At 63.8% G+C, this 45,849-nt stretch carries 42 protein-coding genes and 4 pseudogenes; 32 read left to right on the forward strand and 14 right to left on the reverse strand.

The features are described from left to right. The first annotated feature begins 177 nt into the window (after window positions 1–177). From urtA to AC629_RS00225, 17 genes and pseudogenes are all read left to right on the forward strand, one after another. Entirely contained in the window at window positions 178–1,500 is a 1,323-nt protein-coding gene (gene urtA, locus AC629_RS00145) for an urea ABC transporter substrate-binding protein (RefSeq protein ID WP_084802776.1), read from the forward strand. Window positions 1,501–1,583: 83 nt separating this feature from the next. Further along, a complete protein-coding gene (gene urtB, locus AC629_RS00150; RefSeq protein WP_084802777.1) occupies window positions 1,584–3,191 on the forward strand; it encodes an urea ABC transporter permease subunit UrtB in 1,608 nt (535 codons plus the stop codon). Further along, a complete protein-coding gene (gene urtC, locus AC629_RS00155; RefSeq protein ID WP_084802778.1) occupies window positions 3,188–4,366 on the forward strand; it encodes an urea ABC transporter permease subunit UrtC in 1,179 nt (392 codons plus the stop codon). Before urtB ends, urtC begins: the two co-directional genes overlap by 4 nt. Beyond that, window positions 4,363–5,124, forward strand: a complete 762-nt coding sequence (gene urtD / locus AC629_RS00160; RefSeq protein ID WP_080134998.1) for an urea ABC transporter ATP-binding protein UrtD — start codon at window positions 4,363–4,365, stop codon at window positions 5,122–5,124. Before urtC ends, urtD begins: the two co-directional genes overlap by 4 nt. A gap of 3 nt (window positions 5,125–5,127) precedes the next feature. Further along, entirely contained in the window at window positions 5,128–5,823 is a 696-nt protein-coding gene (urtE, locus tag AC629_RS00165; protein WP_084802779.1) for an urea ABC transporter ATP-binding subunit UrtE, read from the forward strand. A gap of 41 nt (window positions 5,824–5,864) precedes the next feature. Beyond that, window positions 5,865–6,695, forward strand: a complete 831-nt coding sequence (locus AC629_RS00170; RefSeq protein WP_084802780.1) for an urease accessory protein UreD — start codon at window positions 5,865–5,867, stop codon at window positions 6,693–6,695. A gap of 40 nt (window positions 6,696–6,735) precedes the next feature. Further along, on the forward strand, window positions 6,736–7,038 hold the full coding sequence (locus tag AC629_RS00175) for an urease subunit gamma (protein ID WP_084802781.1): 303 nt from the start codon (window positions 6,736–6,738) through the stop codon (window positions 7,036–7,038). Between the two features lie 9 nt (window positions 7,039–7,047). Continuing rightward, entirely contained in the window at window positions 7,048–7,353 is a 306-nt protein-coding gene (locus AC629_RS00180) for an urease subunit beta (RefSeq protein ID WP_026202067.1), read from the forward strand. A gap of 68 nt (window positions 7,354–7,421) precedes the next feature. Beyond that, window positions 7,422–7,886, forward strand: coding sequence for an endonuclease domain-containing protein (locus AC629_RS00185; protein ID WP_245331643.1), 465 nt, complete (start codon window positions 7,422–7,424; stop codon window positions 7,884–7,886). Window positions 7,887–7,996: 110 nt separating this feature from the next. After that, a complete protein-coding gene (locus AC629_RS00190; RefSeq protein WP_084802782.1) occupies window positions 7,997–8,536 on the forward strand; it encodes an HD domain-containing protein in 540 nt (179 codons plus the stop codon). A 37-nt stretch (window positions 8,537–8,573) separates the two neighbouring features. After that, window positions 8,574–10,289 carry an urease subunit alpha gene (gene ureC / locus AC629_RS00195; RefSeq protein ID WP_084802783.1) on the forward strand — a complete coding sequence of 572 codons (1,716 nt, stop codon included), beginning with the start codon at window positions 8,574–8,576 and terminating at the stop codon, window positions 10,287–10,289. Between the two features lie 154 nt (window positions 10,290–10,443). Beyond that, window positions 10,444–10,743, forward strand: a complete 300-nt coding sequence (locus AC629_RS00200) for a putative quinol monooxygenase (RefSeq protein WP_084802784.1) — start codon at window positions 10,444–10,446, stop codon at window positions 10,741–10,743. A 20-nt stretch (window positions 10,744–10,763) separates the two neighbouring features. Continuing rightward, the gene (locus AC629_RS00205; protein ID WP_074120227.1) at window positions 10,764–11,063 is read left to right on the forward strand and encodes a putative quinol monooxygenase; all 300 of its coding nucleotides are present in this window, start codon (window positions 10,764–10,766) and stop codon (window positions 11,061–11,063) included. A gap of 12 nt (window positions 11,064–11,075) precedes the next feature. Beyond that, a complete protein-coding gene (locus tag AC629_RS00210; protein WP_084802809.1) occupies window positions 11,076–11,711 on the forward strand; it encodes an urease accessory protein UreE in 636 nt (211 codons plus the stop codon). Continuing rightward, window positions 11,692–12,420 carry an urease accessory protein UreF gene (locus AC629_RS00215; RefSeq protein WP_084802785.1) on the forward strand — a complete coding sequence of 243 codons (729 nt, stop codon included), beginning with the start codon at window positions 11,692–11,694 and terminating at the stop codon, window positions 12,418–12,420. The genes AC629_RS00210 and AC629_RS00215 overlap by 20 nt, the downstream gene beginning before the upstream one ends. 68 nt (window positions 12,421–12,488) lie before the next feature. Next, a complete protein-coding gene (ureG, locus tag AC629_RS00220; protein WP_074120229.1) occupies window positions 12,489–13,112 on the forward strand; it encodes an urease accessory protein UreG in 624 nt (207 codons plus the stop codon). Window positions 13,113–13,411: 299 nt separating this feature from the next. Beyond that, window positions 13,412–15,071, forward strand: a pseudogene (locus tag AC629_RS00225) (CHASE domain-containing protein). Between the two features lie 94 nt (window positions 15,072–15,165). On the opposite strand, the gene AC629_RS00230 reads toward AC629_RS00225, so the two are convergent. From AC629_RS00230 to AC629_RS00250, 5 genes are all read right to left on the reverse strand, one after another. Continuing rightward, on the reverse strand, window positions 15,166–15,765 hold the full coding sequence (locus tag AC629_RS00230; protein WP_084802786.1) for a TetR/AcrR family transcriptional regulator: 600 nt from the start codon (window positions 15,763–15,765) through the stop codon (window positions 15,166–15,168). A gap of 108 nt (window positions 15,766–15,873) precedes the next feature. Then, entirely contained in the window at window positions 15,874–17,016 is a 1,143-nt protein-coding gene (locus tag AC629_RS00235) for an OpgC domain-containing protein (RefSeq protein WP_084802787.1), read from the reverse strand. 186 nt (window positions 17,017–17,202) lie between these two features. Next, the gene (locus AC629_RS00240; RefSeq protein ID WP_084802788.1) at window positions 17,203–17,658 is read right to left on the reverse strand and encodes a hypothetical protein; all 456 of its coding nucleotides are present in this window, start codon (window positions 17,656–17,658) and stop codon (window positions 17,203–17,205) included. A gap of 92 nt (window positions 17,659–17,750) precedes the next feature. After that, window positions 17,751–18,122 carry an ElaB/YgaM/YqjD family protein gene (locus AC629_RS00245; protein WP_084802789.1) on the reverse strand — a complete coding sequence of 124 codons (372 nt, stop codon included), beginning with the start codon at window positions 18,120–18,122 and terminating at the stop codon, window positions 17,751–17,753. 76 nt (window positions 18,123–18,198) lie between these two features. Beyond that, window positions 18,199–19,311, reverse strand: coding sequence for an AI-2E family transporter (locus AC629_RS00250; protein ID WP_084802790.1), 1,113 nt, complete (start codon window positions 19,309–19,311; stop codon window positions 18,199–18,201). Window positions 19,312–19,521: 210 nt separating this feature from the next. Here AC629_RS00250 and AC629_RS00255 point away from each other — a divergent pair, with 210 nt between their 5' ends. Continuing rightward, the gene (locus AC629_RS00255) at window positions 19,522–20,310 is read left to right on the forward strand and encodes a L,D-transpeptidase (RefSeq protein ID WP_084802791.1); all 789 of its coding nucleotides are present in this window, start codon (window positions 19,522–19,524) and stop codon (window positions 20,308–20,310) included. Between the two features lie 17 nt (window positions 20,311–20,327). Beyond that, window positions 20,328–20,981 (forward strand): DUF2865 domain-containing protein, encoded by a 654-nt coding sequence (locus AC629_RS00260; protein ID WP_084802792.1) that lies wholly within the window; start codon window positions 20,328–20,330, stop codon window positions 20,979–20,981. A gap of 14 nt (window positions 20,982–20,995) precedes the next feature. Here the strand turns inward: AC629_RS00260 and AC629_RS00265 are convergent. From AC629_RS00265 to cysD, 5 genes and pseudogenes are all read right to left on the reverse strand, one after another. Then, a pseudogene (locus tag AC629_RS00265) lies at window positions 20,996–23,093 on the reverse strand (methyl-accepting chemotaxis protein). A 406-nt stretch (window positions 23,094–23,499) separates the two neighbouring features. Continuing rightward, window positions 23,500–23,700, reverse strand: a complete 201-nt coding sequence (locus tag AC629_RS00270; protein WP_027553924.1) for a CsbD family protein — start codon at window positions 23,698–23,700, stop codon at window positions 23,500–23,502. A gap of 177 nt (window positions 23,701–23,877) precedes the next feature. After that, window positions 23,878–26,043: a malate synthase G gene (locus AC629_RS00275; protein WP_084802793.1), complete on the reverse strand. Its 2,166-nt coding sequence runs from the start codon at window positions 26,041–26,043 to the stop codon at window positions 23,878–23,880. A gap of 408 nt (window positions 26,044–26,451) precedes the next feature. Continuing rightward, window positions 26,452–28,368: an adenylyl-sulfate kinase gene (cysC, locus tag AC629_RS00280; protein ID WP_084802794.1), complete on the reverse strand. Its 1,917-nt coding sequence runs from the start codon at window positions 28,366–28,368 to the stop codon at window positions 26,452–26,454. A gap of 22 nt (window positions 28,369–28,390) precedes the next feature. Next, on the reverse strand, window positions 28,391–29,185 hold the full coding sequence (gene cysD, locus AC629_RS00285; protein ID WP_084802810.1) for a sulfate adenylyltransferase subunit CysD: 795 nt from the start codon (window positions 29,183–29,185) through the stop codon (window positions 28,391–28,393). 244 nt (window positions 29,186–29,429) lie between these two features. On the opposite strand from cysD, the gene cysG reads away from it, so the two are divergent. From cysG to AC629_RS00345, 12 genes and pseudogenes are all read left to right on the forward strand, one after another. Then, window positions 29,430–30,854 (forward strand): siroheme synthase CysG, encoded by a 1,425-nt coding sequence (gene cysG / locus AC629_RS00290; protein WP_084802795.1) that lies wholly within the window; start codon window positions 29,430–29,432, stop codon window positions 30,852–30,854. Then, window positions 30,851–31,168, forward strand: coding sequence for a DUF2849 domain-containing protein (locus AC629_RS00295; RefSeq protein WP_084802796.1), 318 nt, complete (start codon window positions 30,851–30,853; stop codon window positions 31,166–31,168). The genes cysG and AC629_RS00295 overlap by 4 nt, the downstream gene beginning before the upstream one ends. Window positions 31,169–31,179: 11 nt before the next feature. Continuing rightward, window positions 31,180–32,835, forward strand: coding sequence for a nitrite/sulfite reductase (locus AC629_RS00300; protein ID WP_084802797.1), 1,656 nt, complete (start codon window positions 31,180–31,182; stop codon window positions 32,833–32,835). After that, the gene (locus AC629_RS00305) at window positions 32,822–33,337 is read left to right on the forward strand and encodes a DUF934 domain-containing protein (RefSeq protein WP_084802798.1); all 516 of its coding nucleotides are present in this window, start codon (window positions 32,822–32,824) and stop codon (window positions 33,335–33,337) included. The genes AC629_RS00300 and AC629_RS00305 overlap by 14 nt, the downstream gene beginning before the upstream one ends. Then, window positions 33,334–34,059, forward strand: a complete 726-nt coding sequence (locus tag AC629_RS00310) for a phosphoadenylyl-sulfate reductase (protein ID WP_084802799.1) — start codon at window positions 33,334–33,336, stop codon at window positions 34,057–34,059. The genes AC629_RS00305 and AC629_RS00310 overlap by 4 nt, the downstream gene beginning before the upstream one ends. Window positions 34,060–34,171: 112 nt before the next feature. Beyond that, window positions 34,172–35,173: a sulfate ABC transporter substrate-binding protein gene (locus tag AC629_RS00315; protein WP_143198813.1), complete on the forward strand. Its 1,002-nt coding sequence runs from the start codon at window positions 34,172–34,174 to the stop codon at window positions 35,171–35,173. An 89-nt stretch (window positions 35,174–35,262) separates the two neighbouring features. Next, a pseudogene (cysT, locus tag AC629_RS00320) lies at window positions 35,263–36,049 on the forward strand (sulfate ABC transporter permease subunit CysT). Window positions 36,050–36,058: 9 nt separating this feature from the next. After that, window positions 36,059–36,964, forward strand: a complete 906-nt coding sequence (gene cysW / locus AC629_RS00325) for a sulfate ABC transporter permease subunit CysW (protein ID WP_084802800.1) — start codon at window positions 36,059–36,061, stop codon at window positions 36,962–36,964. After that, window positions 36,954–37,992: pseudogene (locus tag AC629_RS00330) on the forward strand (sulfate/molybdate ABC transporter ATP-binding protein). The gene cysW and the pseudogene AC629_RS00330 overlap by 11 nt, the downstream one beginning before the upstream one ends. A 90-nt stretch (window positions 37,993–38,082) precedes the next feature. Beyond that, window positions 38,083–38,586 (forward strand): CAP domain-containing protein, encoded by a 504-nt coding sequence (locus AC629_RS00335; protein ID WP_084802801.1) that lies wholly within the window; start codon window positions 38,083–38,085, stop codon window positions 38,584–38,586. Between the two features lie 78 nt (window positions 38,587–38,664). Beyond that, window positions 38,665–39,840 (forward strand): DUF3734 domain-containing protein, encoded by a 1,176-nt coding sequence (locus AC629_RS00340; protein ID WP_084802802.1) that lies wholly within the window; start codon window positions 38,665–38,667, stop codon window positions 39,838–39,840. Between the two features lies 1 nt (window position 39,841). After that, window positions 39,842–40,630: a 3-hydroxybutyrate dehydrogenase gene (locus AC629_RS00345; RefSeq protein WP_084802803.1), complete on the forward strand. Its 789-nt coding sequence runs from the start codon at window positions 39,842–39,844 to the stop codon at window positions 40,628–40,630. 140 nt (window positions 40,631–40,770) lie between these two features. Here the strand turns inward: AC629_RS00345 and AC629_RS00350 are convergent, their stop codons facing one another. From AC629_RS00350 to AC629_RS00365, 4 genes are all read right to left on the reverse strand, one after another. Then, entirely contained in the window at window positions 40,771–41,595 is an 825-nt protein-coding gene (locus AC629_RS00350) for a sulfite exporter TauE/SafE family protein (protein ID WP_084802804.1), read from the reverse strand. Window positions 41,596–41,790: 195 nt separating this feature from the next. Continuing rightward, window positions 41,791–43,158: a flippase gene (locus AC629_RS00355; protein WP_084802805.1), complete on the reverse strand. Its 1,368-nt coding sequence runs from the start codon at window positions 43,156–43,158 to the stop codon at window positions 41,791–41,793. 294 nt (window positions 43,159–43,452) lie between these two features. Next, the gene (locus tag AC629_RS00360; protein ID WP_084802806.1) at window positions 43,453–43,815 is read right to left on the reverse strand and encodes a hypothetical protein; all 363 of its coding nucleotides are present in this window, start codon (window positions 43,813–43,815) and stop codon (window positions 43,453–43,455) included. A gap of 246 nt (window positions 43,816–44,061) precedes the next feature. Then, complete coding sequence (locus AC629_RS00365) at window positions 44,062–44,901, reverse strand: protein-disulfide reductase DsbD domain-containing protein (RefSeq protein WP_084802807.1); 840 nt, start codon at window positions 44,899–44,901, stop codon at window positions 44,062–44,064. 141 nt (window positions 44,902–45,042) lie between these two features. Between AC629_RS00365 and AC629_RS00370 the strand changes: the two genes are divergently transcribed. Further along, window positions 45,043–45,684 (forward strand): YqgE/AlgH family protein, encoded by a 642-nt coding sequence (locus AC629_RS00370; protein ID WP_084802808.1) that lies wholly within the window; start codon window positions 45,043–45,045, stop codon window positions 45,682–45,684. Window positions 45,685–45,849 lie beyond the last annotated feature (165 nt).

Genomic DNA, 45,849 nt, shown 5'->3' on the forward strand with positions numbered 1-45,849 from the left:
AGTTTTGAGCAGTCGGACTGCGGTCGAATTTAGATTGCGGCAAAATTGTCTATTCTGACCAATAGGTTGGCAGGTGCTCAGCCTATGGCATGGTTCTTGCGATTCCATTAATCGCAGGCGGCCGTGGGGGCCGTTTCGCAGCGTTTTTCACGTCTGCGTCAGGGAGACGATACACTCATGCCTACCAAATCCACTCGCGATATAGCGGCGTCATTTACCCGCCGCGGCGTGCTCGCCGCGACCGCCGGACTGATGCTCGGTCTGGCTTCCATTTCCGGTGCGAAGGCCGCGGACGACACCATCAAGGTCGGCGTCCTTCATTCTCTCTCGGGCACCATGGCCATCAGCGAAACCACGCTGAAGGACACTATCCTCTTCCTGATCGACGAGCAGAACAAGAAGGGCGGCGTGCTCGGCAAGAAGCTCGAGGCCGTCGTCGTCGACCCTGCTTCGAACTGGCCGCTGTTCGCCGAAAAGGCGCGCGAGCTGATCACCAAGGACAAGGTCGCGGTCGTGTTCGGCTGCTGGACCTCGGTGTCGCGCAAGTCGGTGCTCCCGGTGTTCAAGGAGCTGAACAACATCCTGTTCTACCCCGTGCAGTACGAGGGTGAGGAGAGCGAGCGCAACGTGTTCTACACGGGTGCGGCACCGAACCAGCAGGCGATCCCGGCCGTCGACTACCTGATGAAGGAAGAGAAGGTGAAGCGCTGGGTGCTCGCGGGCACCGACTACGTGTATCCGCGCACCACCAACAAGATCCTGGAAGCCTATCTGAAGTCGAAGGGGGTCGCCCAGGAAGACATCATGATCAACTACACGCCGTTCGGTCATTCCGACTGGCAGACGATCGTGGCCGACATCAAGAAGTTCGGCTCGGCCGGCAAGAAGACCGCGGTGGTCTCGACCATCAACGGCGACGCCAACGTTCCCTTCTACAAGGAGCTCGGCAACCAGGGCATCAAGGCGAAGGACATCCCGGTGGTCGCGTTCTCGGTGGGTGAGGAAGAGCTCGCCGGCATCGACACCAAACCGCTGATTGGCCATCTCGCCGCCTGGAACTACTTCGAGTCGATCAAGACTCCCGCGAACGAGAAGTTCATCAAGGAGTGGCAGGCCTACACCAAGAATCCGAAGCGCGTGACCAACGACCCGATGGAAGCGCACGTGATCGGCTTCAACATGTGGGTGAAGGCTGTCGAGAAGGTGAAGTCAACCGATCCGGACAAGGTGATCGACGCGCTTCCCGGCATCGAGGCGCCGAACCTGACCGGCGGCGTGTCGAAGATGCTGCCGAACCATCACATTACCAAGCCGGTGTTCATCGGCGAGATCAAGGGTAACGGCCAGTTCGACGTGGTCTGGAAGACCCCGGGCCTGGTCGCCGGCGATGCCTGGTCGAAGGAGCTCGACGGCTCCAAGGACCTGATCGGCGACTGGGTCGGCAAGAAGTGCGGCAACTTCAACACCAAGACCAACAAGTGCCTCGGTTCGGGCTCCTGATCCGGATCTGACGGTTCATTGCACGACGGGGGAAGGCGACTATTCCGCCGCCTTCTCCACCACTTCTGCCGGGATGATTCACAGTGCCAACCAATTTGTCTGCCCGCTTCTGTACCTTTGTCCTCTCGTTGTTTCTGATCGCGTTCGCGCTGCCCGCCTTCGCCGGTCCGTTCGAGGATGCGGTCGCCAAATTTGCCAATGACGACTTTTCCGACACCGAAGAGGCGATCGGCGTGGTCGCGAGCAGCGGCAACAAGTTGGCCTTTCCGATCATCAGCGCGCTCCAGGACGGCCGCCTCATGGCCGATCCGGACAGCAAGAAGGTTTACGTCACCGGCGCCGACGGCAAGTCGATCGATGCCGCGACCGGCCAGCCCGTGGCCAGCGTTCCTGACAGTGCGAGTGCGGTTCGTCTCAACAACCGCCTGCGCCGCAGCGTTGACGCCGCGCTCGGCAGCCTGACGCTCCAGTCGCCGGATCTCGGAACGCGGCTGCAGGCTGCGCAATCCGTCTTCAAGTCGCATGAAGAGACCGCGCTCGAGGCCGTCGACGGCGCGCTCGCCAAGGAAACCAACAAATCAGTCAAGGCGGCGCTGGGCGAAGCTCGCGCGGCGATCCTGTTGTTCAAGCCTGATACCACCGAGGTCGAGAAGCTCGAGGCGGTCGCCACCCTCAAGGCGCGAGGTGACCAGGAGGCGCTGGCGCTGCTCATCGGCATGGGCGACCAGCCTGAGTCGGTGACCAAGGCTGCCGCGAGCGCGATTGGCTCGATCCAGAATTCGCTCGCGGTGTGGTCCACCGTGCAGAATGCCTGGTACGGCCTCTCGCTCGGCTCGGTGCTGCTGCTCGCCGCGATCGGGCTCGCCATCACCTTCGGCGTGATGGGCGTCATCAACATGGCGCATGGCGAGATGGTGATGATCGGCGCCTACACCACCTTCGTGGTGCAAGAGGTTATCCGCACCCGCTTTCCCGGCCTGTTCGACTATTCGCTGTTCATCGCCGTGCCGCTCGCCTTCCTCGTCGCCGGAGCGATCGGCGTGCTGATCGAGCGCAGCATCATTCGCTTCCTCTATGGCCGGCCGCTCGAGACCCTGCTCGCGACCTGGGGCCTGTCGCTGGTGCTCCAGCAGGCCGTGCGCACCATGTTCGGTCCGACCAACCGCGAGGTGGGCAACCCCTCCTGGATGAGCGGCGCCTTCGAACTCGGCCAGATCACCATCACCTATAACCGGCTGTGGATCCTCTGCTTCACGCTGGCCGTGTTCGCGATCCTGCTTGCGATGCTGCGCTACACCGCGCTCGGTCTCGAGATGCGTGCGGTGACACAGAACCGTCGCATGGCGGCCTCGATGGGCATCGCCACCTCGCGCGTTGACGCGCTCACCTTCGGTCTCGGCTCGGGTATCGCTGGCATCGCCGGCGTGGCGCTGTCGCAGATCGATAATGTCAGCCCCAATCTCGGTCAGAGCTATATCATCGACAGCTTCATGGTCGTGGTGTTCGGCGGCGTCGGCAATCTCTGGGGCACGCTGGTCGGCGCCTTCACGCTCGGCATTGCCAACAAGTTCCTGGAACCGATCGCCGGCGCCGTGCTCGGCAAGATCGCCATCCTGGTTCTCATCATCCTGTTCATTCAAAAACGGCCGCGCGGCCTGTTCGCGCTCAAGGGCCGTGCGGTGGAAGCATGACCCCCCACATGCTGACCCGATCGCTGGACCGTGGCGCCACGATCTTCCTCGCGGTCGTCGCCGCCTGCGGCATCCTCATCCCGCTCTCGAACCTGCTGCTGCCCGCGGGGTCGTTCCTGCAGGTGCCGACCTATCTCGTCGCGCTGTGGGGCAAGTATGTCTGCTACGCGATCCTGGCGCTCGCGATCGACCTGATCTGGGGCTATTGCGGCATCCTCTCGCTCGGCCACGGTGCGTTCTTCGCGCTCGGCGGCTACGCCATGGGTATGTACCTGATGCGGCAGATCGGCGCCCGCGGCGTCTACGGCAACCCGATCCTGCCGGATTTCATGGTGTTCCTGAACTGGCAGAAGCTGCCCTGGTACTGGTACGGCTTCGACATGTTCTGGTTCGCGGCGCTGATGGTGCTGTTCGTGCCCGGCCTGCTCGCCTTCTGCTTCGGCTGGCTCGCCTTCCGCTCCCGCGTCACCGGCGTGTATCTGTCGATCATCACGCAGGCGATGACCTATGCGCTGCTGCTCGCCTTCTTCCGCAATGATTTCGGCTTCGGCGGCAACAACGGCCTGACCGACTTCAAGGACATCCTGGGCTTCAACGTCCAGGCTGAAGGCACCCGCGCTGCGCTGTTCGCGCTGAGCTGCCTGGCGCTGATCGTCGGCTTCCTGATCTGCCGTTTCATCGTCTCGTCAAAGCTCGGCAAGGTCTTGATCGCGGTGCGCGACGCGGAATCGCGCACGCGCTTCCTCGGTTACCGTGTCGAGTCCTACAAGCTGTTCGTGTTCACGGTCTCGGCCTGCATGGCGGGCGTTGCCGGCGCGCTCTACGTGCCGCAGGTCGGCATCATCAATCCGAGCGAATTCGCGCCGGGCAATTCGATCGAAGCAGTGATCTGGGTCGCGGTCGGTGGCCGCGGCACGCTGGTCGGCGCGGCGCTCGGTGCCGTCGTCGTCAACTACGCCAAGACCTTCTTCACCTCGGGCGTGCTCGCGCCCTACTGGCTGTTCATGCTGGGTGCACTGTTCATCCTGGTGACGCTGCTGCTGCCGAAGGGCATCGTCGGCACCTTCAATTCCTGGTGGGAGACGTCGAACGAAAAACGCCCGGCCGAGACCACCGCGAGCGCCGCGGCTGAAGACGGCATCACCGAGCCGAAGCTGGCGGAGAAGCGCTCGTGAACGTCATGGACACCCGCGCGACTTCCGCGATGCTCTATCTCGACGGCGTGCACGTCTCCTTTGACGGCTTCCACGCCATCAACAATCTGTCGCTGACGCTCGAGCCCGGCGAGATGCGCGCAATCATCGGCCCAAACGGCGCCGGCAAGACCACGATGATGGATATCATCACCGGCAAGACCAAGCCGGACGAAGGTACGGTGCTGTTCGACGGCGTCACCGACTTGACGCGCCTGGATGAGACCCGCATCGCCGAGCTCGGCATCGGCCGCAAATTCCAGAAGCCAACGGTGTTCGAGAGCCAGACCGTGCAGGACAATCTCCTGCTGGCGCTCAATGTCGATCACTCGGTGCGCGGCACGCTGTTCTGGCGCGGCAGCAGGGCGGAATCGGAGCGCATCGACAAGGTGCTGGAAACGATCCGTCTCACAGAGGCCCGCAATCGGCTGGCCGGCAGCCTCAGCCACGGTCAGAAGCAGTGGCTCGAGATCGGCATGCTGCTCGCACAGGATCCGAAGCTCCTGCTGGTCGACGAGCCTGTCGCCGGCATGACCGACGTCGAGACGCACCTCACCGCCGAGCTGCTCAAGGAGATCAACAAGACCCACACCGTGATGGTCGTCGAGCACGACATGACGTTCGTGCGCGAGCTCGGCGTCAAGGTCACCTGCCTGCACGAAGGCACGGTACTGGCGGAAGGCACAATCGACCAGGTCTCGTCGAACGAGCGGGTCATCGAAGTCTATCTGGGACGCTGAGCGATGCTTGAGGTCAAGGATATCAACCTGTTCTACGGTGCGGCGCAGGCGCTGCGCGGTGTATCGATCTCGGCCGAGCCCGGCAAGGTGACTTGCGTGCTCGGGCGCAACGGCGTCGGCAAGACTTCGCTCCTGCGCGCCATGGTCGGCCAATATCCGATCTCCTCGGGCGCAATCGTGCTCGACGGCAGCGATATCACAGGCCTGAAGCCCTATGAGCGGGCGCGCAAGGGCATCGGCTTCGTGCCGCAGGGCCGTGAGATCTTTCCACTGCTGACGGTGGAGGAAAACCTGAAGACCGGCTTCGGCCCGCTCAAGCGCGAGGACAAGCACATTCCGGACGATGTGTTCTCGCTGTTCCCGGTGCTGCAATCCATGCTCGGTCGGCGCGGCGGCGATCTTTCGGGCGGCCAGCAGCAGCAACTCGCGATCGGGCGCGCGCTGGTGATGCGGCCGAAGCTGCTGCTCCTCGACGAGCCCACCGAGGGTATCCAGCCCTCCATCATCAAGGACATCGGCCGCGCCATCTCGTATTTGCGCAACCTCGGCAATATCGCCATCGTGCTGGTCGAACAATATCTCGACTTTGCCTGCGAACTCGGCGACAGTTTCGCCGTGATGGATCGCGGTGCGGTGAAATTCTCCTGCGACCGCTCCAATCTCGACGCGAGCGAAATCAGCCGCCAGATGGCGCTGTAAGGCAAACTACGAAATCTTGCCGCGACCGGCTGGGGAGGCGGATGCGCAGCGAACCGTCAGTCACTTCCACCGTATTCGAGGCCAACCGCGCCCGCGGCGCGGTGCGGTTCGACGTGCATGCGTGCGACGGCGTGACCCGGCGCGGCGTCTTGCATGAATCCGGCTCGCTGCGCGTGCGCTTTCCCTCACCGGAAGATCAAGGCCTGTCCGGCGTGTTCGTCAACACCGCCGGTGGGGTCGCCGGCGGCGATCGCTTCGACATCGAGATCGCGGCGGCTGATGCCGCGCGCCTGACGCTGACGACAGCGGCGGCCGAGAAGGTCTACCGCACGCCTGGACCGGCGGCGCAGCTCAACATCGCACTGAGGGTCGGTGCCGGCGCGCATCTGTCCTGGCTCCCGCAGGAGACCATCCTGTTCGACCGGGCGCGCGTGCAACGCCGCTTCGACATCGCGCTCGATGAAGCCGCTTCGCTCCTGCTCTGCGAGATCGTCGTCTTCGGCCGCATCGCCATGGGCGAGCGGATGGAGCAGGGCGAGTTCGTCGACCGCTGGCGTCTCTCCCGCGGCGGCAAGCTGGTGTTCGCAGAAACCGTCAGGCTCGACGGCAACATCGGCGCAAAACTTGCGCGATCGGCGGTCGCGAAGGGCGGCGCGGCGATCGGCACGGCGCTGATCGTTCCCGGCGACGAAGCACTGGTCGAGCGCCTCCGTGAGGCGTCGGAATCATTCTCCGGCGAGGTCGGGATATCCGCCTGGAATGGCTTTGCAATGGCGCGGTTCTGTGCCCAAGATGCGGCCCGCTTGCGCGCCGACATGATGGCCGTGCTGGCGCGCACCGGCGCGGCTTTGCCGCGGCTCTGGCTGAATTGATAACTTGCTGAATTGATGCGTTGAACGGAAGAGATTTCGCATGAACCTGTCTCCCCGCGAAAAGGACAAGCTTCTGATCTCGATGGCGGCCATCGTGGCCCGTCGTCGGCTCGACCGCGGCGTCAAACTCAATCATCCGGAGGCGGTCGCGATCATCTCCGACTTCATCCTCGAAGGCGCGCGCGACGGCCGGACTGTCGCCGAGCTGATGCAATCCGGCGCGCAGGTGCTCTCCCGAGAGCAGGTGATGCCGGGCATCCCCGAGATGATTCACGACATCCAGGTCGAGGCGACGTTCCCGGACGGGACGAAGCTCGTCACCGTGCATGAGCCGATCAGGTAGGAGCGCGACATGATCCCCGGCGAACTCTTCATCCAGGACGGCGAGATCGAGCTCAATGCCGGCCGCAAGACCGTGACGCTGACGGTCGCCAACACCGGCGACCGACCGATCCAGGTCGGCTCGCACTACCATTTCTTCGAGACCAACCCCGCGCTGAAGTTCGACCGCAAGAAAGCCCGCGGCATGCGCCTCGATATCGCTGCCGGCACTGCCGTTCGCTTCGAGCCCGGCCAGACCCGCGACGTCCAGCTCGTCGCCATGGCCGGCAAGAAGACCATCTACGGTTTCCGCGGCGACGTGATGGGGAAGCTGTGATTCGATGTGAGGCGAGCACGCCGGTCGGGCTCCCTCCCCCCTTGCGGGGGAGGGCAGGGGAGAGGGGTATGCCGCACGACGAGGTCAGCGAGATTCAGCGCCATCGCGCCAAACGATTGAGGCGCGAGATGACTCGTGCGGAGAGGTTGCTGTGGCGTTACCTGAAGGCCGATCGGCTCGCGGGCCTGGCCTTTCGCCGTCAGACCCCCATGGGCCACTACATCGCGGATTTCGTCGCGCATTCCAGCAAGCTTATCGTTGAACTCGATGGCGAGAGCCACGATTTCGAAGAGCGTATCCGCCATGATGAACGGCGCGACCAATGGTTCGCATCCCGCGGTTATCGCGTGCTGCGTTTCACCAATGACGACGTGACAAAAAAATCTCGAGGGCGTTGTTCTTTCAATTATCGAGGCAGCGGAGCTCGCGGCACCCCTCTCCCTAACCCTCCCCCGCAAGGGGGGAGGGAACCCTTCCAGCGACGCGTCCCTAACTCACGGCGATATTTCCCCTTCTGCTTCTCAACAGACTGAGGAGAAGCCGTGACTCGTCTTGATGTGAGCAGGCTCGTTGGATTCCCTCCCCCCTTGTGGGGAAGAGTCGGAGAAAGTGGTGCGTCCAACGATGCCGAGGAGGCATAGCGATGCTCTCCGCCGTCCGCCTCATCTCCGAAGCTGCCGATCTCGCCGCGCGGCGCCACAACGGCATGGCGCGCAAGGGCCGGGGCAGTGAGCCCTACATCAATCATCTCGCCGAGGTCGCGAGCCTGCTCGCGACCGCCACCGGCGGTGCGGATGCCGAGCTCGTCGCAGCTGGCTGGCTGCACGATACGATCGAAGACACCGACACCACGCACGAGGAGCTCGCGCAGAAATTTTCCCAACGCGTCGCCTCCCTCGTCGTCGAGTGCACCGACGATATGAGCCTGCCGAAGGCCGAGCGGCGGCGCCGGCAGGTGCTCGATGCGCCGAGAAAATCAGCCGCGGCCAAGCTGATCAAGATCGCCGACAAGATCAGCAACATCAGCGCGCGCATTCATTCCGATCCGACCACTGAAGAGCGCGACGATCTCGCCGACTACGTGGGCTGGGCCGAGCAGGTGGTCGCGGTTTGCCGCGGCGGCAATCCATGGCTCGATCAGGCATTCGACGACGCGGTGCAACGAGCGAGGGCGTCGCTGTGAGCGCCAATCAGAAATTCAAACTCAAACGGGGCTTGTGATGTCCGTCAAGATGAAGCGTTCTGTCTATGCCGACATGTTCGGGCCGACGACCGGGGACAAGGTCAGGCTCGCCGACACCGATCTCATCATCGAGGTCGAGAAGGACTTCACCACCTACGGCGAAGAGGTGAAGTTCGGTGGCGGCAAGGTGATCCGCGACGGCATGGGTCAGTCGCAGGTCACCAACAAGCAGGGCGCGGCCGACACCGTCGTCACCAATGCGCTCATCGTAGATCACTGGGGCATCGTGAAGGCCGACGTCGCGATCAAGGACGGCATGATTTCGGCGATCGGCAAGGCGGGCAATCCCGACATCCAGCCCGGCGTCACCATTGTCATCGGTCCTGGCACCGACGTGATCGCGGGTGAGGGCAAGATCCTCACTGCCGGCGGCTTCGACAGCCACATCCATTTCATCTGCCCGCAACAGATCGAACACGCGCTGATGTCTGGCGTCACCTCGATGCTGGGCGGCGGCACCGGACCGTCGCACGGCACGTTCGCGACCACCTGTACGCCCGGCCCCTGGCACATCGCGCGGATGATCCAGTCATTCGACGCATTCCCCGTCAATCTCGGCATCTCCGGTAAGGGCAATGCCTCGCGCCCCGCAGCACTGGTCGAGATGATCAAGGCCGGCGCCTGTGCGCTGAAGCTGCACGAGGACTGGGGCACAACGCCGGCGGCGATCGACAACTGCCTGTCGGTTGCCGACGATCACGACATCCAGGTGATGATTCACACCGACACGCTGAACGAATCCGGCTTCGTCGAGGACACGATCAAGGCGTTCAAGGGCCGCACCATCCACGCCTTCCACACCGAGGGCGCCGGCGGCGGCCACGCCCCCGACATCATCAAGGTCGCCGGCTTGAAGAACGTGCTGCCGTCCTCGACCAACCCGACGCGCCCCTTCACGCGCAACACCATCGACGAGCATCTCGACATGCTGATGGTGTGCCACCACCTCGATCCATCGATTGCGGAAGACCTGGCGTTCGCGGAAAGCCGCATCCGCAAGGAGACCATCGCCGCCGAGGACATTCTGCACGATCTCGGCGCGCTCTCGATGATGTCCTCGGACTCCCAGGCCATGGGCCGGCTCGGCGAGGTCATCATCCGGACATGGCAGACCGCCGACAAGATGAAGAAGCAGCGCGGATCCTTGCCGCAGGACAAGGGCAAGGACAACGACAATTTCCGCGTGAAGCGTTACATCGCAAAGTACACGATCAATCCCGCGATTGCCCATGGAGTGTCGAAGCTGATCGGCTCGGTGGAGAAGGGCAAGCTCGCCGACCTCGTGCTGTGGTCGCCGGCCTTCTTCGGCGTCAAGCCGGACTGTATCGTCAAGGGCGGCACGATCGTCGCCGCTCCCATGGGGGATCCCAACGCCTCGATCCCGACGCCGCAGCCGGTACACTATCGGCCGATGTTCGGCGCCTTCGGCAAGGCGCGCACGGCATCCTCCGTCGTCTTCACCTCGAAGGCCGCGGTCACCGGCGGGCTGGCGCGCAAGCTCGGCATCGACAAGAAGCTCTATGCCGTCCAGAACACCCGCGGCAAGATCTCGAAGAAGAGCATGATCCACAACGACGCCACGCCCGATATCGAGGTCGATCCGGAGACCTATGAGGTGCGGGCCGATGGCGAGCTGCTCACCTGTGCCCCCGCCGAGGTGCTACCGATGGCGCAGCGATATTTCATGTACTGAAATAGCGTCTCGACGCATGTCCCAAAAGCATGTCGCAAGAGCATGTCCCGAGCGCATATCCGGAGGGCGGCTTTTCCGGTTTTGCGTTCGATCCCGCCTGGTCTAATGTCCCGTCCGGTATCTCAACCTAGAAGAAAAGCCGGGAGGATTTCTCGTGATCTACGTCGTTGCCACCCTGACCATCAAGCCTGAAACTCGCGCCGAGTTCATTGCAGCCGCCACCGCCTGCATCAAGGAGACGCGGAAAGAGCCCGGCAATATCGCCTATGACCTGCATGAGAGCGTCACCGATCCCGCCAAGATGGTGTTCGTCGAGCAGTGGGAAAATGCCGAGGCGCTGGTGCCGCACCGGACCATGGAACACATGAAGACGTTCGGCCGCGTCGCGGTGAAGTGCTTCACGGCGCCGCCGAAGATCGAAGTGATTACGCCCGAGAAGGTCGACGTCCGCTAAGCAAGAAGAGGGAACCTCCCATGATCTATGTTATCGCCACCACGCCCATGAAGCCGGAAAACAAGGACGACTTCATCAGGGGGCACAAGGCCTGCACCGTCGAGACGCTCAAGGAGAAGGGCTGTCTCTCCTATGACGGTCATGTCAGTGTCAACAATCCGAATCTCTATGTGGTGGTCGAGCGCTGGGAGACTCGCGAGGACCTCAACGCACATGCGAGGGCGCCGCACATGAAAGTGTGGCGGGAGTACTCCGCGCAGATGAAGACAGCGCCGACGGTGATCGAGATCATCAGCGACGGCAAGGTCGAGAAGATCTGAGGAATGACGCACATGATCCGGGCTACGCAGGTTAGGGGACAACACCGCTTCACGGAAGCGCCGGCGGACACGGTCGTGCTCGATTTCGACGATCGGCACCGTCGTCGCATGGCCATGACGGGGACGCGGGGTCTCGAATTCCTGCTCGACCTGGAAAACGCCGTTGCGCTCCGCGGCGGCGATGCACTGGTGCTGGAGGACGGCCGGCTGGTCGAGGTGGTTGCGGCGCCCGAGCCGCTGCTCGAGATCCGCGGCCGCGATCCGCACCACCTCATCCGTGTCGGCTGGCACCTCGGCAATCGTCATCTGCCGACACAGATCATGGCCAAGAGCCTGCGTATTCGCCGCGACCACGTCATCGAGGCCATGGTGAAGGGCCTTGGTGCGCGCGTGATCGAGATCGAGGCGCCGTTCGATCCTGAGGGCGGCGCCTATGCCGATGCGGGCCACGCGCACGGGCACGATGACCATACCCATCACGATCACGGGCATCATGGCCACGATCACCATGATCATCACGGCCATGAGCACCACCATCATGACCATGCCGCGCATGATCATGGGCACGATCACCACCATCATCACGACGAGCATTGCGACCATCCCGACCATCACCACGGCCACAAGCATGCTCATGACCACAAATGAGCGGGGCGGCGCCGGTGACCTCGCCGGACGCGAGGCGGCGGCGCTGTACCGGCTGATGACGTGGCTGTCGCCGGCGTTTCCGGTCGGCGGCTTCTCTTATTCCAGTGGCATGGAGTGGGCGGTCGAGGCGGGCGACATCACCGACATCGCGACGCTCGCCGATTGGCTCGACGCGATGCTCGGCGACGGCTCGGGCCTTTGCGATGCGACGTTCCTGGTTCACGCCTTTCGCGCTGCCGAGGCCTGCGAGGAGGCCACCTTAAACGATATCGCTGAACTCGCCGCGGCCTTCGTGCCGTCGCGCGAGCGGCAGCTCGAGACGACATCGCAGGGGCGTGCCTTCATCGATATCGCGCGTGCCGCGTGGGATGCCGACGGGCTGGATGCCATGGTCGCGGCGTGCAGCACGCCACTGGTCTATCCTGTGGCGGTCGGTGTGGTCGCCGCGATGCACGGCGTGCCGCTGGCGCCGACGCTGCACGCGTTCCTGCATGCGCTGGTCTCGAACTGGATTTCTGCGGCCAGCCGGCTCATTCCGCTCGGCCAGACCGACAGTCAACGCGCGCTGGTGAGGTTGGAAGCAGCTGTCGCCGCGACTGCAAATCGTGCGCTGTATGTGACATTGGACGATCTTGGCAGCGCTACGTTTCGCGCCGACCTCGCCAGCCTGCGGCACGAAGCGCAATATACGCGGCTGTTTCGCTCGTGAGTAGTGCGGAATTTAACCAGTCGTCGTCCCAGCCTTGCCCGGGACGACGTTAGGAGAGAGCCAGCGACATGTCGAATTCTCACGGCCCCCTGCGCGTTGGTGTTGGTGGCCCCGTCGGATCGGGCAAGACCGCGTTGATGGACCTGCTCTGCAAGACCATGCGCGAGCACTACGACATCGCCGCGATCACCAACGACATCTACACCAAATGGGATGCGGAATTCCTTGTGCGCTCGGGCTCGCTGACGCCGGACCGCATCGCCGGCGTCGAGACCGGCGGCTGCCCGCACACCGCGATCCGCGAGGACGCATCGATGAATCTGGCCGCGGTGGCGGACATGCGCGCCAAGTTTCCCGGGCTTGACCTCGTTCTGATCGAATCCGGCGGCGACAATCTCGCTGCCACTTTTTCCCCGGAGCTCGCCGACCTGACTATTTACGTCATCGACGTGGCGGCCGGCGACAAGATCCCGTCCAAGGGCGGCCCCGGCATCACCCGGTCCGACCTCCTTGTCATCAACAAGATCGATCTGGCGCCCCATGTCGGCGCCTCCCTCGAGAAGATGGACACAGACGCCAGGCGTATGCGTGGCGAGCGTCCCTTCGTCATGACCAACCTGAAGAAGGGCGAGGGGCTCGACCGCATCGTCGGCTTCATCGAGGCCAAAGGCGGCCTGAAACGGGCAGGCTGACGGGCGCGGCGACGTGGCGCAGGCGCTTTCCGCTATTAACACCTGGGGCAGAGCCGCGGCCTGCGGAACAAATTTCGGACACGGCGATTAACCACCTTTGGTGCTCGGAGCATAGCCGTTCTGGTCAGACCATCGGCCGGGCGTATTAAGCTTTACAGGCGACCCAAGTTGCGTAGCGATGCCTCCTCCTCCATTATCTCCGCCATTGGGGTTCACCCTGTTTCGGCACACGGCCGTTCAAGCGGCGTTCATATGTTCCGTGTTTATTGCCGACCTGCTGCTTCCACCTGAGTAGTCGCGTGGTCCGGCTGGGTTTCATCATCGGCTTCATCGCTCTGCTCGGAGCTCTGCTCTCCGGGCTTGCGGCCTATCGCGTCCACGACCAGGAGCTGGCGCTGGACCGGATCGCGCTGGCGCGTGCGATCGACGTTCACGCGAGCCTCGTCCAGGACCGGCTTACCGAGCGCGAGTTGCTTGCACGTGTCGCCTCAGGCCTATTCCGCGCGCCGTCGGTGATCAAGCCGAACATGCTGGAGCCGCTGCGCTCGGCCATTTATGCCTTCAAGACCGATTTCGTGGTGGCCGGGTGGATCGCCCGGCTCAAGCCGAACGAGCTTGCGGCAGCTCAGGCCGTGATCGCCGGGGCCGGCTTCCCGAATCCGCAGATCCGTACCTATGAAGACAAGCCGATCGACATTGCGAGCGTCACCCAGCCGATCGACGTGCTGATCGACCTCGAGCCGCGCAGCAACGAGACCAAGGCGCTGCCCGGCCGCAGTTATGACCAGGATCAGGTTCGCGGCGCCATGTTGACGCGTGCCCGGGTTGAGAAGCGGTCGGTTGCCTCCGATCCGGTCGAGCTTTTGCGCGGCGTCGGGCCGATCGGCATCATCCTGGCCGCTCCTGTCATTCCCGAAGGGGCGACGGAGCCGGCCGGCTTCGTCACGTTTTCCTACGAACTCGCCTCGTTGATGCTGACCAACGACGACTTGTCGCTGTTTGCGGTCGCGCTGAAGGATCCGCGCAGGGAGGGCGGTGAACTCGTCGCCAACGATCAGGGCGTGGTCTCGGCACGCATGACGTCGGCAGACGGGCCGGCGCCGTCGGCGACGCGCACGGTAAGCTTCGGTGGTCGTGACTGGCAGCTCGGCTATTACGCGAAGACCAATTCGGCGCGGCGTGCGGAGCAGACCGCGATCATCGTTGGCGCGATCGGTTTTGCCATCACTGCCATGGTGTGCGGCCTGTTCGGCTATGTCGCCTACAACAATCTGCGGCTCAGCCGGGAAATCCAGGTGCGGATCGGCTTCGAGCGGCGGCTTACGGCGGTGATCGACGAACTCAACCACCGGGTCAAGAACATCCTGGCGGTGATTCAGTCGATCGTGACGCGCACCTTGCGCCACGGCTCGGACATCGACGTCGCGCGCGAGCTGCTGATCGGCCGCATACACGCCATGTCCAACGTAGTGTCGCTGCTCAGCGAGAGCCAGTGGCAGGGCGTCAAGCTGAAGGGCCTGTTCGAGGCGCGTGCCATCCCGCATGCCGATCGCATCGCCGTCTCGGGTCCGGATATCGCGGTCAGTGCACGTGCCGCTCAGAGCCTGTCGCTGCTGTTCTTCGAGCTCGCCTCGCATTCGGACGAAGGACTATCGCTGGTCGGCAAACATCCACACATCACTGCGATCTGGACGGTGACGGGGGGAGGCGCCCGACGATGTCTTCCATTTCCGCTGGGAGGAGTTCAACACCAGCGAGGCGACGCGCCGGCCCGATTCCGATTTCGGCCTGATCCTGCTCGACCGCGTCGCGCCCGAGGCGCTCGGCGGCACGGCCAAGCGCTACTTTACCGACGTCTCCTATGTCTACGAGCTGATAGCGCCGATGGAGACGGTGGTCGACATGACCGAGCGCGACCGCACGGACAAAATCTCGGCGCCGGTGAGGCCTGTGCGATAGCCATCGAGCAAAGTGGATACCGGTTCGCGTAAGGAAAACGCATCAAAATAAGAATCTAGAGCCCTGTTCGGATTCCATCGAAACGGAAATGGCTCTAGCCGTTCGGTCGCAACACCAGGTCGACCAGGCTGCGCGCGTAGGCCGGCGTGATCGGGGTTATGCCAAAGACGTAGCGGTAGAACAGGCTGCCGTAAATCGCATCGTAGAGATCCTCGGGCGGTCCCTCGGCCAAAATGCTGCCGTCCTTTTGGCCTTCGGCAATCATGTCCACCAGCGCGTCGCGGCGGAATTGCAGATAGCGCGTGTAGAACAGTTCGGCGGAGCCGGTCTTCGAGATGCATTCGGAAATGACGGCGAGCTGCACTTTGCCGAATTCGCCCTGGAGCGCCTCCGCATAGGCCGCGGCATGGCGGCGCGCGCGCGCCGCGGGCGTGCCGGAACTCGCGGGCGGAAGCGGCAGCATTTGTGCGGCATGATTAAGGAAGGCGTCGATCAGCAGCGCTTCCCGCGACGGCCACCATTTGTAGATCGTCATCTTGGAGACGCTGGAGTGGCGCGCGACAGCGTCGATGGTGGTGGTGGTAAGGCCGGTCGCCGCCATCAGCGCATAGGCGCTTTCGAGAATGGCGTTGCTGGTCTCGATCGACCTCGGACGGCCGCGCCGGGGCGCGCCTTCACCCCCGCTTTTCTCCATCACCACGCCCGGTCTCCTCGTGTAGAAGCAACCTTGCTTCGCATAGCGCAGCCACAGCGCCGGGCCTAGCGGAATCGCGAGGCGCTTCCATCGGAACGGGGGGTGACTCTAGGCCTGCTGTCGCAGGGCCGCAGGCAGGTCCTGCCGCTTCGACCAGGTAATGTAATAGGCGACCGCTGTCATCGCCGCGAAGCCAACGAGGCTCACCGCGATCTGCATCACCACCAGGTTCGGCCCGGTGATCAGAATGAGATGGCCGGCGAAGGACAGGAACACGGCGATGCAGAATACCGCGAGCCATTCCTCGCCGCATGTGATCACCGCCTGCAGCGGCCGCCATTTCAGTCCGGGATGATCGGCCGGAATGAGATGGGTTGCGATGAAGGCGAGCGCGAGGAAATGGACCACGCGATGGGGTGCGAGGTTTTCCTTGTCGGTCGGCGTGATGCTGTTGAGGATGAAGTCCGGCAAGTAGGCGGACAATGCCGGCGAATGGCGCATCAAGGTGACGGCCAGCGCGAATACGAGATAGGCGCCTGCGAGGATCCGCAGCCAGGACTTGTCGTACAGCGCGCGTCCGGGTGCGCCTGTTACGGCGAACCAGCCGCCCAGCACCATCAGCATCTGCCAGCACAGCGGATTGAAGGTCCACTCCTGGTCCGGATAGACGCGGAAATTCCAGCCGAACCAGCGCGCCGCAACGTACAGCGCGATCGATGCTGCCAGCGTCAGGTTCGGCCGACGCAGCAGCCCCCACAGCGCGAGCGAAAAGAACGCCATCAGCGGGATCATCAGTTGCAGCAGGTCGAGGTTCAGCGGCTCCTCCTGGAGCACGAGGCCACTGACCAGGATGCGCAGCGGGTGCTCGAGGATGCCTGAGATGTTGTATTCGTGGATGATCTCCGGCGCCATCGATTGAGAGGCGACATAGGCGATCGCGTCGATATAAATCACGAACAGCACGACGTAGGCGGCGTAAAGCCGCCAGACGCGACGAAAGATGCGCGTCGCGGCGACCACGTAGCCGCGCTCCAGCGCCATCCTGCCGTGGATGATGGCGACACCGTAGCCCACCACGAATACGAAGAGATCAGCAGCACCGCTGAAGCCGAAGTTTCGCAGCGTCAGCAGGTTGACGACGTTGTTCGGGATATGGTCGACGAAAACCGACCAGTTGGCGATGCCGAGCGTCAGATAGAGCCTGGCGTCGTGATGGAATGCGGTGAGGTTCGCCTTGACGGACGGTTTCATTGCAGAAAATGATTTTTGGAATCAGGGGCGACGCTTTTAGCGGCAACCGCCTGCCTATCCGAGTAGCGTTTCCGTGATTGGGCCGGAGCGCCTTGGCTGACGAAAATTGCGCAAGGCCAGCCCTTGAATTTCAGCCATGACACGCGCGTGCGCGCCGACGCAACTTTCTTAACGCGCTCGCGCCCGTTACTCGGCAGGTTCAGCCGATGTCCCGTCGGACGGACCGGCGCGGCTCGCCATGATCCCGAGCGCGACGCCTCCGATCGCCAGGATCGGCAGTAGCCGCTTGACCCCGATGGCACGAACGATCTGGAGCCCTGTAGCGAGCAGCATGGGGTCGGTGAGCATGCTCTGCGCCGCCGACTTCGCGGCGCGTTCGGCTGCGATCTTGGCTCGTTTCTGTGCTTCCCGCTTGTAGCCCCAATAGGTGCCAGCCACGGCGAGTGTGAGCAGGAAGAAGATGCCGGCGCCGGCGAGGCAGGCCTGCACCGGGCCGTATTTCTCGAGAACCGAGATGAAGGCGGCGGCACAGAGGAAGCATGTCGTGATAAACAGCGCGAATACGGCGCCCGCTGCGAGGGAGGTCAGCCGGACCGTCGTACCAGTGGATGCACTGATGCTATCGATGATGCGCTGAAACATGGCCTTGCTCCTCAAATCCCCACAAGCCAAATCGCCACAAGCCAACACCGGCGGTGCCGCAGCTCCGCCGTCTCAATATTCGTTCCGCGATCTTACCGGCGCCAGGCGATGCCGATCAGGAAGCCGATGCCGAGCGCGAGCCCGACGGTGGCGAGCGGTCGCTGCGTGATGGCGTCTTCCAGCGTCTCTTCGATCGAGCCATAGGCGTCCTGCGCCGCGCCCATCATCGCGCTGCCGCGCTCCGACATGTCGTCGATCGCGGAATCCATGTTCTCGCGGGCCTGGCGATAGCCACGACGGGCCTGCTTGCTGGTGGAATTGGCAAAGGTATTGAGCGCCTCAGTGATCTGATCGGTGAGGGCGGCGATATCGCTTTTCACGGCTGCTACATCCTTCTCGAGGCGTTCTCTGGTGGCTTTGTCGGTCCAGTCTCTCGTCCCGGCCTCGGCATTGCTCGTCGACATCTGGGGCTCCGAATTGTTGGCGGCTGGATAGCCGGAAAACGCTTCGTCTTCGGGTAAGTTCCGTTGCGGAAACCGGTCAGGCCTGCGGCAGCTGCGGCGAATTCTCCGGCATCAGATGCTCCTTCAGGATCAGCCCGACGATCAGCAGCGGCGACGACAGGAACGCGCCCATCGGTCCCCATAGCCAGGTCCAGAACGCCAGCGCGATGAAGACGGCCAGCGCATTCAGGGCCAGCCTGCGGCCGATGATGGTCGGCGTGACGAAGTGCCCTTCCATGAAGGTGATGCCACCGAAGGCGAGCCCCGCCATCAGTCCGCCGCCGAGGGTCGGGAAGGTGACGAGCCCCACCACGACCAGAACGACGAACATCGCGACCGGTCCGATGATCGGGATGAAGTTGAGCGCAGCCGCGAGCGCGCCGAGCCCGGCCGGATTCGGCAGGCCGGTGAGCGCGCAGACGATGCCGGTTGCGACACCCACGCCGATATTAATGACAGTCACCGTCAAAAGGTAGTTGCCGAGATGAACCTCGATCTCGTTGAGGATCCGCAGCGTGCGCAGCCGCGCATCGCGATCGCTGAACGTCATGATCAGAGCCCGCCGCAGGTCGCGCCAGCTTGCGATGAAGAGGATCAGGGTGGCGAAGAACAGCAGGAATTCGGCGAAAGTCGGTGACAGGAATTCCAGCGTGGGCTGCACCCATTCGAATTTCGGCAGCTGGAAGCTTGGCAGCCCCTCCGAGCCGCCCACCATGGTTTGCAGCTCCCGCCACAGCGCAAGCGGGCGGTCGAAAACGTGCAGCTTGTCCTTCAACTGCGCGCCCAGCTCGGGCAGGCGTGAGCTCCACTCCATCGCGGGCGCGGCAATCAGCGCGACCACGAAGGCGACGACCGTGGTCACCGCGACCACGATCAAGACTGCTCCGACCGCACGCGGCACGCGCCGTCGCTCCAGGAAGGATGCGGCCGGCGATAGCATGGTACCGGCGACAATGGCCATCACGACCGGGAGGAAAAACGCCTTGGCGACGTAGAGCACCGCGACCACGGCGATCAGGAGCAGGCCGGCGAGCGCAAAGGCGACGAACTCGGTGCGGCGGATCACCGGCGGCAGCTCGGCATGGCTGTCGGGAAGCGGGGCGCCTTCGTTGTTGCCGGAGATCAGACGTTCACTGGGAAGGACGCGCACAATATCTCTCCCGCACGGAGGCTTGAGATCCGCGCGCCCATTGACGACCGGAGAACGCGCGAGCCGGTCGCGGGTTCCATCGCGGCTTCGTGAAGAGCCGTTCGCTTGACTGTGACGTCGCCGTCGCAGCAAGCGGCGGAACTTGAGTCGGTCCGGCTGCGTTTGTTGGAAGCCGCATCACCCTGATGCACACATCCCACGGGGCAGCACATGACAAAGTTCTCTGCAGTCCGTCGCCGCAACTCGCCGCGCGCCGTCACCGCTTTTGCCTTCGCAACCGCCCTGCTTGCCGTATCCTTCGGCGCCGCAAGCGCGCAGACGCTCCTCGGCTACGCGCCGATGCAGCGGCAGGCCTATCCGCAAGGCCCGGCCTATTCGCAAGGCTATGCACAAGGCTATGTAAGTGAAGCGCCGCAGGCGGTCGGCGAGGATGCCCAGTTGCCCGACCGGTTGCGCAAGCAGATCGTCAGCTTCGACCGGAGCGAGCCCGCCGGCACCATCGTAATCGATACCGGTAACACCTATCTCTATTATGTGCTCGGCAATGGCCGCGCGATCCGCTACGGCGTCGGCGTCGGCCGCGAGGGCTTCACCTGGGCGGGCGTGCAGAGCATCAGCCGGAAGGCGGAATGGCCGGACTGGCACCCGCCGGCCGAGATGATCGCGCGCCAGCCTTATCTGCCGCGTTTCGTCGCCGGCGGTCCCGGCAACCCGCTCGGCGCGCGGGCGATGTATCTCGGCTCGAGCGAATACCGCATCCACGGCACCAACGATCCCACCACGATCGGCAAGTTCGTCTCGTCCGGCTGCATCCGCCTGACCAATGAGGACGTCACGGACCTGTTCAACCGCGTCAATATCGGCGCCAAGGTGGTGGTACTGCCGAAGAACGCGCCGCTGATGGCGAAAGGCGGCGACCCCGTGCGCAAGCGCCCGGCCGTGACGGCCCTGCCCTCGGCTCCGCAGACGCTGAACGTCTCGACGTCGGCGGTGAACTGAGAGTTGAGTGAGGTCATATGAAGAAACGTTCGATCAGCAAACTGGCCGGTGGCGCGGCGGCGATGCTTGCCGTTGCTTCCCTCGGCCTCGCGCTGACGCCGTCGGCGCATGCGGAGGATTTCTTCTCGGCGCTGTTCGGTGGCTTCCGGATGCGGCCGCCGCCCGAGATCCGGATGCCGTTCCCCAACGACGACATGCCGCGCTATGACGCGCCGCGCCAGCGGGCCTCCTATGGCGGTGGCACCGCCTATTGTGTGCGCGGTTGCGACGGTCGCTACTTCCCGGCGCAGGGAGCTGATGCCGAAAGCAAGGCGGAATCCTGCAAGAGCTTCTGCCCGGCTTCGGAAACCTCGCTGGTCTATGGCAGCAATATCGACGAGGCCACGACGGATAAGGGAAAATCCTATTCCGATCTGCCCAACGCCTTCCGGTATCGCAACGAGATCGTCGCGGATTGCACCTGCAACGGCAAGGATCCGGTCGGGCTTGCGCAGGTCAAGGTCGAGAATGACCCCACCTTGCGCAAGGGCGACATCGTCGCGGGCGCCGATGGCCTAGTGGTCGCCAACCGCAACGCCAATGACCGCCGCGGCGTCGCGATGAACTTCTCCCCGCTCCCGGAATCGCTCCGTGCCAAATTCCGTCATGTGCCGGTGGTGGCAAAAGAGTAGGGGCCAGCGCTTCCCTACGCTGCGCGGATCTTGCCCAGGAAGTCGCTGACCTGCTCGCCGAGCTGGCGACTCTGGGTTTCCAGCGTTTCCGACGCCTGCCTGACGTTCTCCGCCGCACCGGCCGCGGTGTCGGCATCGGCCTTCACGCCGCTGATGTTGTCCGACACGTTCTTGGTGCCTTGCGCAGCATATTGCGTGCTGCGGGTGATTTCCTGGGTTGCCGCACCCTGTTCCTGCACGGCGGTGGCGATGGCGGTGGCAACTTCATTGACCTCGCCGATGATGCCGCCGATCGCCTGGATCGCGTTGATGGCATCGCTTGCGACCTTCTGGATGTCAGCGATCTGCTCGGAGATGTCCTCCGTCGCCTTCGCGGTCTGGCTCGCCAGCGACTTCACCTCGGAGGCGACCACGGCGAAGCCACGGCCGGCTTCGCCGGCGCGCGCGGCCTCGATCGTGGCGTTCAATGCAAGAAGGTTGGTCTGCGCCGCGATGGTGTTGATCAGGCCGACGACCTCGCCGATGCGGTTGGCCGAGTTCGCGAGGCCCTGGACGGTGCCGTCGGTGTCGCGCGCCTGGTTGACGGCGCGGCTGGCGATTCCTGCGGCGTGAGCGGCCTGCTGACTGATGTCGTTGATCGAGGCGCTTAGTTCCTCGGCCGCTGAGGCCACGCTGTCCACGCTCATCGAGGCGTCGCCCGAGGCCTTGCCGGCGATCTGCACCCGCTCATTGGTCTGGCGTGAGACCGCGGAGAGTTTCGAGGCAGTCTTGCTCATTTCGGTGGAGGCCTGGCCCAACTGCGCGAGCGTCTCGCGCACCAGACCCTCGAATTCCCCGATGGAGGCCTCGATCGTGCGCTGGCGCACCGCGGCGCCGGCATTGTGTTCGCGTTCCTGGGCCTCGATCTGCAGCTTGTCGGTGGCCTGCTGCTTGAAGGTTTCAAGAGCGCCGGCAAGCGCGCCGATCTCGTCCTTGCGGTCGAGATAGCCGCTGTCGACGGTGAGGTCGCCGCCGGCAACCTTGAGCATGGCGTCGCGGATGTTGTGCAGCGGGCGAATGACGCGGCGGGTGACCGTGAGCGTCGCCCCGACGGTCAGAAGCGCGGCGAAGACCAGCATGGCGATCTGGACCACGAGTGCGCGGCTCGCCGCTGTGTACTGAACGGCGGCATAGTCGCGCGCCTCGTCGAGCGCACGCTCGGCCACCGCGACCGCCGTGCCCATGCGCTGTGCGGTCAACTGTGTCCACTGGTCGGCGGTCATGTCGGTCTTCGACCCCACCATGATCTGGTCGATCAGCCGGTCGCGCAGCGCAAGATAGTCGGCGTTGAAATAGGCGGACTTGGCAGCGTTCATCGCGTTGGCGAGTTCCGGCGACAGCTTCATGCCGAGCGTCGCGGAATCGAGCCCGCTCCAGGCATTCTCGATGGCGCCGACGAATTTGGTGTAGGTCTGCTGCGCTTCCAGCGGCCGGCTGCCGGTCGCCACGAGTCCGGTCGAAACCAGGTCTGAGGCCTCTCCGGCAGTATTGCGCAACAGCCAGGCTGCCTGCTTGATCGACAGCAGCTGGTCGATCTGCGGATCGTTGTGATTGACGACGCCCGTCAGGCGCGCGGAGATCTCCTCCAGCGTCGCGAGCAGCGCGCCGGTCTGGTCCGTGTAGTCCTTCGACAAGGCCGCGCGCCGCGCCTTTTTCGGCTTGCGTATCTCGTCCCAGGCCTCGCTCTGGAGCGTCACCAGCTTGTCGACCTGCTGGTTCAGATTGCCGAGCAGGGTGGTTTGCTCGGCGAACGGGATCGAGGGCAGCAGCGCCGCGGTGGCGCGGATCGCCGGCATCTCGGCGTCGTGGATGCCGCGGAGGAATTTCTCGATCTCCGGCGACACCGGCGCTTCGCCGTTCAGCACGCGGGGGGGTCGAGGATCGATCGGTGCGGAGGTTGTGCATCGCCTTGAACGCGTTCGCGGAGGCCTCGGCTACGGCCGCGATGTGGCCGGTCGCACGCAGCCGCTCCCAGGACTGCCAGGCGCTGATCACCAGCAACGCCACCACGCACGCCGCGAGAAGAGCGATGACGGACTGCAGCAGCGCCGAAACGGTCACACGTCGAAGCATGATGAATCCCCGAGACCCGCCATCTTTCGCAAAAAGGAATAAACAGAGTTGTAACGCCCGCGGGGTTCGCGTTGACGGAGGCCTGCGGCGTGGGCGCTTGCGCGGGGAATGCAAGGCGTTGACGGATCGCGTTAACGGATCGTTACCGGCTTGCTGTCCCGGCGTCGTCCCGAAAAACTTGGGCAGCCAAGCAGGTCGCACGCGTGATCGTCATCATCATCGGCGTAGTGTCGCTGCTGAAATATCTGACGGTGTTTTAGTGGGGCAAGTTAAGTCGCGTAGCCCGGATGAGCGAAGCGATATCCGGGATGCCCCAACGAAGGTCCCGGATGTCGCTTCGCTCATCCGGGCTACGGCTCTCAATAAAAAAAGCCCCAGCGTGAGCTGGGGCTTCGTTGTTGTTGCCTTAGTGCAGCGACTTGAGCCAGTCGTCGACGTCCTGACGAACCTGGTCCTTGGCCTTGCCGTAGCGCTCCTGGAGCCGGCCCTCGAGCTGTTCGCGGCGACCCTCGATCAATTTGAGGTCATCGTCAGTGAGTTTGCCCCACTTCTCCTTGGCCGAACCCTTGAACTGCTTCCAGTTTCCTTCGATGCGGTTCCAGTCCATGAGCATCTCCCGTTGCTGACGGCTCGACAACGCGACCGGCGCGCCGCCGTTCCCCAGCGCGCGGCGACCTTTCGCCCAACAAAAAAGCCCCGGCTGGCGCCGGGGCTTTTGACATTCCAGTGACCGGGCTGAACCCGCAGCCTTGTTAGCTAAGAGCCTCGTTAGCTAAGAGCCTCGTTAGCTAAGAGCCTTGGCCTCGCGGCGGCGCGCGGTGAGGATGTACTCGGTGTAGCCGTTCGGTTGCTCGCGGCCCTTGAAGATGAGGTCGCAGGCGGCCTTGAAGGCGACGCCGTCGAAGGCAGGCGCCATCGGCTTGTAGATGGCATCGCCGGCATTCTGCTTGTCGACGACGGTGGCCATGCGCTTGAGCGATTCCATCACCAGCGCTTCGGTGATGACGCCCTGGTGCAGCCAGTTGGCGAGATGCTGGCTGGAGATGCGCAAGGTCGCGCGGTCTTCCATCAGGCCGACATCGTGGATGTCGGGCACCTTGGAGCAGCCGACGCCCTGGTCGATCCAGCGCACGACATAGCCAAGGATGCCCTGGCAGTTGTTGTCGATCTCCTGCTTGACATCATCGGGCGCCCAGTTCGACTTCGACACCGGAATGGTGAGGATGTCGGAGAGTTTTGCGCGCGGCCCGCCCTTGGTGAGCTCCTGCTGGCGCGCGATGACGTTGACCTGGTGGTAGTGCAGGGCGTGCAGCGTCGCCGCGGTCGGCGAGGGCACCCAGGCGGTGGTGGCGCCGGCCTGCGGATGGGCGAGCTTCTGCGCCAGCATGTCCGCCATCTTGTCGGGCGCGGCCCACATGCCCTTGCCGATCTGGGCATGGCCGGGCAGGCCATCGATCAGGCCCATGTCGACATTCCAGTCCTCATAGGCCTTGATCCAGGCCTGCGCCTTCATCTCGTTCTTGCGGATCATGGGACCGGCTTCCATCGAAGTGTGGATCTCGTCGCCGGTGCGGTCGAGGAAGCCGGTGTTGATGAACATGATGCGCTTGGAGGCGCGCTGGATGCAGGCCTTGAGGTTGACGGTGGTGCGTCGCTCCTCGTCCATGATGCCGACCTTGAGCGTGTTTTCAGGCAAGCCCAGCATCTTCTCGACGCGATCGAAGATCTCGCAGGTCAGCGACACCTCGTCGGGGCCGTGCATCTTCGGCTTGACGATGTAAGCCGAGCCGGTGCGGCTGTTCCTGACCTTGGAATTGCCCTTGAGGTCGTGGATGGCCAGAAGCCCGGAGACGGCGGCATCGAGCAGGCCTTCCGGAATCTCCTCGCCCTTCTCGTCCAGCACGGCATCGGTGAACATGTGGTGACCGCAGTTGCGCATCAGCAGCAGGCTGCGGCCGTGCAGCTTGATCTCGCCCTTGCCATCAGGCGTCTTGTAGCTGCGATCGGTGTTGAGCGAGCGCGTCATCGTCTTGCCGCCCTTCTCGAAGTCGGCAGACAACGTCCCGTTCATGAGACCGAGGGTGTTGCGATAGACCAGCACCTTGTCCTCGGCGTCGACCGCGGCGACCGAGTCCTCCATGTCGAGAATGGTGGAGACCGCTGCTTCCATGATCATGTCGGCGACGCCGGCCGGATCGTCCTTGCCGATCGCGCTGTTGCGATCGATCTTCACCTCGACATGCAGGCCGTTGTTGACGAGCAGCACCGCGCTCGGCGCAGCCGCATCGCCCTGGAAGCCTGCGAACTGCGCGGCGTTCTTCAGCGCGGTGGCATTGCCGCTTTTCAGCTTAACCGCAAGCTGGCCCGCGACGACGCTATAGGCGGTGACGTCGGTGTGGCTGCCGGTCGCCAGTGGCACGGCGGCATCGAGGAAGGCTTTCGCTTTCGCGATCACCTTGTCGCCGCGCGCCTTGTTGTAACCCTTGCCGCTCTCGGAAGGATCGTGCGGGATCGCGTCGGTGCCGTAGAAGGCGTCATAGAGCGAGCCCCAGCGCGCATTCGCCGCGTTCAGCGCATAGCGCGCATTGGTGAGAGGCACGACGAGCTGCGGCCCGCAGATCTGGCCGATTTCTTCGTCGACATTGGCGGTCTCGACCTTCTGCGTCGCCGGTTCAGGGACGAGATAGCCGATGTCCTTCAGGAAGGCGGTGTAGGCATTGAGGTCGAATGCCTTGCCCTTGTTGGCGCGGTGCCAGTCGTCGATCTTGGCCTGCAGCGTGTCGCGCACCGCCAGCAGCGCGCGGTTCTTCGGCCCCAGGTCCTTGATGATGGCGGCGACCCCGGCCCAGAACGCGTCCGGCGCGATCCCCGATTTCGGGGCCGCTTCCTTGGCGATGAAGTCAAACAGGACAGGAGCGATCTTCAATCCGTGGGCGTCGACGCGTTTCATGATGGGCTTTCTTGTTGGAAATGGCCGTTTTCGGCTGCTTTTGACCCGACAGCAGCAAAATGCGCCCATAAAGGGCGGCTTTCGGAGCCCTATTAGCCCCAAAATCGAGGCAATGAGAAGACCCCCAGGGGTTTGTCAAAATGTCAAGACGTGGTGTGGGCTTGGCTCGTTTTACAAACGAATGCCCGGCTTCGGCGCCACGCGCACACGGCGCTCCCTCCCCCCTTGCGGGGGAGGGCAGGGGAGGGGGGGTAGCCCAGGAAAAGGTGTGTCCGAATTTGAGGACAAAATCAGTTCGCGCTGATGGAGAGAGTCCCCGTGTGAACCCCTCTCCCTGGCCCTCCCCCGCAAGGGGGGGGAGGGAACGCACCGCATGCGCGGATATACGAGCGAACCAGCGAGAGCGCCTCAAATATTCGCGGCGAGATCCACGACCTCGTCGAACAACACGCCGGTCGTCTTCAGCATGCGCTCGATCTCGTCCGCTGAGTCCGCAACCGTCCGCGTCGACGTGTCGATTACGAGCTCGGCCGCCTGCGGGGCCTCGTAGTCGTTGCCGATGCCGGTGAACGACGCGAGAGCGCCGGCGCGGGCCTTCTTGTAGTGGCCCTTGGGATCGCGCTCTTCGCAAATCTCTGCAGGCGTAGCGACATGGATCTCGCGGAATGCGGTGTCGGCGATGCGGCGCGCCGTGGCGCGGTCCTCGCGGGCCGGTGAGACCGCGGCGACAATCGCGATGTGGCCGTTGCGGGCGAGATGCGTCGCGACCTCGGCGAGACGGCGGATGTTCTCGCTGCGATGAGCGGCGGAGAAGCCGAGATCGCTGTTGAGCCCGGCACGCAGAGTATCGCCGTCCAGCAGGATCGGCGAGCCGCCATTGGTGAACAGCCGTCGCTCCAGTGCCTTCGCCAGCGTCGACTTGCCCGAAGCCGGCAGGCCCGTGAGCCAGACCACCGCGCCGTTATGGCGGTAACGCGCGGAGCGTTCGTCGGGCCGCAGCGCCGATTCCACCGGCACGATGTCGACAGGCACAGCGCGCTGGCCGGCATCGACGGACAGAACGAGGCCGCCGCCGGCGATGCGCCCGGACACCTCGATCACGAGGCGACCGGTCCGCGGATTTTCTGTGTAGGGATCGACCGCGATCGGATTGGACAACGAGATGTCGATCTCGCCGACATGGTTGCGGCCGATCGCCTTGTTCTCGACGCTCGACAGCTCGCCGGGATCAACCGCCTTCTCGATGGCGACGACGGTGGCGCGGCTTTCCTTCGGTCCGCAGCGGACCAGGAGCTGGTCGCCCTTGGCGAGCGGCTTGTCATGCAGCCAAAAGATGCGCGCGCGCAGCCGTCGCGTCTCGCGGGGAGCGGTGCCGGCATGTGCAACGATGTCGCCGCGCTCGATGAACAGTTCACGGTCGAGCGTGATGCCGACCGAGCGGCCAGCGCCCTGCCGGCCTGCGACCGGCGTCACCGGCCAGCTTTCGACTGTCTTGATCCTTGCGATCTTGCCAGCCGGCATGATCACGATCTCGTCGCCGGCAATGAGGCTGCCGGATTCGATACGGCCGGCGACGATGCGGCGGTCGTCGAACTTGTAGATCGACTGCACCGGCAGGCGCAGCGCCAGCGCTTCAAGCGGCCGCGCCGGCTCGAGCCGGTCGAGGGCCTCGACCACGGTCGGTCCCTTGTACCAGCCGATGCGATCGGTGCGCTCGGCAACGCCGTCACCGTCGCGCGCCGAGATCGGGATCACTGCCGCGGGCCTCACGCCGAGGCCCTGCAAATGCGCCGAGATCTCGTCGCTGATCTCCTTGAAACGTTCCGCGGAGAAGTCGACGCGGTCCATCTTGTTGACGACGATCGCGACCTGCTTCACGCCGAGCAGGTGCAGGAGATAGCCGTGCCGCCGGGTCTGGTCGCGCACGCCTTCAAGCGCGTCGATGATCAGCACTGCGCCGTCGGCCTGCGAGGCGCCGGTGATCATGTTGCGGAGGAATTCGGCGTGGCCAGGCGCGTCGATCAGCACGATGTCGCGCGAATTGGTGCGGAAGCGGATCTGCGTGGTGTCGATGGTGATGCCCTGATCGCGCTCGGTCTGCAGCGCATCGAGCAGGAACGACCATTCGAACGGCATGCCGCGCCGCGCGCTGACGGCTTTGAGCATCTCGAGCTTGCCCTCGGGCAGGCTGCCGGTCTCATGCAGGAGGCGACCGACCAGCGTCGACTTGCCGTGATCGACATGGCCGACGATGACGATGCGCACCTGGGGACGCGTGGTGCCGTTCGGTGTGGCGGGCGAAGCCGTGGTGACGATCATGTTCATAGCCGCGTTACGTCCTCAGGAATCAGAGATAGCCGGCGACGCGCAGACGCTCGAAGGCGTCCTCGGTCTCGTGGTCGAGCGCGCGGCCCGCGCGCTCCGGCACCTTGGTCTGCTCGAGCTCGACCAGGATCTCGTCGATGTTCGACGCGGTCGAAGCGACCGGATTGGTGATGTCCTGATCACCCAGCGAGCGATAGCGCTTGCCGTTCTGGGAGAGGTAGAGCGGGATGATCGGAATATTCTCGCGCTTGGTGTAGGCCCAGATATCAGCCTCGGTCCAATGCAGGATCGGGTGGATGCGCAGATGCGCGCCCGTCGGCGGCGAAGCGTTGAACTGGTCCCAGAATTCCGGCGGTTGGTCGCGGACGTCCCAATTGCCTTCCAGGCCGCGCGGCGAGAACACGCGCTCCTTGGCGCGCGTTGCCTCCTCGTCGCGGCGGATGCCGGCGATCAGGCCGTCAAAGCCGTATTTGCCGAGCGCCATCTTGAGGCCCTCGGTCTTGCGCGCGGCGGAACGGGCGGCCGGCGGCAGCGTTGGGTCGACGGCATCGATGGGAGGGCAGGGCTCGACACGCAGATCGAGATCCCACTCTTTCCCGTAATGATCGCGGAAGCGATACATCTCCGGAAACTTCTTGCCGGTGTCGACATGGAGGGCTGGGAACGGCATGCGGCCGAAGAACGCCTTGCGCGCCAGCCAGATCATGACGTTGGAGTCCTTGCCGAGCGACCACAGCAGGGCAATCTTCTTCAGGCGGGCGAAGGCCTCGCGGAAGATGTAGATGCTCTGGGCTTCGAGTTGGTCGAGATGATCCATGCTCGGGGCAAGGTCAGCGGAAAATTCTTGCGCGTGCACGCGTTCGGCCACCGCCGGGCTGCTCAATCGATCAGCAACGGAATCGTCCTTGAGAAGATGCATCTCTGCCACTTTGCGTTTGGAGGAGAAAATTCCATACTTGCGATGCGGAAGAGAAGAAGAAATTTTCTCTTTGCGCGCTTGAAACGACACATATATAGAAAATAATTCCAGTCAACCCCGGATGTGGGGAAGCGAGTATCGTATGCGGTTCTTGCCGGTGTTCCTCGATCTCAAGGCCGGTCCGGTGGTCCTCATCGGCGCGGGCGAGCTTTTGCGTGCGAAATTGCGCGTGCTGGCCGCAGCCGGTGCGCGCATTCGCGTGCATGCGATCGACGGCGATCACGACTTGAGCCTCAGGTCCGAAGATGCCGCGCGCATTGATATCGCAGCGGGCGATCCGCTCGCGGCCGATCTTACCGGCGTCATCGCCGTTGTCTGCGCCGGCGCGGGCGATGCCGGCGTTGCGATGTCGGTTCGCGCCAAGACGCTCGGCCTGCCCGTCAACGTCATGGACGATCTCGAACATTCCAGCTTCATCTTCCCGGCGATCGTCGACCGCGGCGACGTCGTGGTCGCGGTCGGCACCGGTGGCACGTCACCGGTGGTGGCGCGACGCGTGCGCGAGAAGATCGAGGCGCTGCTGCCGGCGCGTATCGGCGAGCTCGCCGAGTTCATCGGCGGCTTCCGCAAATCCATCAATGAGCGCATCGCCGAGTTTCCACTGCGCCGCCGTTTCTGGGAGCGCGTCATCGACGGTTCGATCGGCGCTTCCGTGCTCGCCGGCCGCAAGGGCGAGGCCGATGCGGCGCTCAAGGCGATCTCCGATCCATCCGCGTTTGCGCGCGCCGACAAGCCCGAAGGCTCCGTTACGCTGGTCGGTGCCGGTCCGGGCGATCCCGATCTTCTCACCATCAAGGCGCTGCGCGCGCTCCAGGACGCCGATATCGTCTTCCACGACGAGCTCGTCTCGCCTGAGATTCTCGACCGCATCCGCCGCGACACCACGCGCGTTCCGGTCGGCCGCCGCGTCGGCAAGCCCGGTATCGGTCAGGACGCCATCAACAGGCGCATGATCGAAGCCGCGCAATCCGGCCAGCGTGTGGTGCGACTGAAGGGCGGCGATCCCTTCGTGTTCGGCCGCGGCGGCGAAGAGGTGGAAGCGTTGCGCACAGCGGGCGTTGCCTATTCGATCGTTCCCGGCATCACCGCGGGGCTCGGCGGTGCCGCCGATTTCGAGGTGCCGCTCACCTACCGTCATGAAGCGACCCGCATCACATTCCTCACCGCGCACAAGGCGCGCGATGCCGAGACGGTGGACTGGTCGACGCTGACCGACACCAAGATGACCGTTGTGGTCTACATGGGCATGACTGCTGCGCCTGCCATACGCGCCGGCCTCTTCGCCGCCGGCCGTTCCCCGGAGACGCCGGTCGGTGTGTTCGCTCGCGTCACGCGTCCCGACGCGCAAGGCGCGATCGGCACGCTGCGCGATCTGCCTGAGCTCGTGCGGCGGACCAATGGCGGTCCCGCCATCCTCATCATCGGTGACGTGGTTCGGCATGCCGGTTCCCTTCGCCGCCAAACTCCAAAGCAAATCATCTCTGACCTACTGGATGCAGCCGAATGACCTCACCGCTTGAACAGAAGAAGATCAAAATCGCCGGCCCCTCGGTCGTGACCGCCAACCGCACCTGGGACGGCATCGTGGTCTATCGCACCGCTGCCAAGGGTTGGTCCGCAGACTTGTCGGAGGCCGCAATCGTGCGCAACTCCGATGACGCCAAGGCGTTGCTTGCGGAGTCCGTGGCTGATGACGTCGGCGCGATCGGTCCCTATATAGCGCCGGTGCAGGTTGGCGAGGACGGCAAGATCGAGCCCGGCAATCTGCGCGAACAGATCCGCCGCACCGGCGTGACCATCGGACAGCCGGTCCAGGTTTAAGGCAATCTCTCATGTACGCTTACGACGAAATCGACCGCACGCTGGTCAACGAGCGCGTCTCGGAGTTCCGCGACCAGGTGAAGCGGCGCCTCTCGGGCGAGCTCACCGAGGACGAGTTCAAGATTCTACGCTTGCAGAACGGCGTCTATCTGCAGCTGCACGCCTACATGTTCCGCGTCGCGATTCCCTACGGAACGCTGGCAACGAACCAGCTGCGCGCGCTCGCGCATGTCGCGCGGAAATACGATCGCGGCTACGGCCATTTCACCACGCGGCAGAACATCCAGTTCAACTGGATCAAGCTCGCCGAGCTGCCGGATGCGTTGGCTGATCTGGCCAAGGTCGGCATTCATGCGATGCAGACCTCCGGCAACAACATGCGCAACGTCACCTCGGATCAGTGGGCCGGCGTCGCGCCCGGCGAGATCGAGGATCCCCGCATCTGGTCGGAGCTGATCCGCCAGCACACCACGCTGCATCCCGAATTCTCGTTCCTGCCGCGCAAGTTCAAGATCGCGATTACCGCATCCGACCACGACCGTGCCGCGATCAAGATCCACGATATCGGCCTGCGTCTGATCAAGAACGAGAAGGGCGAGACCGGCTTCGGGGTGCTCGTCGGCGGCGGCCTCGGCCGCACGCCGTTCATCGCCAAGACCATCAAGCACTTCGTGCATGGTCGTGACATCCTGAGCTACATCGAGGCGATCCTGCGGGTCTACAACCAGTACGGCCGCCGCGACAACATCTACAAGGCGCGCATCAAGATCCTGGTGCACGAGCTCGGCACCGAGAAATTCTCCCGCGAGGTCGAGGAGGAGTGGCAGCACATCCGCAACTCCTTGCTCCAGATCGACGACGAGGTGATCGAGGACATCCGCTCACGCTTCACCTATCCGGCCTACGAGAAGCTGCCGCACATGCCGGACGAGCTGCGGCAGGCCGCGGCCGATCGCGATTTCGAGGCATGGCGCAAGAACTCGGTGGCTCCGCACAAGGTGCAGGGCTATTCCATCGTCACGATCTCGCTGAAGCCGACCGGCGGGCCGCCGGGTGATGCCACGGCCGAGCAGATGGATGCGCTCGCCGATCTCGCCGACAAATATTCCTTCGGTGAGATCCGCGTCGGTCACGAGCAGAACCTCGCGCTGCCGCACGTCGCCAAGCGCGACCTGCCGGCGCTGTGGAAGTCGCTCGACAAGCTTGGGCTTGCGACGCCGAACGTCAACCTGATCACCGACATCATCGCCTGCCCCGGGCTCGATTATTGCTCGCTGGCGAATGCGCGCTCGATCCCGATCGCGCAGGAGTTAACGCGGCGCTTCGCCAATCACGAGCTCGCCAATCTGATCGGCCGGCTGCACATCAATATCTCCGGCTGCATCAATGCCTGCGGCCATCACCATGTCGGCCATATCGGCATTCTCGGCGTCGAGAAGAATGGCGAGGAGGTCTATCAGATCACCATTGGCGGCCGCGCCGACGAGAGCGCCGCGCTCGGCAATCTGATCGGTCCCGGCGTCAAGTTCGACGAGGTCGCCGACGTCGTCGAAGACATTGTGGAAGCCTATCTTGCGCTGCGCGAGCGGCCCGAGGAGCTGTTCATCGAGACGGTGAAACGCCTCGGCGTCGAACCCTTCAAGGAGCGCGTCTATGCCACTCGTTAACGGCGGAAAGATCGTCGACGACAGCTTCGTCAAGCTTGCCGTCGACACGCCGCTGCCCGAGGGCGGCGACATCCTGGTGCCGGCCGAGCGCTTCGTCAGCGATGCGGATGCGTTGCTCAAGCGCGCTGGCAAGGTCGGCGTGATCTGGCCTAACAACCGCGACATCGACGAGCTCGTGCCGTATCTCGGCAAGGTCGCGGCCGTCGCGCTGGTGTTCCCGACTTTCCGTGACGGGCGCGCCTACAGCCAGGCCCGGCTATTGCGCGAGCGGTACAATTACCGCGGCGAATTGCGAGCGACCGGCCAGATCCTGCGCGACCAGTTCGTGTTCATGCTGCGCGCCGGCTTCGATTCTTTCGAGGTGAAAAAGCAGGCCGACGCGGAAGCCTTCATGCAGACCGCGAAGCGCTATTCGGTGTTCTACCAGCCGACCGGCGACGGTCGCGTCACGGCGCTGCACCGGCGCATGCAGTTGCGTCACTCCGAAGGTGTCGGCACGTGAACGCAATCGCGCCCCAGGTCTCGTCCATCTCTGCGCTGCCTTCGGCGGATGAGCTCGATCGTGACCTGCGTAATGCCTCGCCCGCGGAAGTCATCGCTGCGGCCCTGAGGACCGTCGGGCGCGAGAAGCTTGCGCTGGTGTCGTCCTTCGGCACGGAATCGGCGACGCTGCTCAAGGTCATGGCGGACGTTGATCCGGCGATCCCGGTGATCTTCCTCGACACCGGCTGGCTGTTCGAGGAGACGCTTGCCTATCGCGACACGCTGATCGCAACGCTCGGATTGAAGGATGTCCGCTCGATGAAGCCGGCCGAGGAGGCGCTGTCGCGCGAAGATCCCCACCGCGACCTCTGGTTCTCCGATCCCGACGCCTGCTGCCGTATCCGTAAAGTGGAACCGCTGTCTCGCGCACTAAAGCCTTTCTCGGCCTGGATCAACGGACGCAAGCGCTTTCAGGGCAATGCGCGCGCCGACATTCCGGTGGTCGAGGACGACGGCGCACGGTTGAAATTCAATCCCTTCGCCAACGTCACGCGCGAGGAACTCGAGGCGATTTTCGTCCGCGCCAAATTGCCGCGGCATCCCCTGGTGGAGTCCGGTTTTCTCTCGGTTGGGTGTATGCCTTGCACGAGCAGAACGGCCGAAGGCGAGGATGCGCGTGCCGGTCGCTGGCGCGGCCGGGCCAAGACAGAATGCGGCATCCACACGATGAAGACTTCGTAGCACAGTCGAGCTGCCACGCTGCGAACAAGAAAATCCGGTTCCGTTGACTTGAGAGCGTTTCGCCACGAGTTTCGCCTGCATGCCTTCGCCGACATTGACGTCGGCGAAGTGAATGGAGATGGACATGATGCGCCGTATCGTTCCGCTCGCTGCAGGACTGCTCTGGGCAAGCTCGGCTCTCGCTGCTGACATCAATCTGCTGAACGTATCGTACGATCCGACGCGCGAGCTCTACGTCGAATTCAACAAGGCGTTCGCGAACGCCTATCAGAAGGAGACTGGCAAGAGCGTCGAGATCAAGCAGTCGCATGGCGGCAGCGGATCGCAGGCGAGGGCGGTGATTGACGGATTGCAGGCCGATGTGGTGACGCTCGCGCTCGCCTATGACATCGACGCCATCGCCGCCAAGGGCCTCACCGCGGCTGACTGGCAGAAGCGGCTGCCGCAGAATTCATCGCCGTATACGTCGACCATCGTGTTCCTGGTGCGCAAGGGCAATCCGAAGGGCATCAAGGACTGGGACGATCTGCTCAAGCCGGGCGTTGCCGTGATCACGCCGAACCCGAAGACCTCGGGTGGCGCGCGCTGGAATTATCTGGCGGCGTGGGGCTTTGCGCAGAAGAAATACGGCTCCGCCGACAAGGCCAAGGACTTCATCGGAAAGCTCTATCAGCAGGTGCCGGTGCTCGATACCGGCGCGCGCGGCGCCACCGTGACCTTCGTCGAGCGCGGCGTCGGCGACGTGCTGCTTGCCTGGGAGAATGAGGCCTATCTCGCGCTGAAGGAATTCGGTCCGGAAAAATTCGAGATCGCGGCGCCGCCGCAATCGATCCTCGCCGAGCCGCCGGTCGCGATCGTCGACAAGGTTGCCGACAAGAAGGGCACCCGCAACGTTGCCGATGCCTTCCTCCAGTACTGGTACACGAGGGAAGGTCAGGAGATCGCCGCGCGCAACTTCTACCGTCCGCGCGATGCCGAGATCGCCAAGAAGTATGAAAACGCCTTCGCAAAGGTCGAGCTGTTCACGATCGACGAGGTGTTCGGCGGCTGGACCAAGGCGCAGAAGGAACATTTTGCCGACGGCGGCGTCTTTGATCAGATTTACAAGAACTGATCGGGCGCTGTCTTAAGAGGCTTTAGCAGGGGGGGCTAGTGAGCGCAATCACAGCACGACGCCGGACATTGCCGGGCTTCGGTCTCACGATGGGACTGACGCTGTCCTGGCTGTCCGTCATCATCCTGATTCCGCTCGCGGGGCTGTTCCTGAAATCGTTCGAGCTGAGCCCAGAGCAGTTCTGGGCCATCCTCTCCAGCCGCCGCACCCTGAATGCGCTCCGCGTTTCCTTCGGGCTCGCCTTTGCGGCGGCCTGCGTCAATCTGGTGATGGGCAGCATCATCGTCTGGGCGCTGGTGCGCTACCGCTTTCCGGGCCGGCGGCTGTTCGATGCCATCGTCGATGTGCCCTTCGCGCTGCCGACGGCGGTTGCCGGCGTCGCACTGACCTCGCTGTTCGCCGAGAAGGGGTGGCTGGGCGCGCCGCTCGCCGCGCTCGGCATCAAGGTGGCGTTCACGCCGCTCGGCATCTTCATCGCCATGATCTTCATCGGCATCCCCTTTGTGGTGCGCACGGTGCAGCCGGTGCTCCAGGATCTCGATCCTGAAATCGAGGAGGCCGCGGGCAGCTTGGGGGGCGAGCCGCTGGCAGACGATGATTCGCGTGATCCTGCCCTCGCTGGCCCCGGCGCTGCTCACCGGCCTCGCGCTCGCCTTCGCCCGCGCCGTCGGCGAATACGGCTCGGTGATCTTCATCGCCGGCAATCTGCCGAACGTGTCCGAGATCGCGCCGCTCCTGATCGTGATCCGTCTCTCCGAATTCCGCTATGCCGATGCGACCGCCATCGCGGTGGTCATGCTCGTCGTCTCCTTCGTCGTCATCTTCGCCGTCAACCGGCTCCAGCGCTGGGCGCAGAGCCGGATCCCGACGCGCTGAGGTGGGATCATGACGATGCAGATCGCAGATTCCGTTTCGCTGGCCTCGCCCGATGCGCGTGCGCACGCCGCCGCAGCGCACGACAACCTTCGGACCGAACGGAGGACGGTCCGCATCGTCATCATCGCGCTGGCGATGGTCTTCCTCTCCGTTTTCGTCGTGCTGCCGCTGGTCGTCGTATTCGCGCAAGCGTTCTCGAAGGGCATTCTCGCTTATCTCGCCGCGCTCGCCGAGCCGGAGGCGCTGGCTGCGATCCGGCTGACGCTGCTGGTTGCGGCGATCTCGGTCGGCCTCAATCTCGTGTTCGGCCTCGTCGCTGCCTGGGCCATCGCCAAGTTCGAGTTCAAGGGCAAGACGTTCCTGGTCACGCTGATCGACCTGCCGTTCTCGATGAGCCCGGTGATCTCGGGCCTCGTCTTCGTGCTGCTGTTCGGCGCGCAGGGCTATTTCGGTGGCTGGCTGCGCGATCACGACATCCAGATCCTGTTCGCGGTCCCCGGCATCGCGCTCGCCACCACCTTCGTGACCTTCCCGTTCGTGGCGCGCGCGCTGATCCCCCTGATGCAGGAGCAGGGCACGCAGGAGGAGGAGGCCGCGATCTCGCTCGGCGCCTCGGGCTTGCAAACGTTCTTCCGCGTCACGCTGCCCAACATCAAATGGGGCGTGCTCTACGGTGTCCTGCTCTGCAATGCGCGCGCGATGGGCGAGTTCGGCGCGGTCTCGGTCGTCTCCGGCCATATCCGCGGCGAGACCAACACCATGCCGCTGCTCGTCGAAATTCTCTACAACGAGTACCAGTTCGTCGCTGCGTTTGCGATCGCCTCGCTGCTGGCGATGCTGGCGCTGATCACGCTGATCGCCAAGACCGTTCTGGAACGTCATCTCGACGAAGGACAAGACATCAGTGACCATTGAAGTCAGGAATCTCGTCAAGAAATTCGGCAGTTTCGCAGCCCTCGACGGCGTCGATCTCAAGGTCGACAATGGCGAGCTGCTGGCGCTGCTCGGGCCGTCCGGCTCGGGCAAGACCACGCTGCTGCGGATCATCGCCGGGCTCGACTGGCCGGACTCCGGCGAAGTCTCTTTCAATGGCGAGGATGCGCTGGCGCAGGGCGCGCGCGAACGGAACGTCGGCTTCGTGTTCCAGCACTACGCGCTGTTCCGCCACATGACGGTGTTCGAAAACGTGGCCTTCGGCCTGCGCGTGCAGCCGCGCGCCGTCCGCAAGGATGAGTCCACCATCCGAGCGCGCGTCAAGGAGTTGCTCGATCTCGTGCAGCTGGACTGGCTCGCCGACCGCTATCCGAGCCAGCTCTCCGGCGGCCAGCGCCAGCGCATCGCGCTCGCCCGCGCGCTCGCGATCGAGCCGCGCATCCTGCTGCTCGACGAGCCCTTCGGCGCGCTCGATGCCAAGGTGCGGAAGGAGCTGCGCAAATGGCTGCGCTCGCTGCACCATGAGATCAACGTGACCTCGATCTTCGTCACTCACGACCAGGAGGAGGCGCTGGAAGTCGCCAACCGCGTCGTGGTGATGGACAAAGGCAAGATCGAGCAGATCGGCTCGCCCGATGATGTCTACGAGACCCCGGCGACAGCGTTCGTGCATGGCTTCATCGGCGAGTCCATCGAGCTGCCGGTCCAGGTCGAAGGCGGCGTTATCAGGCTCGGCGACCGTCTGCTTTCCCTCGCGGCGGAAGGGCTTGCGCCTGGCGCGTCAAAACTGTTCGTGCGGCGACATGACATGCTGGTAGGCCCGCCCGGCAGCGGTGCCTTCGAGGGCGCCGTGCGGCATGTCCGCAATTTCGGTCCCGTGCAGCGAGCCGAGGTCGCACTATCAGCCGGCGAGACCATCGAGATCGACGCCCCCCCGCGACAAGGAACTGCGCGCCGGCGACACGATCGGCTTAGAGCCCCGCCGTTACCGGATATTTGCGAGCGGCTGAGCCGGTCCGTCGGGTCAAATTTTCCTAAATATTCACCTTTCAGCCACGGTTGGTATGCAACAACGGCCCCTCATTTGGGGGCTCCTGCACATGCGCGCTGCGGTCGCGATATCAATCACTTTGCTTCTTGCCGGCTGCGCCGGCAACGAAGCGCCGATCCAGCAGCCGTCCATGTATGCCGACATGTCAGTCCCGGGCTCCAAGCTCGATGCGCAGGCGGCCGCGATCATGATCTCGCAATACCGCCAGAACAACGGCCTCGGCACCGTCGTCATCGATTCCGACCTGATGCGGCTTGCCGAATCCCAGTCCGGCGCCATGGCGGCGGCGAACAAGATGGACCATGATGTCCGCGCGCCCCTGGCCAAGCGGCTCAGCGCCGGCGGCTATCCGGCGAGCGTGGCGGTCGAGAACATCTCGGCCGGCTATCATACGCTGGCGGAAGCGTTTTCCGGCTGGCGCGACTCGCCCCCGCACCGCGCCAACATGCTCAAGAGCGGTGTCACAAAATTGGGCATAGCGGCAAGCTACGCTCCGGGCACCAAGTACAAGGTGTTCTGGACCATGATCCTGGCTTCGACGGATCCGCGATAAGCCAGACTTGATCCCGGGATGCATTGACGCCGCGGCAGACTGTCGTCACGGTGGCTCGCCTCTTGCTATTGTTCCCGCATGACCGATCATAGCCCGGAAGTCGCAACAGTCCCCGCGAAGGCGCAGCGTGTCCTGGTCCTCCAGGGCGGCGGCGCGCTCGGCTCCTATCAGGCTGGCGCCTACCAGTCGCTGTGCCATTTCGGCTTCGAGCCGGAGTGGGTTGCCGGCATTTCGATCGGCGCGGTCAACGCCGCCATCATCGCCGGTAATGAGGGGCAGACACGCGTCAATCGGCTCAAGGAATTCTGGGAGATGGTCTCCGCGCCTGTACCGTGGAAGCCGATCGGCAAGAGCGACCACAGCCGCGAGCTGTTCAATTCGACCAGCGCCGCGCTGATCGCGACCTTCGGCGTGCCCGGCTTCTTCGTGCCGCGCGTCCCGCCCGCACCGCTCTGGCCTCCCGGCAGCCCGCAAGCCCAGAGCTACTACGACACGGCGCCTTTGAAGAAGACGCTGGAACGCCTCGTCGATTTCGACCGCATCAACGACCTGAAGACGCGGTTGTCGATCGGGGCCGTCGGCGTTACCTCCGGCAACTTCAAATATTTCGACAATTTCGAGTTCAGGAAGCTCGGCAAGAAGATCGGCCCGGAGCACATCATGGCCTCCGGTGCGCTGCCGCCCGGCTTTCCGTCCGTCGTGATCGACGGCGAGCATTACTGGGACGGCGGCATCGCCTCCAACACACCGCTCGACTTTGTGCTCGACGCCGAGGTCGATCGCGACATGCTGATCTTCCAGGTCGATCTGTTCAGCGCGCGCGGCGACCTGCCGACCTCGCTGCTCGAAGCCGCCGAGCGTGAGAAGGACATCCGCTATTCCAGCCGCACGCGGATGAATACCGACAAGAACAAGCAGCTGCACAATGCCCGCAGGGCCGTGCGCGACCTGATCAGCAAATTGCCGGACTATCTGAAGAACGACCCTTCCGTCGAATTCCTTGCGAAGGCGGCGCGCGAAAGCACCGTCACGGTGGTGCATCTGATCTACCGCAGCAAGAACTACGAATCCTCTTCCAAGGATTACGATTTCTCGCATGTCGCCATGGTCGAGCATTGGGAAGCCGGCGTGCGCGACGTACATCTGTCGATGCGCCACAAGGACTGGCTCGAGAAACCGCAGTCCGGCGAGACCATGGTGACCTACGATCTCACGGGGGACGTCACCGCGCCCTCGGCAAAAAGGAGCGAGTAAAATGGGTAGTCTGTCAGGCAAGAATGCCGTCGTGACCGGGTCGACCAGTGGCATCGGGCTTGCCTATGCGCGTGCCTTCGCCAGCGCCGGCGCCAATGTCGTCATCAACGGCTTCGGCTCGCCAGAGGACATCGAGAAGGAGCGCTTGAAGATCGAGTCCGACTTCAAGGTGAAAGCGGTCTACTCGCCCGCCGACATGACCAAGCCGGCGGAAATCGCCGCGATGATCGCACTCGGAGAGAAGAGCTTCGGTTCGGTCGACATTCTCGTCAACAATGCCGGCATCCAGTTCGTCTCGCCCATCGAGGAATTCCCGATCGAGAAGTGGGACCAGATCATCGCGATCAACCTGTCATCGGCCTTCCACGCCATTCGCGCTGCTGTCCCCGGCATGAAGAAGAAAGGCTGGGGCCGTATCATCAACACGGCTTCGGCGCACTCGCTGGTCGCCTCGCCCTTCAAGTCGGCCTATGTGTCGGCCAAGCACGGCATCGCGGGCCTGACCAAGACCGTGGCGCTGGAAGTCGCGACCCACAAGATCACCTGCAACTGCATCAGCCCCGGCTATGTCTGGACGCCGCTGGTGGAAAAGCAGATCCCCGATACGATGAAGGCGCGCAACCTGACGCGCGAGCAGGTCATCAACGACGTGCTGCTCGACGCGCAGCCGACCAAGGAGTTCGTCACCTCCGAGCAGGTCGCCGCGCTGGCGCTGTTCCTGTGCGGCGACGATGCCGCGCAGATCACCGGCACCAACCTCTCGATCGACGGCGGCTGGACTGCGGAGTAGCTCCGCTCTCTGTCATGCCCCGGCTTGACCGGGGCATCCAGTACGCTGCGGCCTCTCGGCTCAATCACAGGCGTCTCTGGAATACTGGGTCGCCCGGTCAAGCCGGGCGACGACACCGAGAATGGGGCGCCGTTTTTCGTTCAATGGCTCCAGGCCAGAGCGGTGACGATCGCGGATGACAGGTTCAATTCCGCGAACATGATCTTGCCGGCGACCACGATGAGGACGCTGGCGAGCGCCAGGCGCAGCACCGTCTCCGGCACGCGGGTCGCGCTGTAGCTGCCGAGGATGATGCCGGGCAGCGATCCCATCAGCAAAACGCCCATCAGGCCCCAGTCGACCGAGCCGAGCAGCCAGTGTCCGGTCCCGGCCACCAGCGTCAGCGGCACGGCATGGGCGATATCGGAGCCGACAATGGTCGCCATCGGCAGGCGCGGGTAGAGCAGCAGAAGAACGGTGACGCCAACGGCGCCGGCGCCGACCGACGAAATCGAGACCAGTACGCCGAGCACGATGCCGGTGCTGACGGTCGCGATCGCCGTTGTGCGGTCGTCGATGCGCTCCAGTCTTTTGCGGTAACGCTCCAGGATCGACTTGCGGAAGATCAGGGAGATCGCCGTCAGCGTTAGGGCAAAGCACAGCACCAGGTTGACCAGGTTGCGCTCGGCATCGCTTCTGAGATCGAGCTTCCACAACACCAACAACGTCAGGGCGCTTGCCGGAATGCTGCCGCAGGCGAGCCGCAGCACCGCGGGCCAGTGCACGCTGCGCGACCAGCCATGCACGACGCAGCCGCCGGTCTTGGTGGCGGCGGCATAGAGCAGATCGGTGCCGACAGCGGTCGTTGGATGAATGCCGAACAGTAGGATCAGGAGCGGCGTCATCAACGAGCCGCCACCTACGCCGGTCATCCCGACCAGCAGGCCGACGCCGAATCCGGAGGCGACGTAGAGCGGATCAATCATAGTTCGGGAATCTTAGGTTTATCTCGTGAGTTGGGCAATATGACGTAGAATAAACTTTCCCTGAGGTGCAATTGTTTGGCGAGAATAAGAAAAATTGTGCTGCGGCTGCCAAATAGGTAGGCGTTTTCCCTCGTTCGCGGGCATGTTGCGAAAAGGCCGTTCCCTAGGGCAGCAAGCTGGAGCAGCGCGCGGCGCCTATTTGCCAAACGCCAGAACGTGCAGGCCCAGCCGCTGCCGCACGATCCAGAACAGCAGCAGCGTCTCGAAGGTGAGCGAGATCGACGTCGCCGCCGCGGCGCCATGGCCTCCGAAGCGCGGTACCAGCGCGATGCAGAGCATCACATTCATCAGGAACGCCAGCGCGTAGGCCAGCGCGCAGATCCTCTGTTGTCCGAGCATGTTGAGCAGACGCTCGACCGGTCCGATCGCGGCGCGCACCATCAGCCCGATCGCGGCAACGAACATGATGTCGTAGCCGACCACGAATTGCGGCCCGAACAGCCAGAGCAGCGGCTTGCCGAGCGCGAGCAGTACGATGGTCGCCGCCAGCGACGGCCAGAACGTCCAGTTTATGGCATGCGCCACATAGGCCGACAGGCGCGCCTTGTCGCCGAGTGCGTTGTACTCGGCGAAGCGATGCGCTGTCGTCGCCGACATCGCATAGTGGATGAACGAGACCAGCGCGAGCGTCTTCACCACGGCGAAGTAGACGCCGACCTCCTCGGCGGGACGGAACTGCTGAAGCACCAGCACGTCGGTGTAGGAGAGCAGCAGGTAGAAGCTCTCGACCAGCAGGATCGGCAGCGAGACGGCAAGCCAGCCGCTGATGTCGTAGGTCTTGGGGCCGGGCTCGATATGGTCGGCGAGTTTGCGGTTCAGCACCACCATCTGCCCGGTCATCGCGATCCACACTGCGCCGGCGCTCGCGACCATCGCGGCCACCGCGCCGAGATGATAGCCGAGCAGGAAAGCGCAGGCCGTGATGCCGATGATCAGCGCCTGGCGGACGATGAATTGCGGCATCAGGCCGAGCTGCATCCAGTCGTGCGAGCGCGCGATGCCGTCCTGGGTGTTGGCGACGACGAAGGCGGGCAGCGTCATGCAGCCGACATAGAGCGGCAATTCCTCGGCCGGATCGATCCATGGCGAGAGCAGTTTGACGATGCCGGCGAGCGCAAGCGACAAGAGCGTGGAGACGGTGAAGGTCAGCCAGCGGCTGCCGGAGAGGAAGCCACGCAGCAGCCTATGATCGCCGCTGGCGCGGTACTCCGGAATGATCTTTTGTGCGGAGGCCGAGATGCCGAAATCCATCATGCTGCCGAGCAGCAGCACCCAGGTCCAGACATAGACATAGACGCCGTAGTCGGACGTGCCCATCCAGCGCGCGAGCAGGACCTGCGAGAAATAGGCAAGGCCCGCACTGATGACGCGGATGACGAAGATGGTGCTGGCAAGCCGCCGCGTCAGCGAAGCCTCGCTCGATCCGCCGGCCAGCTTGCCGCGCAGCCGCGCGATCAGCCCGGCCGGTCCGGTCGTTGCGGGTTCAGCATCCATCACGGCCATGTCGAGATCCCCAGGCGTTCCGCATGCTGCGGCAGGCTTCGACCTAGCAACCATTCGTTAAGATACGGTTGGGTCAAAGATGTTAGCCTGGGACGTGTACGCATGAACCAGCGCGCCCGTCAGGGGGGTATGAGTTCGGTGAACCTGCAGAGGTTCGAGAGCTGCCAGCGATCATCAGCTGGAAAAAGCAGGCGCCTGGCCGCCTCCATGCTGGCCCAATCGGGACGAGAGCCATGGTTCGGCAAGAGTGAGGCGGCCCTTTGGGGCCGCCAGACTTAGCCTCAGAACGGATGGCTATTGGCAGAGATGCCGGACACCGTCAGCACCCTTGAAATAGGTGCCGGGCCTGCAGACGATGCCGTTGCGGGTGGCATACGTATTCCAGTCGCCGTGCCAGCCCAATTCGCCGTACATGGCGTTGGGACTGCCCCAGCCGCCGATGGCAGCGCCCGCCGCCACGGGCTGATGATACGCCGTTCGCCGCAGTGGCTGCCTGTATCGATAAACGGGGGTACTCCCGGTTCCAAGACCCGTGCAGCTGGAGAATTCAGCTTCGCAAGCGTCCGGATTGGAGAGCGCCGCCTGCGCTAGTGCACCAGAACTGGACAGGGCGGATGCCGCAATCACGACAGCGCCAAGAACTTTCAAATTCATCATGGCTTGCTCCTCGCGGTTGGACGGTGGCGCAAAATGCCCCGTCTGGCAGCAGCCTATCGACGTTTGAAAGCCTGACTATGCTACTTCGGCAAAAACGGAACCGCCATGATTGGGACGGCTCCGGGTCACGAACGGTATGCTCTGGCTGATGATTTCCGCTTGAGCGTCAGACGCTGACGTCTGCGCCCTTTCGAGTACATGTTCTCGCGTGCAATTGTGCACGGGGGCCCGGACGATGGGGGGGCATCACTCCAGGTTCGTACTGAACTCGTACGACTTTTCCGGTCCGACCAGTGTGAACTTCAGCGCCGCGCCCTCGGCTTTGGCGCCCGGCGGCAGCCCGTCGAGTTCGAACGAGAAGCGCTTCACACCGGGCGGGCTGTGCTCGACCGGCGCGGGGATCGGCAGCGACCAGTCGGGCGTCGGACCTTCCACGAAAAGATTGACGTTGCGGCCATCAGGCACAGCCACGTCGACCACCACATTCTTAGTCCCGTCACGCTTGATGTCGCGGATGGTGAGCGGATTGGCATCACCGATATTGGCGGGCTTTGGCACGGTGTCCAGCGCTGCACGCAGATTTGCGTCCTCGGTGGAGGCCACGCTGTTGAAACCGAGCTCGGCATTGGCGTCGACGGGAATGCAGAGCTTTTCGCACACCGCGTAGTTGATCTCGGCCCGCAGCGTCACCGGCTTGTCGGCGGCCTTGGCGACGATGCGCAAGGGCAGCACGATCTGGTCGTGATAGCCGATCGAATGGCCGCCCGCGCCGTCATCGAACTTCAACGGCGCCGGCCACATCACTGTCACCGCCTCGACATTTTCCGATTTGGAGAAGTCGAACCGCGGCGGAACGCCGGAGTCTCCGGGCGTGCGCCAGTAGGTCTTCCAGCCTGGCTGAAGCTGGAACGCGATACCGCCGAGCAGGACCGCGCCGCTGCGCGATCCCGCGAGCAGCCGCACCGCGGAATGTCCGTCGCGCTGCCATGGCGAAGCGTCGTCGGCACGGGCTTCGAGCGCCAGCAACGACGCAAACAGGGTTGTCGCGACGCCGATCGCCGCACGCATGGGAACTCTTGTGAGCATGGCACGTCTTTACAGGGTCCCCCCGGGGCAAACCATTGAATTGCTTGTGATGGATGCACTTGAATCAAGTCTCTGCAAGCTTGATTTGACAGCAGACCGGCCCGATATCAGGATAGGAATTGAAACCGGAGTGCTTTACCGATGGCTCCCGCAGGCAAGAGGACGGGCGAAAGCACCCGCAGGGCAGGCCCCGCGCTCCCCAATTCGGGTTATCTCGACGGCCGGCTCCTGATCGCGATGCCCGTGATGGGCGATTCTCGCTTCGAGCGTTCGGTGATCTATCTCTGCGCCCATTCGGCGGAGGGCGCGATGGGCATCATCGTCAATCATCCGGCCGGCAGCATCGATTTCCCCGAGCTCTTGCAGCAACTCGGCATCATCAAGAAGGGCGAACACATCAAGTTGCCGGAGAATGCCGAAAGCATGAAGGTGCTGCGCGGCGGCCCGGTCGATACCGGGCGCGGCTTCGTACTGCATTCCAGCGACTTCTACATCGAGAACGCGACGCTCAGGATCGACGACGGCGTCTGCCTCACGGCAACCGTCGATATCCTGCGGGCGATTGCCAACGGCTCGGGCCCCAAGCACGCCATCCTCGCGCTCGGTTACGCCGGCTGGGCACCGGGCCAGCTTGAGACCGAGATCCAGAGCAATGGCTGGCTCCATTGCGACGCGGATGCTGACCTGATCTTCGGCGACGACGTCGACGAGAAATACGCCCGCGCCCTGCGTAAGATTGGCATCGACCCCGGCATGCTCTCGAACGAGGCGGGGCACGCGTAGCTGTTGCCGCACCCTCCGCTGTCGTCCCGGACAAGCGCAGCGCGATCCGGGATCCCATATGTGGACGGCCCCCGTGGCACAAGAGCATTGTGAGGTTTGATCGGATCGCTTGCATCCAGATGTCCGGCCTGTCTGTGCAGCTTGGTCGCCGCTGGCCAAGATGGT

This window comes from Bradyrhizobium sp. NAS80.1 (genome assembly GCF_001908205.1).
Lineage (GTDB): Bacteria > Pseudomonadota > Alphaproteobacteria > Rhizobiales > Xanthobacteraceae > Bradyrhizobium.

What these genes read in the sequence shown, in the direction of transcription:
- AC629_RS00170 (WP_084802780.1), top strand. Translation starts at nt 5,865, where the DNA reads ATGCGCAGCGAACCGTCAGTCACTTCCACCGTATTCGAGGCCAACCGC.
- ureG (WP_074120229.1), top strand. Translation starts at nt 12,489, where the DNA reads ATGTCGAATTCTCACGGCCCCCTGCGCGTTGGTGTTGGTGGCCCCGTC.
- AC629_RS00365 (WP_084802807.1), bottom strand. Translation starts at nt 44,901, where the DNA reads ATGCTCACAAGAGTTCCCATGCGTGCGGCGATCGGCGTCGCGACAACC.
- AC629_RS00315 (WP_143198813.1), top strand. Translation starts at nt 34,172, where the DNA reads ATGGAGATGGACATGATGCGCCGTATCGTTCCGCTCGCTGCAGGACTG.
- AC629_RS00210 (WP_084802809.1), top strand. Translation starts at nt 11,076, where the DNA reads ATGATCCGGGCTACGCAGGTTAGGGGACAACACCGCTTCACGGAAGCG.
- AC629_RS00255 (WP_084802791.1), top strand. Translation starts at nt 19,522, where the DNA reads ATGACAAAGTTCTCTGCAGTCCGTCGCCGCAACTCGCCGCGCGCCGTC.
- AC629_RS00305 (WP_084802798.1), top strand. Translation starts at nt 32,822, where the DNA reads ATGCCACTCGTTAACGGCGGAAAGATCGTCGACGACAGCTTCGTCAAG.
- AC629_RS00245 (WP_084802789.1), bottom strand. Translation starts at nt 18,122, where the DNA reads ATGTCGACGAGCAATGCCGAGGCCGGGACGAGAGACTGGACCGACAAA.
- AC629_RS00175 (WP_084802781.1), top strand. Translation starts at nt 6,736, where the DNA reads ATGAACCTGTCTCCCCGCGAAAAGGACAAGCTTCTGATCTCGATGGCG.
- AC629_RS00345 (WP_084802803.1), top strand. Translation starts at nt 39,842, where the DNA reads ATGGGTAGTCTGTCAGGCAAGAATGCCGTCGTGACCGGGTCGACCAGT.
- AC629_RS00215 (WP_084802785.1), top strand. Translation starts at nt 11,692, where the DNA reads ATGCTCATGACCACAAATGAGCGGGGCGGCGCCGGTGACCTCGCCGGA.
- AC629_RS00180 (WP_026202067.1), top strand. Translation starts at nt 7,048, where the DNA reads ATGATCCCCGGCGAACTCTTCATCCAGGACGGCGAGATCGAGCTCAAT.
- AC629_RS00240 (WP_084802788.1), bottom strand. Translation starts at nt 17,658, where the DNA reads ATGTTTCAGCGCATCATCGATAGCATCAGTGCATCCACTGGTACGACG.
- AC629_RS00295 (WP_084802796.1), top strand. Translation starts at nt 30,851, where the DNA reads ATGACCTCACCGCTTGAACAGAAGAAGATCAAAATCGCCGGCCCCTCG.
- urtA (WP_084802776.1), top strand. Translation starts at nt 178, where the DNA reads ATGCCTACCAAATCCACTCGCGATATAGCGGCGTCATTTACCCGCCGC.
- ureC (WP_084802783.1), top strand. Translation starts at nt 8,574, where the DNA reads ATGTCCGTCAAGATGAAGCGTTCTGTCTATGCCGACATGTTCGGGCCG.
- urtE (WP_084802779.1), top strand. Translation starts at nt 5,128, where the DNA reads ATGCTTGAGGTCAAGGATATCAACCTGTTCTACGGTGCGGCGCAGGCG.
- AC629_RS00270 (WP_027553924.1), bottom strand. Translation starts at nt 23,700, where the DNA reads ATGGACTGGAACCGCATCGAAGGAAACTGGAAGCAGTTCAAGGGTTCG.
- AC629_RS00185 (WP_245331643.1), top strand. Translation starts at nt 7,422, where the DNA reads ATGCCGCACGACGAGGTCAGCGAGATTCAGCGCCATCGCGCCAAACGA.
- AC629_RS00205 (WP_074120227.1), top strand. Translation starts at nt 10,764, where the DNA reads ATGATCTATGTTATCGCCACCACGCCCATGAAGCCGGAAAACAAGGAC.
- cysG (WP_084802795.1), top strand. Translation starts at nt 29,430, where the DNA reads ATGCGGTTCTTGCCGGTGTTCCTCGATCTCAAGGCCGGTCCGGTGGTC.
- AC629_RS00190 (WP_084802782.1), top strand. Translation starts at nt 7,997, where the DNA reads ATGCTCTCCGCCGTCCGCCTCATCTCCGAAGCTGCCGATCTCGCCGCG.
- cysC (WP_084802794.1), bottom strand. Translation starts at nt 28,368, where the DNA reads ATGAACATGATCGTCACCACGGCTTCGCCCGCCACACCGAACGGCACC.
- urtC (WP_084802778.1), top strand. Translation starts at nt 3,188, where the DNA reads ATGACCCCCCACATGCTGACCCGATCGCTGGACCGTGGCGCCACGATC.
- cysW (WP_084802800.1), top strand. Translation starts at nt 36,059, where the DNA reads ATGACGATGCAGATCGCAGATTCCGTTTCGCTGGCCTCGCCCGATGCG.
- AC629_RS00370 (WP_084802808.1), top strand. Translation starts at nt 45,043, where the DNA reads ATGGCTCCCGCAGGCAAGAGGACGGGCGAAAGCACCCGCAGGGCAGGC.
- AC629_RS00350 (WP_084802804.1), bottom strand. Translation starts at nt 41,595, where the DNA reads ATGATTGATCCGCTCTACGTCGCCTCCGGATTCGGCGTCGGCCTGCTG.
- AC629_RS00335 (WP_084802801.1), top strand. Translation starts at nt 38,083, where the DNA reads ATGCGCGCTGCGGTCGCGATATCAATCACTTTGCTTCTTGCCGGCTGC.
- AC629_RS00260 (WP_084802792.1), top strand. Translation starts at nt 20,328, where the DNA reads ATGAAGAAACGTTCGATCAGCAAACTGGCCGGTGGCGCGGCGGCGATG.
- cysD (WP_084802810.1), bottom strand. Translation starts at nt 29,185, where the DNA reads ATGGATCATCTCGACCAACTCGAAGCCCAGAGCATCTACATCTTCCGC.
- AC629_RS00235 (WP_084802787.1), bottom strand. Translation starts at nt 17,016, where the DNA reads ATGAAACCGTCCGTCAAGGCGAACCTCACCGCATTCCATCACGACGCC.
- AC629_RS00300 (WP_084802797.1), top strand. Translation starts at nt 31,180, where the DNA reads ATGTACGCTTACGACGAAATCGACCGCACGCTGGTCAACGAGCGCGTC.
- AC629_RS00275 (WP_084802793.1), bottom strand. Translation starts at nt 26,043, where the DNA reads ATGAAACGCGTCGACGCCCACGGATTGAAGATCGCTCCTGTCCTGTTT.
- AC629_RS00355 (WP_084802805.1), bottom strand. Translation starts at nt 43,158, where the DNA reads ATGGCCGTGATGGATGCTGAACCCGCAACGACCGGACCGGCCGGGCTG.
- AC629_RS00230 (WP_084802786.1), bottom strand. Translation starts at nt 15,765, where the DNA reads ATGGAGAAAAGCGGGGGTGAAGGCGCGCCCCGGCGCGGCCGTCCGAGG.
- AC629_RS00360 (WP_084802806.1), bottom strand. Translation starts at nt 43,815, where the DNA reads ATGATGAATTTGAAAGTTCTTGGCGCTGTCGTGATTGCGGCATCCGCC.
- AC629_RS00340 (WP_084802802.1), top strand. Translation starts at nt 38,665, where the DNA reads ATGACCGATCATAGCCCGGAAGTCGCAACAGTCCCCGCGAAGGCGCAG.